This is a genomic window from Paenibacillus silviterrae, assembly GCF_030167925.1.
In the GTDB taxonomy this organism is placed as follows: domain Bacteria; phylum Bacillota; class Bacilli; order Paenibacillales; family NBRC-103111; genus Paenibacillus_G; species Paenibacillus_G silviterrae.
This window is the reverse complement of sequence record NZ_JASKUT010000001.1, coordinates 346030-403700: the sequence shown is the minus strand read 5'-3', so window position 1 is coordinate 403700 and position 57671 is coordinate 346030. Positions and strand designations below refer to the sequence as shown.

The following is a 57671-nucleotide window of genomic DNA, read 5'->3' as shown; positions in this document are numbered from 1 at the left end:
TCAGCCATTGCAAGCTCTCCAGCGCCGTTTTGTCCTGCGGTCGCTTAAGCTTCGGGTTGACGATATCCCAAGCGGGATATCCGGTATCATGTCCGTCGTACTGCCAACCGGTCAAATAAATGATTTTGGGTATTCCGCGTGTCAGATGGTCTAGCTTTCTGATGACATCGAGGCTTTGTTCAAAGGAGCTGTATACCGTACCATCGGGAGTGCAAGAGGTTATTTTCATTGTTAAAGTCTGATGGTATGGATGGATAAAGGGTCTTGCGGGCTCAGGAATGACGGTAAAGAGGATACTCGCGGTGAATATCTCTCCGTCCTGCGCAGTGACGGTTACCGTCACACTCGCCTCTCCATCGGTTCTTGTGCCGGCACGGATGAAGGCTCCCGCCCCCATCCTAGTTACCGTGCTCAATACTTCCGGGTCGCTGCATGTATAAGCTATGCGGGTGCCCAAGAAATTGGCTTCACTGCCGTCGCTCATCCTGCCACTTAACCACAGGAATACCGGCTCATCCAGACGGAGCGTGGTCTTCGGCGCCCGCAGCTGGATTGCTTGAAGGCGAGGCCGTTCTTTCATTTCATCCATTCGCATAATGCCCCCTACGATTACGATTTGACGAATCGGCTTCGTTCGATGCCTGCTAGGAGGAAAGCTGTTCGATTAAAGCCCGGCTGTAAGCAGTAATGCTCTCTCGGGCCGGTGATGAAATCATGGCCTCCTGAGGCGGTTGTTGAGCGGCTTGAATCAGCTTCCCGAGAAAATGAATCGCTTGCTGCTTCGCTTCCGCATCTTTATCCAAATGGTGGCTTGCCTGCTTCAATCGGTTTACCGTTTGCATCACAAGCGGTCCCGACACCTCGCCTGACGCGATGTAGCTCTCTACGACAGACAGCAGCGTTTCAAGCGTCGGTGTTACCTTATACCAATGGACTGCTTTCGTGACATTACCGGCTGCATCTTCGATCAAGACATGCACCGCTTGTTCGCCCAGTTTCCCTGCCAGCGGTACGCTCGCTTCCCTCTCGTAAACAGCCCCGCTCACCGTAAGAGATTGTCTTGCCACTCCGGATAACGAGTCCTCCCCCAGAAGCTTCAAGGCTAGCGTTGACGTGTCCGGGTATACAGCCCCGTCTGCCATGGGTTGCCCGTTAGCAAGCAGCCGGTAGGCGGGTGCGGTCTTGTCGATGCGGATTCCCAGCTCCTGCTCCCGCTCCGGGGTCCCTTCGCCGGTGTATCGGTAACGAAGGACATGCTCCCCTTCCTCAGTGAAACGGATTGCTTCTGCGGGCAGCGGCTGCCAGCTTGTCTGCGAGCCTAATCGAAATTCAATTTGACCTGCTCCCTCTGCAGCATTCACCGCACCCAGCTGCACGCTCACATCGGAGGAATACCAACCGTTCCCCGCATGTGTTCCTACCGCCCGGGAGGTCATAGCCATCTGAGCGTTCGGTCCTACCTCCGCCGGGGTTAACGGCTTCCTGAGTACAAGGCCGGTCCCGAGCTCGTCAGCCCCTACGTCAGCTCTGCCGCGTAGCTGACCATCCATATCATCAATTACCGGATAATCTCCCGCAGCCGTATCGATAGCCGGGCTGTCTGCAGACAGCCTATAGAGTCCGTTCACAGGCTGGAGCAAAGGATCCGCTTCCCTAATCTCCGAGGAGGATCTGGGCAGATTGCTCAGGGTTCCTCCGAAACCGATGTTGCCTTCATACCGAATATTGTCGCCCTTCACCTCGTTGTACAGCGGTCCGCCGGAGCCGACCACAAGATTGTTCGCTACAACGCTGTCCACCGGACCATAGGTATAGCTCTTGCCTACAACAATACCGGAGGAGCTGTTCACGATGGTATTATGGAACACCTGGGCCCGATAGACGCGCCAGTGCTTGGTCAATACGCTGGAATCATAATTGCTTCCGTCCGGACCTGCGTCGTAGTTGGCACCGTCGATGTGAATGGTGCTATCAATATTCTCGAAATAGTTATTGTAGATCTTATGATCATTGCCGTAAATCCGTAGTCCGCCAACGCTAGGCTTATCTACCGTGCGGAAAAAGTAGTTGCCGTAATAGCTGTTGCCGTGACCGTGTCTGGCCGTAACCTGTCCTCTATTGTTAATAAACGTATTGTAACGCACCGTGTTCTGCCCGCTCTTTACCGAAATAATTTCGGGGTCGCTGTCCAAATTTTCAAACAAGTTGTACTGGATCGTCGTATAGCCGTTCGTCATGGAGGAGCCGGACAGCCCTACGCGAATCGTCTCGCCCCCGTTCACCGTTTGATGAGCCGCATCATGGAAATAGTTATACTCAATCACATCATATTGGGACATGACCGAGCTCTGAAAAGCAATCATCTGCCCCAAATCGACCCGAGGCCCGAATTCGTTGTGATCGATCCGGTTATGATGACTGTTGTTGCCGCTGAACTGGACCCATTTGATATTGTTCCCCGCTCCAAGGGCAAACGTATTCCGGGTTACACGAATATGGTGGGAGCTGTTCATATTAACCGCAGTGGCCGTTACTGTAAATTTCATTCCTTGAATGACAATGTAAGAGGAATTGCTGATATTGAACCCTGCCCGTCCGGCCATGATGACCTGCCCTTGGTTAGCCGCGCGGATCGTGATGGGGTTCGTTGCCGTCCCGTGCTTATCCGTAATGGGGAAGCTACCGGTATGGGTGTAGGTACCGTCCGCAAGAACAATCGTGGTCCCGGCTGAAGCGGAATTGATTGCGCTTACAAGCTCTGCCGTAGTGGATACGTTCACCACGGTACTAGCGGTAACGGAGCTGGCGGCAGCGCCATCAGCGGCATAACCTGCATTCGGAAGAGCTACCATTGCCATGCACAGCAGCTGAATGACGGCAAGAAACTTTTTCCTGTTCAACCTGTGATCACTCCTTATCCCTTCTGCTTCTTCGAAAATATACAAGGTACTCGGTTATCACTATAGCATAGGAGCGGGTGTATTTATTTTCGGTCGGCCTTGGATTTTTTACGATTTCTTATTTGATCCCCAGCTGTCCCCGGAATTCGGACGGAGTAAACCCCACGATCTTCTTGAAGGTTTTGGTAAAGTGCTGATAATCGTCGTAGCCTACTTCGGCAGCTACATCTGCAATGCGAAAGTGCGGCAGGCATAGCAGCTCCTTCGCCTTCTTCATTCTCCGATTGGTGCGATATTGCACGAAGGATTCGTTGGTCTTTTGTTTGAAAAGGGAACTGAAATAAGTGGACGTCAAGCCGACCATCGCCGCTACATGATCCAGGGTAATATCCTGGGAAAGCCTGCGTTCGATGTAGGTCTTGGCTTCCTCCATCGGGTCTTTATAATTCCCGTTGCGGGCGATCAGCAGCTCATCCGCAATTTGCCGGATTTGTTTCTCGAAGCAATCCAAAGCTTCCGAAATCGTAGAGACCGGATGCTCCCCTCGGGTAAATTCCGCCGGGAAGCTTCTTGCCTGAAACCGCTTCTGAAGTAAGGATGCGCAATCGCCGAGCAGCTCCTTCACTTGAGAAAGGGTCAGACCGGCGGATCGGCAGAAGGCTCTTCCTTTCTTCAGCTGCTCCTCCAGCTCCTCCAGCTGCAGAGTCCAGACGCATCGCTCAATGGAATCCATCCATTCCAGACAGCGATTGAAGGACAGGTAACCTTGGGCTGCATGCTTCACCAGCCTGCGAAGCACCTCATGCATATCTTCGTCGGTGACCGGCTTCACCAAATAATGCTTGACCCCTGAATTCATACACTGCCGAGCGTCCTCGAACTTGCCGCTTTCCGAAATGACCGCAATCGGGATATGGGGATATTGCTCATGGACAGCTTGGCACAAACGCAGTCCGTTCATGTCAGGCATATGAATTTCGGTTATCACCATATCCGGTTCCTTCGAACGAATGCTAGCCCAAGCCTCCATGCTGCTTCGTGCCGTGCTGATCTTGGAAAAAGCCGGCGTGAAGGCCTGTGCCATGCTGCGGAATGTCTGCAGCATCACGGGATTGTCGTCGACGATTAATAAATGCATGCCGTTCCACCCTCCAGTTTCCTCGTGGTTCCTGATCATGGAATTCCTACTTTTATTATTCATCAGCGGAATGCCGGACAACAATAAGGCAATATTTTAAAAATCGTAGCAATTGTTTTACGTTAAGGAAAAAAACACCGGTTCCTCAGGGAACCGGCGGCGGTGACTTATGAAATGGGCAGTCCGTATAAACGCCACGGCTTGCGGCCCCCGAAATACCCGGTCAGATGGGCCTCCTCACGATCATAAAAAAAACATAGCCACCGTAATTCAGCCAGTACTCGGGAAGGGCCAAGCTGAAGTATGATAGAATGGGATCGTTATATCACAAGCAGGAGGGAAAGCAAAATGAATTATCGCAAGCTCGGGAACAGCGGTTTAAAGGTTAGTGAAATCAGTCTGGGCAGTTGGCTTACGTACGGAGGCTATGTGGAGAATGCGAACGCTGTGAAGTCGATAGAGCAGGCATATGATCTGGGGGTCAATTTCTTCGATACCGCCAATATGTATGAACGGGGCGAAGCGGAGAAGGTCATGGGCAAGGTGCTGAACGCGTATCCGCGGGAGTCGTACGTCCTGGCAACCAAGGTGTTTAACAAAATGGGCGAGGGTCCGAACGATCGCGGACTATCCCGTAAGCACATTATGGAGCAGTGCCATGCCAGCCTGAAGCGGTTAAACGCCGAGTATATCGACATCTACTATTGTCACCGCTACGACCCGGAAACCCCTCTGGAGGAGACATTGCGGGCTCTGGATGATCTGGTAAGCCAAGGCAAGGTGCTTTATATCGGAGTGAGCGAATGGACCCCCGCTCAGATAACGGAAGCCTTCGCGATCGCCGACAAGCTGCTGCTGGACAAATTGATCGTGAATCAGCCGGTTTATCATATGTTTAACCGTTACATAGAGAAGGAGATCATTCCGCTCGGCCAAGCCAAGGGCTTCGGTCAGGTCGTATTTTCTCCGCTGGCCCAGGGCATCCTGACGGGAAAATATCGCCGCGGTCAGGCGGTTCCGGAGAACAGCCGCGCAGCAAGCAAGGGCTGGGATGAAAAGCGGCTGAATGAGGAAACCTTGGCTAAGGTGGAACAGCTGGCGGAGATTGCGGATGGGCTGGGACTTCGCATGTCGCAGCTGGCGATTGCCTGGATTTTGCGCCAGAGCAATGTGGCAAGCGCGCTAGTGGGAGCAAGCCGCCCGGAGCAGGTTGTGGAGAATTGCTCCGCCTCCGGTGTGAAGCTTTCGCAAGAAATCCTGGAGCGGATCGAGCAGATCTTGAAAGCGTAGAGAAATCACGGCTGCTTCTCCTTACTAAAAAGCGGATGACACAGGCGCCTTGCCTGTCGTCATCCGCTTTTTTTTCATTTTCGAGTGACTACACGGCAACAATCCGGTAGGTCCGGCCAGGCTCGGCGGTAAACTCGACGATTTCCTCACCGGCACGGCTGCGCGCCACCTCGGCGTCGCCCGACCAGATCGCGACCGGCGTCGCAGTACGGACGCGGCACACTCCCTGCTTCAGCGACTCGATGGCGCCCTCCTGCAGCGCCCCGTCCGACCAGCGCAGCGTCACCCTGTAGCCACCTCGCGCGCGTAGTCCGGTGACCTCTCCTTCCGGCCATTCGGCGGGCAGCGCAGGCAGCAGGAACAGCTCTCCGGCATGGCTCTGGAGCAGCATCTCCGCCATACCGGCCGCCGCGCCGAAATTACCGTCAATCTGGAACGGCGGATGGGCGTCGAAGAGATTCGGGTAGGTCGACTTGCGAAGCATGTTCACCAAGTGCTGATGAGCGTCCTCCCCCTCGCCCAAACGGGCAAACATGTTTACGATCCAGGCGCTGCTCCAACCGGTGTGCCCTCCTCCATTCGCCAGCCGGTGACGGAGCGTTTCCTCTGCTGCCTTAGCAAGCTCGGGTGTACGCTGCTTATCGATTTGGGTTCCCGGATGCAGGGCGAACAAGTGGGAGATATGACGATGCCCGGCGTCCGCCTCCTCGTATTCCTCCAGCCATTCCAGCAGCTGTCCCCTGCTTCCGATCTGCGGCTTGGGCAAACGCTGCAGGAGCGAGGACAGGCGTTCGGAGAATTCGTTGTCCTCACCAAGTATCATACTGCTGTCGATACAGGCGCCGAACAGCTCACGCAGGATCTGCGTATCCATAGAAGGTCCCATGCAGAGCGCGCCCTTCTCGCCGTTAGGCAGGATGAATACATTTTCCGGTGAAACGGACGGTCCCGTGACAAGGCGGCCATCCGGCGTTTCCACTAGATAATCCACGAAAAACTCGGCAGCTTCCTTCAACACAGGGTAAGCCCGCTCACGCAGGAAAGTCAGATCCCCGCTGTAGGCATAATGCTCCCAAAGGTGCAAGCTAAGCCAAGCTGCTCCCATCGGCCAAATGACGCAGGAAGGGAAAATACCCTCCGGCCGGGTTTCCGCCCACAGGTTCGTGTTATGATGCGCCACGAAGCCATGGCAGCCGTACAGCTGACGTGCTGTGTTCCGCCCATCCGCTCTCATTCGCTCAACCAGCTCGAATAACGGCTCATGGCATTCCTGCAGGCCGCATACCTCCGCCGGCCAATAATTCATCTGCGTGTTGATATTGATGGTGTATTTCGATTCCCACGGCGGGGTGAAGCTATCGTTCCAAATCCCCTGCAGCGTGGTCGGCAGGCTGCCCGGACGCGAGCCGGCGATCATCAAATATCTTCCGTATTGAAAAAACAGCTCCATCAGCCCCGCATCGGGATCACCCGATCTGCAAAGCTCCAGCCTCTCATCTGTCGGCAGCTCTGCCGCTGACACCTCTTGGTCCGCCCCTCCAAGCTTCAAATTGACCCTGCCGTAGAGCGAAGAGTAGTCGTCAATGTGCCTCCGCCTCAGCTCCTCATAGCTAATCCCCGAAGCAGATGTAACTGCCTTCAGGCTGGCGGCTTCGGGATCCTTCTCCCGGAAGGTCGTTGCTGCGGCAAGCAGAAGCGTAACCTCGGAGGCTCCCTCCACGGAAATGAAATCGCCTAGCACACGAAGCTGGCCGTCTGCCGCTCCCTTCAATACGCAAGCGTATTCGACCCCGTCCTTGCCGCAATCTCCCCGCATGGCTACGGCAGCATCACTCACCCGCCGGCTCTCCCCTTCATAAGGCCGACGGTTGAGATTCGCCCCGAAGCTCAGCCTTCCGGAGCCTTCACAGGTGAGACGAACCACAAGCACCTGATCGGGATAGCTGCTGAACACTTCTCTCCTGTACGTGGTATCCCCAATGCGGTAGCGAATGCTGACTATGCCCGTCGACAAATCCAATTCCCGCTCATAACCCTCCACTGTGCCGGTTTGGCCGGTAAAAAACAGCTTTAGCTCCCCCAGCGGCTGATAAGGATTGTAATACTTCGGAGTAGAAAACATCGACATGCGAGCGAGCGCCGCAGCCTTTTCCACCTTGCCATCAAATAACAGCCTCCGAATTTCCGGCAGATTCGCAAGACCGTCGGGGTTCACCGCATTCGCCTTCGGTCCTCCATACCAGACCGTATCTTCGTTCAGCTGAATTTTATCGTCCTGCACTTGCCCGAAAACCATGCCGCCCAAGCGTCCGTTGCCCACAGGCAGCGCTTCCACCCACTTCGCTGCAGGCTTGCGGTACCATAGCCTCTTTCGACTCACTGTAAGGTCCCCCTTTCTCATTCGACTGCCGGGAGCGCCGCCTCAAAGACAAGTAAGCGCAGAGGCGCATCCGTATGATTTTCAAGACCATGACTCCAGCCCGGCTTATTCAGCAGCACATCCCCCGGGCCTACCTCGCGCACTTCCCCATTGACCGTCATCCGGCCGCGCCCCTCCATAATCACATAAACTTCCTCATCCTGACCGTGTGTGTGATAACCGATGGAGGCTTGCGGAGGAATTTCCGTGTAATAGAAAAATCTCAAGGCCGTATCAAAATCCTGGTTGTCGTACAGCCTCACGCTTTTGACCTCGCCATTGCCTTTATGACTGCTTCCGAACTTGTATTCCGCGTTTAAGTAATTGCGAATGATCATTCCAACTCTCCTCCACGTTTGGGTGCGGACGTAGGAATCGACGGCATCACCATCGTGAATCTCGTTCCCTCTTCCAGCACACTCTCCACTTGTAATCCGTACTCTTCCCCATACACCATCTGAATCCGGCGGTGTACGTTCAGGCAACGCGGTGAACGTTAGCCGAGCTTCGTTAATCCTAGCTTCCAGGTTGTGGAGCTATAGGACGATGCCGTGTTCGCTCCGGCGGTTTCCTCTTCGATCACACACTCGAGGGCTCCATCCGCGCCGGCACGGACCTCCGCTCGCTGCCAAACGCTGTTCCCCCGTTCATAATCAAACGACACCCCGTCATCGTCATACAGCATACCGCGTCCAGGCACGGTGCCGAAATGGAGCCATTCCAGCGGCGTCTGCTCCCCTGCCTTCGGCGCGCGGGGCCTAACCGGCATTGTCGGGATGACGGCTCCTTCACGGACAAAGATCGGAATCCGTTCCAGCGGGGCTTGCACATGGACAATGCGTCCTCCCTCGAACCGCTCGCCCGTTTCAAAGCCATACCATACGCCAGGAGGCAGAAGCACATCCCGCTCGTGCTCCCCTGCGAATACAGGAGCTACCAGCAGATCGTCTCCCATTAGAAATTGATCGTCCCATTCCCTGACCTTCTGCTTTCCGTATGCCGCATCGGTCGTATTCAACACCTCGCCTTCTCCCAAGCTCTTCAGCGCAGCTGCGGCACGGTACTCTGTCGCATTATCGAAGGCCATCGGCATCGCCCGGAACGGCGGCAGTCCCTCGAAACGGTACCGGGCGAATGCCGTGTACAAGTAAGGAAGCAGCCTCATGCGAAGCTCGATATAATGCCTGATAATCGGCTCCACCTCCGGGAAGGACCACGGCTTCGTGCCGTCCCCCCAAGCGTTCAGCATCGCCATGGGGGAGAAGCAAACCGCCTGCATCCGGCGCACCCATTCCTCGCTGCTGCCGGCTTTACGCACCTCCGGCGTCCACAGGATCCCGCTGAACGACGCGTTGCACATCGCGCGAACGAACTGCTTATGGTCGTATAAATCCGAATAAAGCACATAGGGCAGCGTGGAGGCGGCGGCGTTCGAGGCGCGAACCAAACCGTAGGTTCTGCGGTTATGCTTCCGGTACAGATCCGTTGTCATTTTCTGGAACAGCAGCCCGTACATCTGCCGCATCTGCTCTCCGTCAGTGCCGGAAGGGAAGCTCGCGTGAGCCGGGAACATCCACGAATTGTTCGTGAGCTCGCTCCCGTCGCATTCATCGAGCTTGTAGCCGGACACGCCAATACGGACATGCTCCTCTTCATGCTGATTCACATACAACGCCTGGGCATCCTCCAGCGTGTAATCCGGCGCTAACCCTCCCCAGACGGCGTGGCTTCCGGAAAGCGGCTTCAAGGGCTCGTAGATTTCCGCATCTGGAGATACATAGGGATGCTCCCAAAGGTTGACCTGAAACCCTTGCTCCGCCAGCTCACGAACGAATCCGGCAGGATCGGCGAACCGCTCCCGAGCCCATTCATACGTGACGGGGTAGCTTCGGCTGTGCCAGCCCGGCTCCAAGCCGATCACATCGCAAGGAATGCCGCGTTCACGGAATTCCTGCGCTTCCGCCACAGCCTCCTTGTCGCTGTAAAGCTTCGGCACCCGGTGCCAGAAGCCGAGCCCCCACTTGGGCGGCAAGGTGCCTCCGCCGCAGAACAAATTGTACCGGCTCACTACACTCGCCACCGACGGGCCGCTGAACACATAGATGTTCGCCCCTTCATCCGGCAGCCGCACCTCAATTCGGCTTGATAACGGCGTGGCCTTCCAGCCTTTATCCGTATTCCGGTCAAGAACAGCTTCGCGACGGTTATCCTCTATGTGTACGGTTGAGCCGCAATGGACCGTCACGATCCGTGAGGTGTCGATCAGCACGCCGTAGCCCCGATCCGTAACAAAGAACGGTACCGGTGCATGAGTTTCTCCCGTATCCTGCTTAGGGTCGCTGTTCACCCGGAGGTATTTGGTTCTTCCCCGCTGATTCATCCGCATAAACTGCAGCCCAGTGCCGTAAATGGCTTCGGTCTCCGTTAAAGGAAAAGAAAGCAACAGCATCTTCCCGACACGGTCCAAGCGCACCTCCTCCAAGTCAAAAGGAAGCTCCGCTTCACCTAGCCGCTGAAGGGCTTCTTGCTTCGGCTCCTGTTTCATCCAAGCGAGCGGAGATAAGGAGGAGGGCTCTCCCGCTTTAGAGTGCCATACTCCTGTCGTCGTTTTTTGCCAAGTCAAGCCTTTCATTTAGCTCATCCCATCCTCTATATGGATTCCGATTCATTCACTCGGTTACACAGGGTAAAATCACATCGACCCGCTGCGACTTCTCGCTCGACAGCTTGGCATAATGTACCAGAGCCTGCGTTAGTAAGTAATCTCTACCGCTGGATTCGCACTCCCGCCGCTCCCGAAGCGAGGCAAGAAATTCAGCCAACGTATCGCTAACTTGAACTGCGCTGTGATCGCTATAAACCTCCGTTTGACCCTCGCGATGCAGATAGATGACTTGGTCGGTCAGCTCCAAAGCACCGTCGGTCCCCTCGATCCTCAGCTGTCCGCACCACGGTGTTTGCTTGCTGCGGGAAGCAATCGTACCGGAGTAGGTCGCGCGAATGCCGCCTTCAAGGTCTATCCAGGCCTCCGTGCCGAGTACGGAGCCCGGCTCCTCCCAGCCGTTCAGCGGGTTATACAGCTGAGCGGCAACCCGAACCCCTTCCGCCCCGGTCAAATAACGGATCATATCGAAGTGATGGACGCCGATATCATCCAGCAGGCTGACCGTGTAATTACGCTGTACCTGATGATAGCGGTGAAACCGGATATCAATCGAAGCTATTCGCCCGATCGCTCCTTCGTCAATCAGCTGCTTCAGCCTGCGTATGTATGGAAATCGCCGGTAATTCTCCGCGATCATGAACGGAATTCCTTCTCGTAATGCCCGCTTTACGACCTCCACCGACTCCTCGTAGTCGAAGGATATCGGCTTCTCGCAAAGCACCGGCAGCCTCCGGTCGAAGGCCGCATGATTGATGGCCGTATGCGCCATGGGGGATGTAACATTCACAAGAAAATCGGCTTCTTCGTTATTCAGCGCTTCCTCAAGCGAGGTGTAGAAGGGATAAGGATCGTTCTCCAGCTTCGTCTTCATGGATGAATTCGTTTCCACTACGGCAGCAAGCAGCCCCTGCGCCTTCAACCGCTTATACCAGCTGAAGCCTGCCGAGCCGAGTCCGACTAGTATTGCTTTCATAAAGCAGCTCCTCTCTTTATTCAGGTGCGATGGGGATTACCATATTCCATGTATTCGAAGCGTTTCTAAAGCCGCCCGAGCCGTCAGCCGTTGCAGCGAACAAATGGGTGGGCTTGCCGTTTTGGAACAGCAGGAACGGCCTCTCCAAATTGCCCATCAGCTGCACCTCGCCATCGTCCCAGGTCACCCGGCGCGAGTATGCCTTCGGCTGCTCAAATAAGCTCCAGCTCTTCCCGTCAGCCGAATAGGCGTGAATTCCGGAATGCTTCTCCCCGCACAGTGTTCCCTCCATGTCCTTGGCAATCAATTCATACCCGTCCTCCGTCTTCCATACGTACGGGTCCTCTATATGAAAGCGGTCTGGAGGAAACACCGGCTCGTCCGTCAGCACCCGGTAGGGACCCTGAAAGCTCTCGGCGCTTGCCGCCCCGATGGTCATCTGACCATGGGTATGTCCTTCATACCTACGAGCCTTATAGATCAGGAGGATGGACCCGTCTTCATGAACGCAAGGCGCAGGGTTCGAGGTCAGAAAGCTGTCGAACCTTCCCGGACGTGTAGGGAGAATCGGTGTGTCCTTTCGTTCCCAAGGGCCGAACACACTTTGCGAGGTGGCCACGCCGACCCGCTTGTTTGCTCTCGCAGCTATACAGCGGGGATCCTCCAACCCGTAGTCCTCACCCGGCTGTACATCAGCGAAAGGATGGGTTGAGCCCATATAATACAGCACATAGCTGTCGCCGATCTTTTTGATGTGCGGGTTATGGGTGCTGCGACCGTCCCAGTACTCCGCTCCCCTAGCGGGAAGAACGACCTCCTGGAACTCGTACGGTCCTTCCGGCGTATCGGACACGGCGCGGACAATCTCCGACGCCACCAGCCAGCCGGGATGCATCGGCAGCCGCTTCGGCCAGCGGGAAGCAAACATGTGGAAGCGTCCGTCCTCTCCTTGAACGACAGATCCGCACCAGACCCAATATCCTTCCATACGAAACCCGCCGTTTCTCGGGGCAGGCAGCAGCCGGTCCGCTAAACTTCTTGCCATGAGTTCATTCCTCCTTAATATGGCTAAATCCTCCCCCTTACCGGGGGAGGACAAGCTCAACCTTGAAGTTATCCGTTACTTAGAAAGAATCATTACGCCTTCTTTTTTATTATATCGCTCGGTAGCTTCCTTAATGATTTCATTACCGCCCTTCGACTTGTATTCTTCGATAACCTTAGGCCAGTCGGAGATCGGCTCTTTGCCGTAGATCATCTTGATCATGTGATCGATGATCAGCTTCGGTCCTACGTCCTGCTGCGGCGCGGCAAGATCCGGGAATTTCGTGAAAGCGGTGAGATCCGGATAAAAGCCGATCCCCCCCAAGCCTTCCTTGGCGAGAACCTCATCGAAGGCCTTCAATGTGTCCTTGCCGTTCTGATCCAGCTCCAGACGCATTTTGTTATAGGTCGCATCATGCGCTGCCCAAAGCGTGCCGCTGCGGAAGCCCTCCTCCTCCGTCTCTTCCTTCGTTTGCGGAAATTTATACTTGATGGCTCCATTCTCCGTCGTGTACGTGTCGCCTTCAATCCCAAATGTAAAGAACTTCTCCGCTTCCGGTGTGACCATCCAATCGAAAAATTTAATAATGCCGACAGCCGTCTCCGGCTTTACCTTGGCATTAATATAGAAGGATCGGATAACCGGAGTATAGTAGAAGTACCCGCCTGTTCCTTCAGGACCTTTCGGTGAAGCGATAATGTCGACTTGGGAGTCCGGCACCACCTGCTTGTTGTTCACGCGGAAGCCTACGAGCCCGGTAGCATTAGAGGACCAGCTGCCGGCCTTGCCGCCGTTAATGTTCTTGGTATAATCCGTGGAAGTAATCGTTGCGAAATCCTTCGGAATCAACCCTTCATCGTACATGGTTTTGTACACCTGAAGCGCCTTCATCATATTGTCGGCATCGAAGAACTTCGGAACCACCTGCCCATCCTTCAATTCGAACTGATCCTTGTAGGGAAGCACGTCGAACGCTCCAAGAATGACGTCCGCGTATTTGAAGTTCTCACGCATTTGATACGGATTCTCAACACCGAGCTTTTTGAAGGCGCGCAGCACATTCAAAAACTCATCCACCGTCTTCGGCGCCGTCAGCCCCGTTTGCTTCAGCAAGTCGGTGCGGATAAAGGTAGCCCGTCTCGACGGGTTCGCCAAGTATTCCGGGATCCCATAAATTTTGCCCTTGTACGATACCGCTTCCCACGCAGCCTTAGGCACCACCTTCATCAGGTTCGGTGCATGCTGCTTCAGCAGGTCGTCCAGCGGCAAGAACATGCCAGCCTCGACGGAGCCGGACATCGCTTTATTCGTTGGCGTTCCGATGTTGCCCACGACGTCCGGGAGGTCGCCGCCGGCGAACATCACGCTCATCTTCGTTTCCTCCATGACCCTGACATCAAGATCGGTGTTCGTAAGCTTTTCAAGCTTCAGAACCCATTTGTCCTTGTTCAGATCAGGAATGCGAGCGTGATAGCCTGTGTTAACCGTAGTCGGATAGGAGATCGAGAACTTTGCTTTCTGGGCAGCTGGCGGCTCTTTGGACGTCGCTGCTTGCTCGCCGCCTCCACAGCCGGCTAGGGCTCCCGCTGCTAACACGGCAGCTAAAGATACATGAACCGCTTTCTTCTTTTTCATGGATACCCCTTCTTTCTACATGATTACGATTTTATCGAGCCTACAAGCATCCCTTGAATGAAATGCTTTTGCAGGAACGGATAAACCAGCATAATCGGCAGCGTGGCAACCACGATAACCGCCATCTTGATTCCTTCCGGAGAGACAGTAAGCATCATCTCTGCGGTAGGATCGGAGCTGCCCAGCATATCGGTAAACACAATCTCGCGAAGCCGAACCTGAAGAGGAATGAGCGCACGATTATTGATATAATAAACGGCCGCTGAATACGTATTCCAGTTAGAAACGGCGTAGATAATCCCCATCGTAGCCATAGCGGGCTTGGACAGCGGCAGCACGATGTACCAGATGGTGCGGAAATCGCCGCAGCCGTCCATTTTGCCTGAATCAATCAGCTCATTCGGCAGGTTCATGAAGAAGGATCGCATGACGAACAGGTTAAAGGCACTGATCGCCGAAGGCAGCATGAGCGCCCATAGGGTATCCAGCAAGCCGAGCTGTTTAATCAGCAGGTAATTGGGAATGAGCGGTGCGCTGAATATTAAGGTTACCAGCACCAGGATCAGCACCTTGGTTCGGCCCAGGTATTCGGGTCTGGATAAAGGATAAGCCAGTGACGCGGTAGCCGTCAGGTTGATCAACGTACCGAATACGGTGATAATGACGCTGTTGCGGAACGCGATCCAAATCGACATATCCTTCAGAATCAGCTGGTAGTTGTCCAAGGTGAATTCCACCGGCCAGAAGGCGACCCGTCCCGTATTGATGGCCGCGTTGCTGCTAAGCGATTGAGCGATGACGTGAATGATCGGCATAACCATCGTTAAACCGAGCAGAGCCATGAAGATGACGTTGGCAGCATTGAATGTTTTTTGCGCTTTGCTGATAATCACGATTGTTCACCCCTTTTCTAATAAAGACTTTCCCCTGTGGCTCTGCGGCTGAGGGTGTTGCCAATCACGATGAGCAGTAAACCTACAACCGATTTAAACAGACCGATGGCCGTCGTGTAGCTGTATTGCCGATCCACCAATCCCGCCCGGTATACGTAGGTGTCTATGATTTCCCCATTTTCGCTGTTCAGCGGATTGAGGAAGACGAAAACCCGTTCAAAGCCGAAATCGAGGAAATTGCCGATCTGCAGCAGGAATAAGATCATAATTGTCGGCAGAATGCATGGAATCGTAATGGAAAAGGTTTGTTTCAGTCTCCCGGCGCCATCGATCTGTGCAGCCTCGTAGAGATCCGGGTTAATGCCGGCAATGGCCGCCAAATAAATGATCGTTCCCCAGCCGCTGTCCTTCCATATCCCCGACCCGATGAGTATGCTTCGGATATAGTCGTTATCCCCCAAAAAATAGATAGGCTCGAAGCCTAAGGACGAGATGACGGTATTGACAAACCCGGTTGTCGGCGATAAGACTCCCACGAGAATCCCTCCGACAATAACCCAGGATAAGAAATGGGGCAAATAAACAATGGTTTGGACGATCCGTTTATAAAGGACCTGACGCAGCTCATTGAGCAGAATCGCCAGCAGGATCGGTACAGGGAAAGCGAATGCCAGATCATATATGCCTATAAGCAAGGTGTTCTTCAGAATCATGAGAAACTCCGGATAAGCGAACATTCGCTTAAAATTGTCCAGACCGATAAACGGACTTCCCGTAATCCCCCGAAAAATATTGTAATTTTGAAATGCGATGACAGACCCCAGCAGCGGTACATATTTGAAAATCAGGAAGAAGAAAATTCCCGGAATCGAGATCACATACAGCCCCCAATGCTTGCGCATAAAGGTCCATTTCTCCCGCTGTGTCGTAAATGTGTACTGCAGCTGTCGGTCAGCGGCCTTGATCTTAGCAGCCACGTTACTCCCCCTCCACTTCATCGTTTGTTTGTTGTCTCTTTAAGCTCATGTTCATCATACAAAGCAATTTCCGTTTCATCCATGTTGTTTCTTCGCTATGACGTGTGTTTTTTTACGAATCCTGTCGAAGGCCGTATCTTGCGGCGGCACTGGAATAAAGCCATTCCCTTGCGGTGAGCAGCGCCGTCTTTTCGTCAAGCCAGCCTCGGGCTGTCTGCTCGGCAAGAAATTCGGCGGCAAGCCGCTTAATGAGCAGAATCTTGCCGAAGCTCCACTCGATGCAGCGGGCATCGGAGACAACCAGCGAGCTCTTTATCGGACTAATCGCCTCAAGCCGGTATTGCATGCTTTGGCGGTACGTGCTGGAGCGGAAATTAAACCACCACATACCTCCTACATGCACATTGGAGAAGTTCCAGGCCGCTTGAACCACATCCATGTTGTTCAGCTCGGAGGCGACCACCAGCTCGAAGGTGCACTTGCTGTATCGTTCGAAGAGTGCGGTCAGCTTAAGAATCCGTGCCGGGTCGTTCGCAGGGACGGCGGTGCCGCACCAGGAACGCTCCACTCCCAGAAACAATTGGACGAGCAGCCCCTCACGTTCCGCAGTCCCGCATACAAAGTCCAGGATCAGCATCATCATCTGATCGAAGCTTAGCCCGTCCTCCAGACGGTACGTCTCATTAGCGGAAGCCTCATAACGCGGAAGCGTCGTCATGATGCCGGGGTATCCTTTAGCTTTGTAAGAGGTCAGCAGACCTTCTATGCTTTGTTTGATTTCCCCAAAGGCTTGGGCAGGCTCGGCCGATTGATGAACGATTTTTGACCACTCATGAATTTTGCCGTCAATGCGGGGTATGACGATGGCATCCTCCCGCATTCCCTGAAACGCCGCGTGCTCCGGGATATTCGTAACAAAACGCTTGATGTTCAACCGATCGGCTACAGCTTGCGCCCAGCCTGCCTTTGCGCCGCTCTCCCGCACCGCCTTGTCCGCTCGGCGAATGGAACTCGCATCGGTGATATCCAGGTCATATAAGTGCTTAAAGATATGGGTAAACACCCAGTTCATATTGGTATTTCTCGTCTTATGGTAAGCAGAGAGAAATGCAGCGATTCTCTCCTCCTCCGGCAGCTCTTCAGCATTCAGGGGATACCCTCCCGATTGCAGCTCCTGCTTAAACCAAAAGTAATGGGCAATCTCCCAAAAATTACGCGCGGCGAGCCGTTCCCCTACCAAATGGGTATGGGTATCGAGCACCTCCATCTGCTGTATGGCTTCCATCCATCTCTCCTGCAGCTTCACTCTGTCTCCATCCTCTCCTTGTCTCTCTGTCTATTATTTAAGACCGATTGCCGGCCGGAAGGTATGGATTTAGTTACAACAGAGTTGTGTTTTTTTTCGATGGATACTAGAAACGGCTCATGAGCCAGCAATCGTAAATTTTTACATACGCATGACGGATTTCTCCATCCGCTTCTCCGTGTCGATTTCTTATAATGGATGCAAACTCATTCATACGTTGGAGGAACTTATGAGCATTACGTACGATTCTCAGCAATCGATCTTTCACTTACAAACGAAGGGAACGAGCTACATCATGCAGCTCGTTAAGGGCAAATACCTTGCTCATGTGCATTGGGGACGCAAGGTCAGGGGGACGCATTTTGAGGGCCATTTATTCCTCCGCCGACGCTGCTCCTTCTCTCCGTCCACCGATCCGGACGACCTCAGCTTGTCTCTCGACACGCTGCCTCAGGAGCTGCCCGCTTACGGCGGCAGCGATTTCCGCGTGCCCGCCTATCAGATTCAGCTACCCAACGGCAGCACGGTTAGCGAGCTGGTTTACGAATCTCACCGGATTTATCCCGGGAAGCCCGGCTTAGCCGGTTTACCTTCTACCTATGTCGAATCGGAGGAGCAAGCACAAAGTCTCGAGATCGTGCTCGCTGACGCGATTGCCGGACTTAAAGCTGTATTGACCTATTCGGTTTTCCCCAAGCTGGATGTGATTACCCGTTCCGTCCGCTTCGAGAATGTCGGGTCCATGCCGATTCGCCTGCTGCGGGCGCTCAGCATGGGAGTGGACCTGCCTCACGCCGACTTTGATGTCTTGTTCTTATCCGGCACCTGGGCGAGAGAACGGCATATTCAGAGGCGGCCTTTGGCACCGGGCGCAATTGTCATCGAAAGCCGCCGGGGAGCCAGCAGCCATTCGTTAAATCCGTTTATAGCGCTGCTCGGCAAGGGTGCGGATGAACAGCACGGCGAGGTATTCGGCTTCAGCTTGGTCTACAGCGGAAGCTTCCTTGCCCAAGCCGAGGTGGATCCCTACAGCACGACGCGCGTCGTCATGGGCATCAATCCGTTCGATTTCAGCTGGCTTCTGGAGCCGGGAGAAGCCTTTCAGTCACCGGAGGCGGTCCTTGTGTATTCGGAAGAAGGGCTCGGCCGTATGTCCCGTACGTATCATAAGCTGTACCGCACCCATCTTTGCCGGGGGCCTCACCGTGATCGGACCCGTCCCGTCCTGGTAAACAATTGGGAGGCTACTTATTTCAATTTCACTGCCGATAAAATGGAAGCTATTGCCTCCGTCGGTCAGGAGCTCGGCATAGAGCTTTTGGTACTTGATGACGGTTGGTTCGGCAAGCGCGATAACGACAGGAGCTCGCTCGGCGATTGGTTCGTCGATCGGGAGAAGCTTCCCCATGGCTTAGAGGAGCTAGTATCCAGGGTGAACCGGCTGGGGCTGCAGTTCGGCCTTTGGTTCGAACCGGAGATGGTATCGCCGGATAGCGAGCTCTACCGTGCACATCCGGATTGGTGCCTTCATGTGCCCGAGAGACGGAGAACCACGGCGCGGCATCAGCTGGTTCTTGATTATTCCCGCGCGGACGTCCGGGATTATATTGTAGATGTGCTTACAGGAGTCTTGTCGTCCTGCCCGATCTCTTATGTCAAATGGGATATGAACCGGAACATGACCGAAATCGGCTCGGCCTGGTTACCCCCTGAACGCCAAAGGGAAACAGCCCATCGGTATATCCTGGGGCTGTATGAGGTGCTGGAGCGTATCACTACCGCCTTTCCCAATATTCTCTTCGAGAGCTGCTCCGGCGGCGGAGGTCGTTACGACCCCGGGATGCTGTATTACATGCCTCAGACTTGGACCAGCGATAATACGGATGCAATGGAGCGGTTAAAAATCCAATACGGCACCAGTATCGTTTACCCGATCAGCTCGATGGGAGCGCATGTTTCGGCGATTCCCAATCATCAGGTGCACAGGGTTACTTCGCTCGAAACCCGCGGACATGCGGCCATGTCGGGTAATTTCGGCTATGAGCTGGATCTAACGGCCTTTAGCGAGCAGGAAAAGGACGTCGTTAAGCAGCAGGTGGCGTTGTATAAAGAGCTTCGCCCGCTTATCCAATTTGGGGAATTTTACCGCTTGCTAAGTCCGTTTGAGGGGAACCATACCGCGTGGATGTTCGTCTCAGAGGACCGATCGGAGGCGCTGGTTGCTTATTTTCAAGTGCTGGGCGAGCCAAATCCCCCTTCCCGAAAGCTTCGGTTGTCGGGGCTGAAGGAGGATTGCGCTTACTTGTTGACGGAAATGGGAGAAGCAGACGTACCGGCCATACGCTGCGGCGGCGATGAACTGATGGCCATCGGGCTTCATTTGCCGCGCTGGAAGGGTGATTTCCGCAGCCGTCTGTATCGGCTTCAGCATATTCGATAAGAAGGGGAGATTTATCTGCCATGGGAACAGGAATGCAAACAGTAACTACCGCTAAGCATATTTTTTCGTTGATTGGGGACAAGGATCTCTTTACCTCGGAGCTGACCGCCGAGCAGGTAAGCGAAGGTGTGCAGATCATTCGGCTTCGCATCACAAGTCCAGAGCCGGCCGTCCCTCCGGTCTATAAACTCAAATGGGAGCATCCCGTATGGGATATTCAAAATTATTGGCACCCTGCGATTGATCGAGCCAGAGGATTAAAGGCCGATTGGATGCGTAAATTGAGGTCCAACGCCGCCTCCTCCGCCCCGGTGATTTCTTTGTTTAACCTCAGCGGGTCCAATCGGTTAACCTTTGCCTTCTCTGATGCATTGAACACGGTCAGCTATGCTGCCGGAATTCATGAGGAGTCCGCTTGGTTTCATTGTCACGTGGAGCTGTTCACGGAAACTACGCCTCCGCTAAGCAGTTATGAAGCTTGTCTCTTGGTGGATACAAGAGCCGTCGCTTATTACGAGAGTCTGCGAGACGTTCAGAGTTGGTATGCGCAGATGCCGGAGTACCGGCCGGCCTATGTTCCTCCCGCGGCCTTGAGCCCCATGTATTCCACCTGGTATAGCATGCATCAGAATGTGACGGCGGAGGCCATCGAGCTGCAGTGCCGTCAGGCTAAGGAGCTCGGGATGGAAGCAGTTATAGTAGATGACGGCTGGCAGACGTCGGATAACCGAAGAGGCTATGCCTATACCGGCGATTGGGAGGTATGCCTGGAGAAATTTGCGGATATGAAACAGCATGTGGACCGTGTGCACAAGCTTGGCATGAAATTTCTGCTATGGTATTCCGTTGCCCATGTGGGCAAGCACAGCAAGGCCTGGAGCCGGTTTCAGGATAAGCTGCTAAGGTTTATCGAGAGCCACGGAGCAGGGATACTGGATCCCCGATATCCCGAAGTCCGGGAGCATATCATTACCAAGTACCGGCTTGCTGTGGAGGAATGGGGGCTTGACGGCTTCAAGCTGGACTTTATTGATACGTTTTACCCGAAGGATGTTCCTGTTCCTGAGCCCGCTGCGGGAATGGATTACTCCTCCGTGCCTGCTGCGGTGGATCGGCTGCTAACAGATTCCATAGCCCGGCTTCGGGAAATCAAGCCGGATATTATGGTAGAGTTCCGGCAGCCTTACATCGGGCCTGCCATGCGCAAGTACGGGAACCTCTTCCGCGCATCGGATTGTCCCAACGACGCCGTCCAGAACCGGCTCCGCACCATCGATATTCGCTTGCTCTGCGGCAACACCGCCGCTCATGCGGATATGATCATGTGGAACACCGATGAACCGGTCGAAAGTGCGGCTCTCCAGCTGACCCATATTTTGTTCAGCGTCCCGCAAGTATCGGTGCAGCTGGAGAAGCTGACCGCTCCGCACGCCGCTATGCTCCGCTTTTGGCTCTCCTTCTATAAGGAGCACCGGGATGTACTGCTGGGCGGAGAACTGGCGCCGGAGCATCCGGAGTTGAACTACCCTGTGGTGCGGGCGGCGAACGGCCTTAAGACGATAATCGTCACCTACCACGATAAACTGATTCCTATACGCGAGGTACGTAAGGGGTCGGAGCTGATTCTTGTAAACGGCCGACTGGAAAATGGAGTTTATGCGGAGTTTCCGCCAAACCATCCGCCGGCTACAGCTGTGGTTCGTCTGGTGAACTGCTGCGGGGATACCATTCATGAGTATGTATTGGAGGTAAATGCAGGAGTGCATCTGATTGACATTCCTGCTTCAGGTGTTGCCTTGTTAACGGTAGAATAGTGAACAGGCCTGCCGGAGGGCAGGCCTGTTCTATGTATTTCCGTTAAAGCCAGAGCAGCGGTTGACGGATGGCGATGTTCCTGCGCACTTCGCCATCCTTCGGATCCCGCTCCAAAGCTTCAAACAGGTCCATGTACTCCGGTTTGCCTAACCCTGCCCAGGCGAATAGTAAGCCTGATATCCGTGCCGGCCAGCCCTCGTCATGCTCGATATCCGCCGGATAAGGCCAGCTTTCTTTGACAGCCATATAGGGAAACAAAAACTCGAAGCCCTTGCGGATGCCGCGTCCGTCCGGCAGCTGAAAGGTCCATAAATTATCGGCAGCCGTAGTTAATACATGACATAGGGTTGCCATATTATCGAGCACGAAGATGGAGTAGCCGTAAGGCTTCGTCCGCGCCAGCTCCCGGGGGAAGCTGCCGTTCCCATCCATTTGGCTTGGAAGCAGCACTTCTTTATACTTTTTGCGGCAAAATTCCAGCATTTCCTCGTGGCCCGTGAAGCGGGAGAATACACTTGACTGTACAAACCAGCAAACGCTGTGGTTGTTTGCAGCTTTCATCTCCTCCACGCCATGCGGATGGGTGCACATCCAACGCAAGTAGTCGGCAAACCATTGCTTTAAACCGCTTGTAAGCTCGGAAGCAAGGGCATCGGAACCTTGCAAGGCATCGACTGCAAAAGGGATATCGATCAAATGAAGGGTATCGATAATACCAATACCCCGTCCCGAGCAGATGCCGGGTATCGCTTGGGCGTAGAGCAGATGCGGGTTCATCCGGGTAGCCTCGTCCAGGAAAAACTCCTTCAGCCATTGAACCGCCCGCCCTGCATATTTCTCGTTCCCGGTAACCATGTAGCCCGCCGCCAAATGAGCAACATGCGTCCGCATTTCCCTTAGAATGAGGCGATGAGCGTCGAAATTGTTAGGGTTCGATTCGCCGTCCCGTTTAACGTAAGGAAGTCCGTCCTGTGTATCCGGATTCGGCCACCAGTAATCGCCGTTCGAATAATAATCATGTGCCCCGCCCTCACTCCTGTCAGCGCGCACGTCGGTAATATGTTGGATCTCCGTCTGCAGCGCTTCATTCGCTTTGCTTATGATCCACGAGCGATCTAAGGCTATCAGTCGTTCCCGATATGGATTCTTGTCCTGTATGATCCGATTCATAGATAGTACCCCTCTCCTGCTTTTCGTTACGATGAACCGCTGACCCTCCCATTGTATAGACAGGGCCCGCTCACAGGGATGGGATATTTTACGTTTCCTTATTGTTTTTTTACGATACGTTCGATCTGAATAAGCTCTCTCCATGCTTGCCCATCCAGCCGATGGAGCTGATTGATCAGCTCCGTCTGGAAGCTGCCCGGTTGTTCCGGTCCGGAGCTTCGTTCTGCGAGCACTGCCGCAGCCCCATAAAAGGATAACGCGGAAACCGCCGCTGCTACCGGATCGTTCACCGCAGCGGCGAACGCGCCGATGATCGACGTTAATAAGCAGCCTGTGCCTGTTACATAGGTCAAGAGAGGCGTACCGCCTATCACCTTATAGGTAACACGGCCGTCACTGACGTAATCCTCCTTGCCGGTAATCACAACGACACAATCGAATGCTTGGGCCGCTTGGACCGCGAGCGCTTCCGTGTCTTCCGCTGCTCCGGCAGCATCAACTCCTTTGATCGTCCCTGCCAAGCCCAGAAGGTTAGCGATTTCAGCGGCATTGCCTCTGACAATCGTAACCCGGAGCTCCTTCAGAATACGGTGGGAGGTATCCGTACGGTAAGCGGTAGCGCCTGCGCCTACAGGGTCGAACACGACCGGGACACCGTGGGCATTCGCGGATCGGCCTGCAAGGAGCATGGAGGAAACGATATCCTCATCCAAGGTGCCTATATTCAAAACCAATGCTCCCGCAATCCGGGCCATATCGGCCGCTTCATCCCGAGCGACGGTCATAACCGGGGAAGCGCCCAGAGCCAGCAGCCCGTTGGCCGTGAAGTTCGTCACGACGACATTGGTAATATTATGCACGAGCGGCTTCATCGCCCGAACCTTCTCAATCGTTTCCAGCATGCTTTGTTGATCCATCTCGATTCCCCCTATACGTAAAAAACACTTTGCCTGGAGCAAAGTGCATAGATTTGCGAATTCCTCCCGCCAAGCACGACGAGCGGATCCTATCTCCCCATCATACCGGAGCTTCCCCCGGTCGGTCAATTCCTTCCGGCATGGCAAAAAGATGATGCACGAACCGTCGTTTGGAACTACAATAGGAATAACTCCAAACAAAGCGGGCGATAACTCATGAGTAAACCTCAAAAGCTGGCTTTATTCGCCATTACTTGGCCGCTCTTTATCGAATCGTTGCTGCAGATGTCCATGCGAATGGCCGATACGATTATGGTCAGCAAGGTGTCCGACGGAGCCGTCGCGGCCGTAGGCGTAGCCAACCAGCTGATCATGTTCACCTTTCTGCTGCTCCAAGTCATCTCTGCCGGCTCCGCCATCGTTATTTCCCAATATTTGGGCGCCGGCAAAACCGGTGAGGTTCGAAGCTACGCCGCAGTCGCACTCCTGCTCAACCTCCTGCTCGGACTCCTTCTGAGCGCTGTCATGCTGGTGTTCAGCAAATCGCTGCTCAGCCTATTCGGCCTGGAGCCGGACTTGCTGCTCCTATCCCAAGGCTACTTGAGGATCGTAGGGGGCGTTCTCTTTCTTCAGGCACTCAATCTTACGATCTCTGCCATTACCCAGGTCCACGGGTATACCCGCTATACCATGATGGTCAGCATCGGCATGAACCTGCTGAATCTTACCGGTAACTACTTATTTATCTTTGGCCCGTGGGGCTTTCCGAAGCTGGGGGTTACGGGAGTCGCCGTCTCCGCTGTAATCAGCCAGTGCGTGGCGTTAAGCGTTTATATTGTGATCCTATTCCGAATTGTTCGACTGAATCTCGGCATCAAGGATTTCGTTCGAAGCCGAATGGACGACGTAAGGAAGATTTTATCTATCGGCATTCCTACAGGAAGCAACCAGCTGTCTTACTCCGTGAGCCAAATCGTTACGACCTACTTTATTACCTCTCTAGGCGCGGAGATGTTATCCACGAGAATTTACACGCAAAATGTCATGTACATCATCATGGTTCTCGCCATCGCGCTGGGCCGCGGAACCCAAATCATTATCGGACGCCTCGTCGGCGCGGGCGAAAAAGAAAAGGCTTACAGGCAAATGTTCCGGAGCCTTCAGCTCAGCCTGCTCCTCTCTCTGGCTGCCGTTATCTTGATAGCCGTATTCCGTGAAACGCTTATCGGGCTGTTCACCAAGGACACGCAGATCATCGCTTTAGGCGCGGTGCTGCTGCTAATGGGCTTTCTTTTGGAGCCGGGACGCTGCTTGAACATCGTTGTCGGCGAATCGCTCCGTGCGGCGGGCGACGCCCGTTTTATTGTCTACACCGGGGTTTCGGTCATGTGGGGGCTCTGCATTCCGCTTACCTATCTGGTGGGTATTCATTGGGGGTTCGGATTGGTGGGAATTTGGGCGGTGTTCATCCTCGACGAGTGGCTGCGGGGAGTCATCTTATTGTATCGCTGGAAAAGCAAAGCATGGGAGAGCAAGGCGCTTGTATCGCCTGATGCCAAAGGGAAATCAGCCGCCCTATAGCGGTCGACGGCTCCGAATAAAATGTTCCTGTGTTGGTAAATCTATCTGCGACTAAAATAGATCGACTCGTGAAGGACATAGGAAATGATGAGAAAACACACGACCATCATACTGCTGCTCAGTCTCATGCTGCTATCATCCTGCGCCTCAGCGGATACGGCTGTTGATGATCCTGATTTGTACTTCGGGGATACCGGGGTAGAGCGACAGCTCCTTACCTATCGGGTAAAGAGCTTCGTGACCCAAGGGAAGGACGCCAATCCGCTGCTGCTGGATCCCAACGGGTTCCCGCTGATAAAGCAATTCCCGAACCCTGCCATTCGCCCGATCCGCGGCAGCTATGTGGAGAATGCCATCCAGACCGCTCGCTCTTACATGGGAACCCCCTATGAGTACGGCTCCGATCGGCGAGAGCCTTCCACCTTCGATTGCTCCGATTTTACGAGATGGGTGCTCCTGTCTTCCTTGGGGATGGATTTGCCTTGGGACGCCAGGAGTCAAGCGGCGTATGTCAAAGCGTTTGCCCCCAAAACCTATACTTCCCTCCGAAGAGCACGGCGGGGCGATTTGCTGTTCTTCACAAGCTACCGGGGGGAAGACCCGGCAAGCTACAAAGGCTTGAAGCCTTCGGAAAAACCGATTACGCATATGGCCATCTATCTGGGGAACGGGAAAATCATCCATAGCGCTTCGAAAAAGAGCGGCGGCGTACGGATCGACAAGATCACCTGGCGGCAATTGAACCACCGCTTCCTCTTCGGTGGCGGGATTGTTCCCGGAACGCAAACATAGCCCGATGGCTCGGGCTATGGCTAAAGTCGGGAGCATCCCTAAGGTGTTACCAAAACGCGCCGCCCGGCCTAGGGCAATGCTTGTCGGCCATCCTCGCTCGTATGCGGACGATGCATCCGCAGTATTGACACGTGGTCCCGTACAGAAGGGACGGGCATTGCTCGCAGCTGCTCAGCCGCTCTTGATACAGCTCCGGAGTGACGCATTCGATTCCCTTCGCTTCAAGCGAAGCCAGCACCCGCTGAATTTGCGCTTCGGTTACATTCACATCCGCCGAGCAGCCCTTACATGAATCTGTGCCGTTCCGCATAGGCTCAGCTTGGCTCCACAGCCAGCACGACGACGGACATCGGCGGCAGGGTAACCGTCAGCTTGTTCTCCTTGAGCGCAAATCGATCAAACAGGGCGGGCCGGATCCGCTCCGGCTGCTCGAACGTATTGTGACCGTCGAGTTGTTCGGAGGTTAAGATTGTGCCGCGGATCGAGCCAATTTGGGCTTCGACGGTGCCGCGCAGCTGAATGTCCACATCCGCAGCAGTCAAGTGGCTGACATTACATAGACTGATATGTACAGTCCCATCCGCCGCCTTGGATGCAGAAGCACTTATCTGTGGGATCGATTGGCCCTCCATTTCGTAGAGCTCCGAATCGTTATGAATGTGCAGCGCCGCCGCATCCTGATGAACCTTGAACATCTCGAATACATGGTAGGTCGGCGTCAGAAGCATCTTCTCCCCTTCCGTCAAGATCATCGCCTGCAGCACATTCACCGTTTGAGCGATGTTGGCCATGCGGACGCGGTCACTGTGCTTGTGGAAAATATTCAGCGTAAGCCCGGCCACGATAGCATCCCGGATCGTATTTTGCTGATACAGGAAGCCTGGATTCGTGCCCGGCTCTACGTTGTACCAGGTCCCCCATTCATCCACAATCAAGCCTACCCGCTTGGCCGGGTCATACTTATCCATGATGGTGGAGTGCTTGGTTACCAGCTCGTCCATCACCATCGCATTTTTGATCGTAGCAAACCATTCGTCTTCGGGAAAACCGGTTGCCTCCCCTTTATCCTTCCACGTCTTCGGAACCGTGTAATAATGCAGGCTCAGACCATGCATATGAGAAGCAGCCTGCTGCATTAACACCTCCGTCCAATGGTAATCGAAGGAATTGGCCCCGCAGGCGATTTTATATATTTTGTTATCTCCATAATTTCGTACATAGGTTTGATAACGGCGATACAGATCGGCATAATATTCGGGACGCATATGACCGCCGCAGCCCCAGTTTTCATTGCCTACTCCAAAGAAGGCAACCTTCCACGGCTTTTCCCTTCCATTTGCTCTTCGCAGGTCGGCCATAGGAGATTCGCCGTCAAATGTCATATACTCTACCCATTCCTGCATTTCCTGAACGGTTCCGCTGCCCACATTGCCGTTAATGTAAGGCTCGGCACCAAGCATATCACACAGCATCAGGAACTCGTGGGTGCCAAAATGGTTATTCTCCACGACGCCGCCCCAATGGGTGTTCACCATTCTCTTACGCTGCTCCCGCGGGCCGATCCCGTCCTTCCAGTGGTATTCATCCGCGAAGCAGCCTCCCGGCCAGCGGAGGTTCGGAATCTCGAGCCTTCGCAGCGCATCCAGCACATCGTTTCGAATGCCTTGGGTGTTGGCAATGGGCGAATCCTCTCCCACCCAAATGCCTTCGTATATGCACCTTCCGAGATGCTCTGCAAAGTGGCCGTAAATATGCTTGCTGATAGTTCCCGTCGTGATATCCGTATTGATGATAAGGTTACTTTTCATCCTTCCCATTACCCTCCCTGGAAATTGCTCTGTTTGTAAAAAGTATAGGCTGTTGTTACCCGGCATTCAATAAATTATAATGGGGAAAAACTGACCTTTTGTGCTTTTTGGGGAGAGCTCGAATGATCCAATTGATAAGCTGCGGCTATAACTTTATTCATCCGAACGGGATTACCATTGACCGTCCGAACGGATCGGGAGATTATGCTTTTGTTTTTTTTCGCAGCAGATGCGAGATTGTAGTCGACGACAACGCAATGCGGCCGGATAAATACAGTTATATATTGTTTAGTCCCTACAGGCGTCATCTATATCGGGAGGTGGACAAGCCGTTCGTCAACGACTGGTTCCACTGCAGCGGAGATGACGTTCATGAACTGGTAAGCCGCTTACATTTCCCGTTGGATAAGCCGGTTCAGGCCAGAGACCCGTTTCAAATTTCGAGAAGCATCATGGAGCTGCAAAGCACCTTAAGACTCGGCGGACCGCTTCGGGATTCGATCATCGACTCGGAGGTCAGAACGCTATTTATGAAGCTGTGCAATGTCAATGAAAAAAAGCCGCTGCCTGAGAAGACGAATCAGTACTTTCTCCTGTTTTCGGAGCTGCGCAACGAATTGTACAGTTCGCCTGGCAACCAGGTATCGGTGGAGAAGCTCGCTTCCAGCGTGAATTTGAGCAAATCCTACTTCCAGCATATTTATAAGGAGCTCTTCGGCTGTTCCGTCATCTCGGACATGATTAACGCCAGACTGGAGTATGCCCAATATTTGCTCAATAACAGCTCCTTATCCGTCGCCGCGATCGCCAAGATGTGCGGTTATGAGAACGATACCCATTTTATGCGTCAATTCAAAAAATTTATCGGCGTTTCCCCGGGCAAATATAAAAACAACAAGAGCTGACCGCTTGCCATAAAAGCAAGGTCAGCTCGTCGTCAACTATTTTTACGTAACCGGCGCGGGGTTAAATAAGCACAGGTCGTTATGCAGGCCCCAGTGATCTGCCCACGTTTTCTTGTTTCCGCTCGCCACCTCAAGAATGGTATGGAAGATACGCCAACCCACCTCTTCGATGGTCTCCTCACCGGTTGCAATCGTCCCTGCGTTAATGTCGATCAAATCGTGCCACTGCTCCATCAAGGCGCTGCGCGTAGCTACTTTAATTACCGGCACAACAGCCAGCCCATAGGGCGTTCCTCTCCCGGTCGTAAATACCTGCATGTTGACGCCGGAGGCCAGCTGCAGGGTGCCGCACACGAAGTCGCTCGCGGGTGTCGCTGCGTATAGCAAACCTTTCTGCGCAGCCTTCTCGCCCGGGGACAGCACACCTGCGATCGCGCTTGTGCCTGATTTCACAATCGATCCGAGTGCCTTCTCTACAATATTCGCAAGACCGCCTTTTTTGTTGCCCGGCGTCGGGTTGGCGCTGCGGTCCGCTTGTCCCTGCTTCAGATAATTGTCGTACCAAGCCATCTCGCGCAGCAAATGACGGCCGACCTCCTCGTTCACCACCCTCGGCGTCAGCAGATGAACGGCATCCCGCACCTCCGTTACCTCCGAGAACATGACCGTCGCCCCTGCGCGTACTAATAAATCCGCCGCGTAGCCGACGGCGGGATTCGCCGTTACGCCCGAGAAGGCGTCGCTTCCGCCGCACTGCAGCCCCACGACCAAATCGGAAGCCGGACACGTAACCCGCTGCCTCGAGTTCAATGCAGCCAGCCGTTCCTCCGCCTGACGCATTATCGACTCCAGCATGCTGTGAAAGCCGGGATGATCCTGCAGTGTGATCAGCTTGCCCGTATCGCCGTCCGGGATTAACCGGTCCGGCACGAGCTTCTCACAGCCGAGCCCGACCACCAGCACCTCGCCGCCAAAGTTCGGATTGACGGCGATATTCTGAATCGTTCGGATCGGTATAATAGCGTCCGGTGCCTGGATGGCAACGCCGCAGCCATAGTTATGGGTTAAAGCGACAACATCCTCCACGTTGGGATAGTTCGGCAGCAGCTGCTCCTTAATCCGTTTGACCGCGAACTCCAGAACCCCAGCCACACATTGAACACTCGTGGTGATGCCGAGGATGTTCTTCGTGCCGACACTGCCATCCTTATTCCGGTATCCCTCGAAGGTATAGCCCTCTAGCGGCGGCAGCGGTTTCGGTACCGCGTTTGCGAGCGGCAGCTCCTGCAGCCGGGGAGGTGTCGGAAGGGTCACCATCGATTCCTCCACCCAGCGTCCCTTGGCTATCGGTCCGGCAGCACAACCGATGATTTCGCCGTAACGAACGATCGGGTCCCCCTCACGAAGATCCTCCAGCGCTACCTTATGTCCTTGCGGAATGCGCTCATGGAGCTCGAGACCGCACGGGAACACGGTCCCCTTCGGCAAGCCGCCGGAATTGACTATAATGGCAACATTGTCCTTCTCGTTCACCTTAATGTACAGCGGTGTCTCATTTCCCTTAGGTTCCGCGCCTGTCATAGCAGCCCCTCCTTTACTATGATTTTAAAGCTCCCATTTGGTACAAAATGTCTCGAAGCTTCTCGCGGTTGGCCTCGGAGCAAGCGGTATTCGGCAGAATAGACGCTCCTACCTCAACGCCGACCAAATTCATCGCTTCCTTCGTCACGACAGGGAAGCTGGCAAGATTAAAGGCCATTCTCAGCGGTGCCAGCTTAAACTGTGCCTCCAGCGAACCCGGCAGATCACCATTTATAAAGCGATCGTATATTTCCACAACCAGCGCCGGAACGATATTGGCTGTCGAAGCGACACAGCCGACGGCACCGTAAGCAAGCGAGCCGAGAATCATCACATCCCGTCCCGCCATGACGCGAAATCCAAGGTGCCGTGTTCGCCTAATATACTCCGCGGTCAGTGTCAGGTCACCGCTGCTGTCCTTCATCCCGACAATGTTCGGAACCGTCGCCAGCCGCTCGAGCAGCGAAAGCGAAATGTTGTTGCCGACGCGGTCAGGATTGTTGTATAACAGCAGGGGAAGCGGCGTCGCTTCGGCTACCGTGCGGAAATGCCGGTAAAGCTCGTCGTCCGAAGGGGTCAGAAACATCGGCGGCAGGATCGTGAGCGCCTGCGCGCCCAGCTTCTCTCCCAAACGCGCCAGCTTCACGCACTCCTTGGTCGTAATCGCTCCGATCCCCATATAAACCGGAACCCGTCCGCCGACCTGGTCCAGGGTAATCGTAACCGCTCGTTCCTGCTGCTCATGATCCAGCCCATAAAATTCTCCGTTGCTTCCGAGCGACAGGATCCCGTGAACCCCGCCGGCCAGCACGTGCTCGACCACACGCCGAAGTCCTTGCTCCTCTACGTTCTCCTCCGCATCCACCGGGGTGACGATCGGCGGTATGACTCCGCGAATCCAGCTTGTATCCATGTGTATCTCCTCCTAGTGTACGAGCCTGTCAAAGCAGCTTGATTTCGTTATAACACATCAGCAGCGGCGCCACGCCGTGTCCGTTATTTTCGACGACCTGCTCCTGAAGCAGATAGTATTCAACGCTTCCGTCCCTGATTTGACCGCTCTCCGGTTTCGTTCCAAGCCCCGCGCTTCGGCAGATGCCGCCAAGCAGCACGTTGTCCTCCTCCTCACGCAGGTACGTGCTCAGCGTACCGTCAAAAGCCTCCAGCCCATAGCCGCGGTATTCCAGTGGCAAATAACCTAACCGGACTCCCTTCAGGATCGCATAGCCAAGCATCAACGTCCCGCTGGATTCCGGATAATTATCCGGATGATCCGCCCTGTCGACAACCTGGTACCACATGCCGCCGGGATGACGGTGCGGCAGCATATCATCTACGAGCTCCTTCAAAGCGCTCTTCATCGGCTGCGTATCGGCGGGCTCGCCTTCCAGCAGCTCCAGCACATCTACGAGCGCCATCGCATACCACCCGACCGCCCGCCCCCATACATTCGGGGAGTGGCCTGTAGCTTTATCGCACCAGAACATTTCGCGGCTCTCATCGTACGCGTGACGGTATAATCGTTTCCCATCGTCATAAAGGAACCTGCGGACGTTCGCAAACTGGTTAAGCGTATCGGAGTAGTCCTTCCGTTCGCTGAAGTCCTTGATGTAACCGACATAGAAGGGCTGCCCCATATATAAGCCGTCCAGCCATACTTGATTGGGGTAATTTTGCTTATGCCAGAACGAGCCTGCCTTGGTCCTAGGATACTGTTCCAGCTGCCGATACAGCAGGTCGAGCACCCGGCGGTACTTCGGATCCCCCTCCCGTTCGTAGAGCGGAAGCAGGATCGAAGCCATTCGGATTTGATCGATATTGTATTCGTCCGGCTTGATCCCCGCGATCACTCCCTCGGAGTCATACAGTCCGTCGATAAAAGCCTTCACGAACCGGTAATCCTCCTCATTCCCTGTAAGCTGATAGCTATCCATGTACGCTTTCAGAATGCAGCCCTCAATATAGTGCCATCGGTGCGCATACCATGTGGCTGCTGCTTTGTACTGCTCCTTCAGCTTCTCTACTTGCTCATACGGCATCGGAAGGCCTCCCCTCTCATTATATTGCCGCGTAGACAGCTTCTATGAATCCGTTTTCGAATGAAGCTCTCGGTATTGCCCCGGCGTCATCCCGGTCGCCTTGCGGAACGTTCGGATGAATCCGGTCGAGCTCGTATAATTAAGCCGCTCCGCGATCTCGGTAATTTTCAGCTGGCTGTCCTTCAGCCACAGCTTGGCCATATTCATCCGGTACCCTGTCAAGTAATCGATAAAGGTGACGCCGATCTCCTTCTTGAACACACGGCTTAGGTATACCGGGTGATATTTCAGCTGCTCCGCACATGACTCCAGCGATAGGTCCCGGTCGTATTGCTCATGAATCATCTCGACCAGCTGATGAGCGATATTGATGTACTGCGTATCGATGCGACTCTGCAGGAAGGCGATGGTCGGCGGCAGCAGCGTTGTCTTGAACCAGTTGACGATTTCCTCTGCCGTGCTTAGCTTCATAAACTTATTTAGGACCGATTTCGTTCCGGTCAATCCGTCAAGCGAGCCCCCTTGCTGGTGAAGCAGCCGATAGATCCTCGAGATCAGCTGAATCATCAGCATCTGGAAATCATTAAACAACACGTTTCTCTCCAGAATGGAAGAAGCATACTGCTGATAGTAATCATAAACCGCCTTCGAATCGCCCGTCCTCAGCGCATTAATGAAGCAGTCCTCAAGGTGGCTCCAGGAAGCGGATGAAAGAACCGTATCGGAATTGACCTCTTCGATATCCTCGTAGCTCAGAATCAGCTCGTGCCCCAGGCTGATACGGCGCTTCAACGCTTCGAGCGCCTCCACATAGGCATCCATCGCATCCGTATAATGTTGAAACGGACGGCTAATGCCGATGCTTACCTTGAGCTGCAGCAGCTCGCGCAGCTTCAGCCTAATCTGCTCGGCCATCTCGTGCAGGTAGACGCTTAACGCTTCCGGCTCGTTCGTATTCCCGGTCAGCAGCGTTACCTGCGATTGATCGAGCAGCAGCGTGCCGACGACGCATTCACCGGGAATCAGCTCCCCGACAATGTTGTTGATCGCGAACAGCAGCAGCTCCTTATCGCTCTCGGAATATCGCGTACCTTCCAGCGTATCGATTTGCAGCGCCAGCACGCCCAGCGGCTTGCCCCGCTTCCCGAAGCCGTACGCCTCCGATTTAAACAGAAACTCACTCTCCGTTACCTGCCCCATAAACAGCTTAAGCAGAAAAAACTCCTTCACCTGTCCGCGCTGCGCCTGCAGCTGCTGCTGCATATGCTTCCTCGTGCTGAACAACGATTGAAAGCGGTCCTCGATAAAGGCAAACTCGTCCTTCTTCTTGAGGCTTGGCAAATCGCCGCTCCATTGCTCCATGATGATGAACAGCCGGCGGATCGGCTTATACATGCGGCGCGTACCGTAGAAGGCGGCTACAGCAATCACCGCGAAGATGATGAAGCAGGCATTAGCCGTAATGACGGCAATTTTCCTGGACTCCTTCGTAATCTCCTCAATGGACACGATCGAAACGTACGACCAGCCGTATTGCGGGGATACCCGGTAATTGACCGCCATCCCGTCCTGCTCGTAATAGGTCTCGGATGCGGTTTGTTTCCCCAGCTGCTGGAGGATTTGCTTATGTCCGCTTCCTCCGCCCGGGCTAGAAAGAAACGGCTCTCGCTCGCGGTTCAATACATAGGTGCTGCCCCACTGGAAGTTCGGCGCTAAATCGCTTTCCAGCGTGCTGTGGGACATGTCAATAATTAGCAGCGCTTTGGGCACACGGGTGGATGCGATCATCGGCAGCTTCACGACAAGGCGAACCAGCTCGCGACCTCCCGCATCAACCGTATCCTCGACCGGCTTCCTTCCGGAGCTTTCCGCCAGCCAAAACAGGTTTTCCGGCCTTCTTGCGTATTCATTCAGCAGGCTGCGGTCAGGAAATTCCCCCAGCGAGGTAAAACCCAAATTGCTGATCATCCAGTCATGCTCAAGATTGATAATCTGCGCATCCGCCACGCCCCAGATGGAATGCAGGTTGTACAGCCCCTTGGACATGTCGGTTATGATTTGGAAATCGTCACTGGACAAATCCCGGTACAAATAGTCGCTCATGAACGAGGAATTGACGTACTGTACCGCGCCCATTTCCACATTTTTCAGCGCCTGCTCCATTCGCATCTGATTTTGCAGCAACAGCTGGACATTGCCTTCATTGACCTTCCTTTCGATATCCCGCGAAGCAATAAAATAAGAGATGATCCCCGTCATAACGACCGGAACAGCGCAGAGCAGCAAGGTAAACACAAGCAGTCGGTATAAATATTTCGGCAATGGTACCTCCCCCTCTCTTCGCCCTCAAGGCTGCTGCACGAGCTGCTCCAGGCACGGACCGATCGTTACGGCAGGGAACACGGATTACTTATTCAGCTTCGCATTCTCAGCCGTCAGCTCATCGATCACCTTGCTCCCGCCGGCCTTCTTCCAATTCTCTACTTCGGCCTGCCAGCCGGCCTCGTCAATTTTGCCCATGATAAACTTCGTTTGGGCATCTCGGATCAGCGTATCCAGCTCGCCGCCCTTCTCCGAATACGTCTTCGAGGAAAGGGTCAACGCCGGATTAGGCACGACGTTTTTCAGATTATCGGCAACGACCTTCCAGCCCTTCGCTTGCAGCTCATTCAGCTTCAGCGGCAGCCCGGTGCCCGTGACCTCAAAGGAAGGAAGGCTGTCCCGATAAGGCTTCACCTCAAGGTTGAACAAGGATAAATCCTTGAACTGCGCTTTCCCGTCATCGGTTTTCGTGTAATGCTTGCCCTCCAAGCCTCTTGTCAGCAGCGTCGACATCTCCGGCTCAAGCAGCTTATCGAAGAAGCCCAGCAGTCGCTTTAATTCCGCTTCCGTTTTGACACTTGATTTCGGGAAAACGAAAAATCCGTTATTTCCCGGCTCCGCCGGAACTCGATTGCCCGAAGGTCCCATATAAGGCACGATGTCGACCACCGCATTCGGCACGGATTTGGATACGTTTTCAAATGAAGTCGCCGCCGCAGAGGCTACCGTGTTGATTCGGATCCCCACCTTGCCCGCATTCCATTTGTTGTCGGCATCCGCCGCTTGCACTACGGAGAAATCCTGATTCATCAGCTTCTCTTGATACAGCCTTCTAAGCAGCTTCATCGAATCCAGATACGGCTTCGTCATAAACTCGGGGACGAGCCGGCCATTCTCGAGGCCCCATTTGTTCGGCGCTCCCTGGGATACGGCAAGCCGCGTCAGGAAAGCACTGCTGGCGGACGCATCGTTATACGATTTATCCAAGAACATGCCGTAGCTGTCGTTTTGGCCGTTTTTATCCGGATCCTTTTCTGCGAGCGTTTTCATAACGTGGTACCAGTCATCTAGTGTAACCGGAGGCTTGAGGCCCTGCTCGTCGAACCAGTCCTTCCTGTACGTGATGCCGGCGCGTCCGATATCCCGGTACAGAGGCAGCCCGTAGAGCTTCCCGTCTACTTTGATATTATCGTAATGCATGGCGTTAACGGCAGCTAAATGCTTGTAATTTTTAAGATAAGGGCCTATTTCCCAGAAAATGCCGGACTGGATTGCGTTCAGCGTCGTCGCATTGTAGGTTAGCTTGAACGCCTTCGGCATCTCGCCGGAAGCAATCATAATGTTCTTCTTGTCCTCGAAGGCGGCTGACGGAATCCATTGGATGTCGATTTTGGCATGGGTGTATTTCTCGATGGCAAGCTCAATCTCATTGTCCTTCTTCGGAGCTTCGCCCACCTGAGGTGTGGCGATCGTCACCTCAAGCGGTGTCGTATCCTCCTTAACGGCTTCGCCCTGAGGCGACGATGAACTCTCCGCACAACCAATCAGTGCGCTAGTTGTCATGACGAGCGAGCAAGCGACGGCGATGAATCGTTTTTTTGACATACAAACCCCTCCATTGCTTTCATTATCATTATAAATCAAACCTGCGCCGGACGCCTCCTCAAATTGAGAAGCACCCAGAAGCGGGGCCGATCACCCTTTTACCGAGCCCAGCAGCACACCCTTGGCGAAATGCTTCTGCAGAAACGGGTACACCAGCACGATCGGAACGGTAGCAACCACAATGGACGCCATGCGGATCGTCTGCGGCAAGTAATCCAGCTGGTCCTGCTGGGAGGAATCGCCGATTTGATCCTGCGAAAGCAGAACAATTTGTCTGAGTACCACCTGCACGGGAAATTTTTCCGCGTCATTAATGTACATAACGGCATTGAAGAAGGTGTTCCAGTGGCCTACGGCATAGAACAGTCCGAAGGTAGCCATCGCCGGCATCGAAAGCGGCAGAATGATGCGGAACAGGATGCCCAGATCGTTGCAGCCGTCGATTTTGGCCGAATCCTCCAAGCCGTCGGGAATTTGCTGGAAGAAGTTCTTGAGTACAATCAGGTTAAAAGCGCTGATGGCCGTTGGGATCATGAGCGACCAGTAGGTGTTGATCATACCGAACGCCTTGACCACAAAGTAGGTGGGAACAAGTCCCCCGCTGAACAGCATCGTGATCAGAATCATGAGCATAAACATTCTGCGTCCGCGCAGATTGGCACGGGCTAGCGGATAGGCGGTAAAAGAGGTCAACAGCAGGTTGATGAGCGTTCCGACTACCGTCACATAAATCGAAATCAATAGGCTTCTCAGCATCGTGTCGGTTGAAAAAATATACTTGTACGCTCCCAAGGTGAACTTGGAAGGAAACAGCAGCAAACCTCCCTGGGCTACCTCCTCCGGAGTCGCGAAGGACACCATCACAATATAGATAAACGGAATGATCGTAATCCCGGAAATCAACGTAAGCAGGGTGTAATTGACCGTATGAAACCAACGGTTGCCCCAGCTTCGATCCTCACTTGGCATAGGTGCCTGACCTCCCTTGCTTAGTTAATAGACGCCTTCTTCACCGAATCTCTTCGCCAGCCAGTTGGCGGCCAGTACAAGGACAAGACCGACCAGCGACTTAAACATGCCGACGGCCGCGCTATAGCTGTACTGCGCTTGCGTTAAGCCTTTCAAATACACGTAGGTGTCGAATACTTCCCCGACCTCCCGGTTCATCGAGTTCAGCATGAGGAAAATATGCTCGAAGCCCGTATCAAGGAAGCTGCCGAGCCGCAGGATGAACAAGATGACAATCGTACTGCGAATCGCCGGCAGCGTAATATGCCACAGCTGCCGCCAGCGTCCTGCGCCGTCCATTCGGGCCGCCTCATACAGCTGAAGGTCTACGCCGGACAATGCCGCCAAAAAGATAATCGTCCCCCAGCCCGCTTCCTTCCAGATCGATTGCATGATGATCATCGTACGGAACCATTCCTCGCTCAGCAGGAACGGAATTTTCTCCATGCCCAGCCGTTCGATGAGCTCGTTGACAACACCGCCTTCGGTAGTTAATAGAACATAGAAAATTCCGACGGCGACCACCCAGGATACGAAGTGCGGCAAATACAAGAGCGTCTGGGCGAAGCGCTTAAACAGCTCCTTGCGCACCTCGTTCAGCATAAGTGCGAGCACAATCGGCAGCGGGAAGAAAAATACCAGATTGTACACCGCCAAAACAATCGTGTTGCGAAACAGCATCCAGAACTGCGGTTCGGTGAAGAAGCGTTCGAAATGCTTAAGTCCCACCCAAGGGCTCCCGGTGAAGCCGAAATGCGGCTTGTAGTCCTGAAAGGCCATCACGAGCCCCCACATGGGTACATACTTGAAAACGATAAAGTACAAAATTCCGGGCAATAAGATGAGATACAGCCATCTATCCCGAATCAAATCCTTGAGAAGCAAGGAGCCTGATAAACTCATCCTGCCGGTAGCATGCAGCCGGGCTTCATATTGCTCCTTCATTCGGTGTCCCCCTCTGACGATTTTGTTTAGCTTGGTTCGATAAGTTGTCGGCCTGACAATTCACATGGTAGACGCAGGCCAAACATCACGCAATAGTATCGATCAAACCATCTTTCAGCATGGCGATAAAGCCCGCAGCAGCGCGGATGTTTCAGCACGAAATCGTGGCATCCACATCTTTTGCAGCCGCATCGTACTGATTTAACCTGCTTGATTTTGAGGTGATGGATCCGTTTTTTCCAGTCCCCTTGCTTGAACGCCAAATAACCCACCGTTGTGTTGAACGGTGGGTTATGGAGCTTGCCAAAATACCCTTTACTTATTATACAAGCGATAGATGAGTGCCGCCGCTTCCGCGCGAGTCGTGTTTGCCAGCGGTTGTACCTGCTGACGGTCATCTCCTTGAACCAGTCCTGCCTTCGCCATGACGGCCAGGTCGGACACAGCGTAAGAAGCTACAGCTGCGTGATCGACAAAGCTGTTGATTGCCGCGTCGGCATTGGCGGAGGAATCAAGCTTCCCTGCAGCTCTAAGTGCACGCGCCGCCATTATGATCATATCTTGACGTGTAATCGAAGCATTCGGCTCGAAGCGGTTGTTCTCCCGGCCGTTCACGATGCCGAGCTGCTTTGCCGCTGAAACTGCCTGGAAATAGTAATCGTCAGGTGTTACATCGGCGAAGCTTGAACCTTCGGAAGCCGTCAGTCCCAGAGCCTTAATCAGTAGTATCGTGAAATCCGCTCTAGTGATGTTTTTCTCCGGCGTGTAAGTATGCTCTGAAGTACCCTGGATAACCCCTTTGGAAGCCAAAACTTCAATCGCCTTGCGCCCCCACTCCACGTTGCTCAGATCGCCGAACGATTTCTTGACATAGGCGACTGCGTACGTGCTGAAGTGCGTGGTAGTGAAGGTCACCTTACCGGTTATCGCATCATATTTACCGCTTGGTACCGGATGCTGCTTACCGGCATGATCGATATACCATACCGTAATGAATTCCGAATTCGCCAGCTCCTGGGCAGTTGGCTGATAGGGAATGGCTACCGTAACTGGAGCCATCGGATTGTTATAGGCAACCGGCTGTCCTTCGGCTTCCAGGCTGAGTGAAACGACCGGTCTGGCGCCGATTTCGCCCTGTACTCCGGAAGGAAGACTTGAGCTTTCTACCGGGGTGATTCGAAGCACTACCTCTTGAGCTCCGACTTTTGTGTTGCTTAGCATGTTGCCTGGCAGCACAACCCCTGCTACCTCTGTCGATACAGCCAGCTTCTGCCCGCCGCCTGCGGTTGACAGAACAGGTGTCGGTACGGACACCCCGTATGCCTTGGCTCCCTCTACTTTAGGAACATCGATGGCTACGGTCTTCTCACCTTTGTCATTTGCCTTGGATTGCTTAAATGCCTCATCCAGCTTCGCAAGGTCAAGCGCGCCTACAGCTACGCTGCCCGTAAGAACCGGGGATACGGTCAAGCCTGTTCCGCCCTGGCTCGGTACGAAGCCGCCGCCACCCGCAGGTGCCGCGGGTACTGCCGGAGTTGCCGGTGAATCAGACTCATCCCCTCCAACCGGTTCCGGGGCAGCCGGCTTTAAGAAGGTCAGGAAATCCCCTCGTTGAATGCTGCCGCTGGCATCCCGTGTGAACGGAATGACCGGAGTTAAACTCACAAAGTTAGCGTCGGTCAGCTTCACTCCGAGGCTGTTCACGGATTCCTTGCCATTGAACAAATAGTTGCTTGCAGAATTCAGGTTTGCCGGATAGTTATCCTTGGCGGTGTAGTCCTTCTGATAGGAAACAAAATCGTTCAGCTTGAAATTCGTCGGTATATGGGAATACGTAACGAAGTTCAAGTTGCCTTTGGCATTGTTAAACGCAATGTTATTGTAGGCAATGACGCCAGGGTTACTATTGCTCGCAAACCCGTATGCACCGTTACCGAACGCAATACTATTCCGGATGATATGCGGCACATGAATTCCTTCGCCGCCGAGCTTGAACCCGTTCTTATCCCCGGCTCCAACAGTACCGTTAGTTAATGTTCCGTTGTTATAGGCAATGCTGTCCTCAATAAGGACGACTCCAATGGCGCCTGTTCCCGCCTTCGTGTACAAATCCCAGCCATCGTCGATGTTATTGTGCGCGATGGTTCCGCGGAAGACGTTCCCTTCCCCGACCGTCAGCTTGGCGGCAAAGCCGTCGGCATTGTTATCGGACGGGTCGCGGTTATCGAAGGAGGTGCTGTTCAGAATCAGGTTGTAGGCCGGCCATTCGGCGCGAGTGGCCGATTCGTCCGTGCGGCTGATCTGCAAGCCGGTATCACCGTTCTCATAGAAGCGGCTGTTTTCTACGATGTTGTAGCTGCCGCCAACGGTAAAGCCTTTGGTGTTGCCGGCCGAGCGTGTTACATCGATTCCCTGCACGTGCCAGTAATTGCCGCTGAGTACGACACCCTCCGATTTTTTGTCAAAATCGAGGATTGGTCTGGCGTCCGGCGCTGCAACCAAAGACTTCTTCGCCTGGGCAGTGCCGTCGTTATACTTCTTGATCTCCAGCTTACTGCTGCGAATATATCTTCCGTCTTGCAGGATGATTCGCTGACCGGGTCTCACGAAATCAATCGCCGTATCCAAATCCAGCGGACTGCCCTGTGTTCCTGTTCCCGTGCTTGAACCCGTCGGTGATACATAAATGTCTCCGTCAGGCACATAGGTTTTCATCGTAACCGTAAAGTTCTTGATGATCTTATCGTAGGAGGTCAGCTCCTGCGTATCTGCCGGCAGCAGCGTTATGCTGAAGTTCGTGCTGCTGTCAGCTGCCAGGGTTGCCGGAATTGAGGCCAGCTGCCCTGCGACAACAGGCACGTCCTGTGCAATTACGTTATTCCCCTGCTTCACGGTAACCGTACCGTCCACATTGGATTTCAGCTTCAAGGAATAGTTGCTGCTCGAGGTCTTAGCCAGCGATACAATATTATAATTTGGCGTTACCGGCAGCTTCGGAGCTTCCACCTTAGGAGCATCCGCCTCCGCCGCGGTCACCTGGAGCTTGATATTGCTTACTTCAATGGTGGCCAGCCGCGCTGCATAAAAGCCCACATACATCTTATCGTTCTGTGTTTTGAGAATGTCCGGCTCATAGTATAGAACCTCTTGACCTTGATTCAGCTTGCCGGTAAAGCCTGTATTCGTCTTGGCCAGCGTGAGCCTATACGGCGCAGCAGGATGCGTATTCTGCGCTTCCGGCTTGACGCTGCTTAAGAATTGATTCTGGATGCCTTGGCTGCCCGAGCCATCGGATGACTCCACACCGGTACGGACAAACATCTGGGTACCGTTCGGCTTTGTCGTTCCTCCGCTGTAACCGCCCACAGCCGCAATGTTGGAAGCAAATACGGCGGAGTCCCCGGACTTCCCAATCGCATCGCGCGCCATAATCCCGAACGATTCCTGCCCGTCATGCGGTGTCTTGGCATAAGCCTTCACTTGAATATCGGCGGAAAGGACAAAATTATCCTTCAGCGCGTCCAGCTCCACATAATAGAACGAAATGCCGTCGTGGTCGCCGGTCACTTTACCGCCGCCCTCCAGCGCTACAACTTCTACAACGCCGGGACTTTTTACACTGACTGTATTGTTGGTGCTTGACGTGGACTGACCGAAACGAATGGTCTTCCATTCGTAGGTAACGGGCTCCCGTACTACGGTCTTCAACACCGTACCTGAGAGACCTGCAGCCTTGGGTACAATTCGTACTTCGTAGGTTCCTGCCTGAGCGCTGTTGAACTGAGAGTCGTCCACCGTGTAGTCCGCATCCGATAACGGCTCGCGATCTCCGCTGTCGTACACCTTCGATACGGCTAACCCTGCCGGGCTGAATGCTTCGCCGACCGTATAGGTCGTCTTCGGATACTGAGCTACCTCAATCCCGACAAGCTCTCTAGCCTTAACGGTGACCGTAAGCGGAGCGGTTGTGCCCTTGTGTGCAAGGAGCAGCTGCTTCGTTCCTGCCGTCGTCGTATCCAATGGACTTACCGTGTATTCCTGCTGTGTCAGCCGTACCGAGGCGCCGTCGCTATACTTGGCATAGACGACCAGCCCTGCAAGATCCAAAGGATCACCCAAATAATACAGCGTCTTCTGGGGAGCTTGTCTAACTTCAAGACCAAGGAGCGCCGCATCCTTTACATTCACATCAAATGCAGCCTTTGTAGTTGGTGTATCTGTCGATATCACCGTCACTTGCTTGACTCCCGGCGTGTCAAACGTATATGTGGCCCCGCTTACCGTCGCCCCCGGAATGGAGAAGGCATATTGGTCAGGAGCAAGCTCCTTCCGGCTGAAGCCATGATTATATTCTCCAATGACCACCAGGCCTTCGGGATCGAACGGATCGCCCGGATAATAGGTCGTCTTGGCTGGCGTATAAGGAATTTCCAGCGCAGTGACCTGCATCGGAATGATTTGGAAGGCGATCGGCGCCGTTATGCCGTTGAAATGCAATACGGCTTGATTGGTTCCCACCTTACTGCTGTCAAAGCCCGTCAGAAGATATTCCGATGAAGAAAGCCACTCCGACCGGCCGTCGGCATAGAGCGCCTTAACCTTCAAACCGTTCAGCTCCAGATTCTCGCTGACAAAGTAGGTGGTCTTCATAGAAGAGCTGTCCACTAGAAGCTGCGTAGGAGCTCTGCCGTCTACATGAAGGGAAATTTGGTTGAAAGTAACATCGGCATCCCGAGCAACATACAGACCCGCGTAGTTACCTCCAGTCATCAAATTCGGTAAAACGACCGTCTCACTCTTCCCGTTCACGGTAAGAACGTAGACATCACCGTTCTTGCGGATTCGAAGGTCGTATTCCTCGCTCCCCGCCGGAGCATTTACCCCGCTGTAGGCCTCCAGCTTATTCTGAGTACCCAGCTTGTAGAAGCCCTTCATCGCCAGATCAAGCGCACCGACCGCCGCGTAGTTGGAGGTGCTGACATTGATCTGGTCCTTAATCATAAGTCCGAAGGACTTTTGGTTAGGACTGCTCTTGCTGCTATCGCTGTTAAAGGTATTCACCTTAGCCTTCGCCCGAAGCTCGAAGCTGGCATTGGCCGGAACTTCCTTGTAATAATAGGAAATACCCTCATTGCTTGAGTCGATCTTCCCGCCGGATGCCGTCAGCTTCACACTGCCGCCGCCTGATACGACCGGCGCCGGATTTTTCGTACCGCTCGTATCGGAGCCGAAGGCGCTGTACTGCCAATCGCCCAGGTTCACCTTGGGCTGAACGTGCAGCTTTACGTTGGTGAACGTGACCTTAGTATTACGCGCTGTGTACAGACCGGCATAGGCCATTGTCCCTGTAATATTGTCCAGCACTCGAATGTCGCTTCCGATTCTTACAATGTACTGACTGCCTTGCTTTCGTATGCTGAGCTCGTATGTTTTGTCCTTCCCCGGAGCCGGTACCGATGGGAAGTCCAGCCCCGCCTTCACCTGCGCATTGCTCTGATGGTAGAAGGCCGTCATCTTCTGATCCAAAGCCCCCACCGCAACATAGTCACCAAAATAAACGGCATACGTTACGTCGGTTACCGTAAAGCTGCGATTCACCGCAACCTGATCACGGAGCATGACGCCGAATGAGACCTGGTTATTAGCGGTCCAGGAATCCACATTTGCCGTTGCCGACAGTTCATAATCCCCATCTTCCGGAACGGCTTGGTAATAATAAGCGATTCCCTCCGATGTGCTGGCTATCTTGCCGACGTTATTGGAGCTTCTAAGTACGACCGAATCGTTAGTACCCTCTGTAATTTCAAAGTTCGTTGCATTGATCTTGTCCTGACCGCCCACGTCTCCGTACACGGAGCCCTGCCATGCGCTGCCCGGGGCAATCGTAATCATGGCCTGCTCCGCACCTGCCGCGGCAGGTAAGACAGAGGTCACGAGCAAGATCAAGGACATCATCCAGGCCAATACCCGCTGCTGCATTTTCACGGTGCTTTGTCCCCTCTTCCTCTTCGTATGATTTTCTTTGATTAAATCGCTTACATAATCGAATTATATAAATCGCCCCTGCATTACAACAATAATCATGAACTCAGGTTGTACGCTACAACCCTTGATTCTACTGGGTTTTCAGCGTATTGGTTAAAATCAAGCTATTCCTGTTATTGGAATTACAGTTAGCAAAAAAAAATACGCCCGGAAACGACCCCGGACGTATACTTGCTGCTTTATTCATTTACAGCCGCCATGGCGGAGGCCAAGGAAAGCGCGCCTGAAGCGACATCATCTATAGTCCTGGAAAACATGTCAAGCATCAGCATAAACAAATCAATGAGCTCCAGCATATCCTCACGTCTTAACGTTTGCCCGCCAGGCGCCGCATAAACATACCGGTAATAGACTTCATCATCCGACTTGATGCTGAAGTGTCCGATAGCCAGTTGGCAGTTGATCGCAAGCAGCAGCTTCTCTACGCTGCTTCTCGTCCCTTCCTTCCAGTTTACCGGAACGGTCGTATAGATCTGCAGCAGACGTATACTCTCAAGTTCATCGTCAGTAAAAGGCACAAAGCTAAAATTAACGTATCGATCCCGACCCTTATGGTCCTTAAGCATCGGAGCCAGCAGCACGTTTAACGGTACTTCCTCGCTTTTTTCCAACAAATCCGACTGAAGTCCGGCCTCCTCCAAATATTGCTTCAAAAAGCCAAGCTCCGCCAAATGGCGCGCATGTATTGATTCATTCAAGGTGTCGGCCTCCTATTCTCTCTTCTTCATTCCGCTCACTAGATACTCCCGCTGTTTGGTCACATTGCCATTCAGTCTATACAATTGAGCGGGACTTATTCCAGTGGAGGCAATAAAATTTTCCACTCTCGTATACTGCTTCTTTATCCCTTCATCTCCAGGAACATATTCCGGCAGCTTCGCGATCATATCCAGAATCAGGTTCGCTTGTTCAACCCTCTTCGCCTGCTTGTTCGCCGACGACTTCTCGGCATTGAACACTGCTTTCGTTACCTTCCATGCTCCCGGCTTGGCCGCCCGGTCACGTCCGAATTGCTTCGCCTTACGGGCGATGCTCATCGAGACGCCGGCCCCGGCCGCAACCGCCTTCAGCGGAATGCCTACCTTCGCGCCCACCCCGCTTAGGGTAGCGATTTCACCGGCAATGTTAACCATTTCAAGCCCCGATTGAATACCTGCGCGGGCCAAGCGCTTCATGTTGATATATTTCATCTCCTTGGCCAGCTCGTATTCCCGAATATCCTGGAGCTCCTGTTCCTCGTCAGCGCTTCGCCCTGCGTTTCCTTCCAAATCGGTTTTCCGTGTGTTCAGCTTATCCTTGTCCGTTCCCGTGGAGGACCATAGGGTTTTCCCCTTCACGCTTAACGAATTTTCTTTCACATAATCGGCCCCGCGGGCTTTGTACTTATCCTTGAATTCCCGTTTCACCTTGGTCATCTTATACGTGGATATAAACGCCTTGATCGAATCGTATACCTTAATCGTGATCGTGATGCCGCTGATGGCAATCCCTATGCCCGGAATCGCCGCGGCCAGTCCGGCACTGCCGATCTTCAGGATATCCAAGATCGCTTTCACGGTTTTCACCGCACCCTGTGCCGCAGACAACCCGTTCTTGACAGCGGACAAGCCTCCCCCTATCGCTTCATCCGCACTAATTCCTTCGCTGCTCGTCGCTTTCTTGAATAGGTCGTAGACGTCCTTGACCGTGAAGAAGGCGCTCTTGATCGCGTCAATCGCTTCTCCAACAGAACCGGACCAGTCACTTACCCCGCCCGCCGCTTTGACGGCATCGCTGCCGGCAAGCGTACCTACATCGTCGATGAAGCCGGAGGTGCCCTCCACACCTTCCTGAACGGCTTTGCCGATATCCAGGGAATTCTCGGTCACATCGGAAATTTTCTCCCCAACCGATTTATTCGAATCCCGGAGCGATCCGACCATCTTCTTCATCGCCACAAGACCGCCTAGACCGGACAGAACGGCATCTGCCGGTGCGCTGGCTACGCCGAGACCGGCTCCTCCCGTCTCGAGCTTATTCTTTAGCTCTTCCTGACCGCCTGCCTCCTCCAGCGCATCGACGGTTTCCTCGATGCTTTCGGACGCGGCTCCAGGTCCGGTCATGAGCAGCTCTCCGCCCTCGGAGATGTTCTCGGTAATGTCATCGAACCGGTCGCTTTCCTCCTCAGGCGCTTGTCCGATCTCGCTCATCTTTTTACCGCCGTTCGACCGCTTCGTCTCCGCCAGTACATTTCGCGCCTTGGACAATCCGCCCTTTTCGCCGATTTTATCCTTGCGGACAAAGCCGGTGTCGCCCCCATACTTGATCAGGGTCCACTGCCCCGTTTCATCGGCAATGCCAAGGTCCTCGAATTCAGCGCGGAAGCCGATCTTCGGGCCTTTCATTTCTTTTTCCTTTACCTTATATGTATCCGTGCTTGTCGAAGGGTCAGTATCCTTCGTATACGCTCTCATATGAGCACCGACTAGCGACTTCATCACGGCCGCTTTCAATTGAAGAGGCATTGACGATTGCCGGGACTTCGGAGCTAAGAAAAGACTAGCCGTGCCGGAAGCCGCTCCGCCAGCAGCCTTCTTGCGCTGCGCGGCTTGGTGAGCCAGCAGCTGCGCCGTTCCTCTGTTCCCGAGAGCCTTTTGCAGAGCTTCCATTCTTTGGGCTACAGCGGATACCGCTTGCGGCCCCCCGGCCGATACACTTCCTCCGAAGCGCTTATCAAGCCCGCCTTTGGCGATATCGGCCGCACGATTAAGCCCGCCCTTTGCTCTTTGTGACATATGATGGGCTCCCCCTCTAGTCATCATCATAAATAGCCATTTTTCCCGACTTTATACCTATCCCCTATAGTTTATCGACATAAAGCGATCTTGTGAAGCTTTTTTTGAATACGGCAAAAACCCCGACGACATTGCGGACGCTTACTCCGATGTCGCCAGGGTTTCCGACAAGAACTCAATTGACATGCTTTACTACATCCAGCTGCTTCCCGGATTGCGCGGATCGATAAATATGCTCGAGTACATGAACGATGCTGCGGGAATAAGTCATGGAGCATTGCGGTTCACTGTTAGTTTCCACCGTTCGCAGCAGATCAAGAAATTGCAGCCGGAACGGGTCCTGCTGTTCACCTACATTCACTCTGCGATACTCACCGCCTTCGCTTAGCCACAGCCCTTGCCCGGTGTTCAGCCTGAGCATTCCATGAGTAAAGATCAGCTCCGTCTCATTCCTTGGCGCTCCGATGTATCCTGACTGTGTGACGGTAGCCGGCACGCCGTGCTCATTCTCCAGGAACATGATGCCGCTGCCCTCCACATCCCCTCTCGCCCCATGATAGCTGAGATTTGCCCGCACTTTGGTTATGGCGCCGCCGCTTAGCCATTGAATCTTATCGATCGAATGTGAGCCCAGATTGGCAATGATGCCGCCGCCCGACTTCGCCTTCTCAAAAAACCAGCCCGGCCGATCGTCGGAGAAGTAGGAGAGGTGCCTCGTATCATTCACCATCACCAGCTGTCCCAAGACTCCGCTGTCGATCAGCTCCTTCGCCTTCCGGTTCTCGGCCATATAATGCTGAGTATGACCCACCAAGACTGCTCTGCTGTGGAGCCGAGCGGCATCGATGATCTCGTCACACTCAGCGGCAGTTAACGCCATAGGCTTCTCCAGAAGCACATGAGCGCCATTTTCCAAACAATATACCGCCGCCTCCTTATGAAGGTGATGCGGAAGAGTAATGACAGCGATATCCGGCTTTTCCCGCTCGATCATCATTTGGTAATCGGTATATGCCTTCATATGAAAATGAGCGGCCAGCGCCTCGGCCCGTAACGGCTGCACATCCGCTATCGCCGCCAGTTGCAGCTGCTCCATACGGGAGGCGGCCATCAGGTGAGACTCAGCGATCTTCCCGCCGCCTACCACAGCCAAACGATATCCCATTCCTCATTCCCCCCTGAATATGAATGGGCTCATCATATAACATGGCAAACCGTTTGGCTATGTACGTTTCTTTTGAAGGACATGCCGATGATTGAAAATCAATAAAATTGTAGAGTTAGTAAAAACAGTGCATATCCCAGCCGTTATTCTCGGTAACCCGTCTTGTTCCTAATACCCGGAAAGATCATGGGGGACGGTGACTATGGCAGAAGCGGATGCGCGGTTACCGGCCAGATCGGTTGCTGTGTAGGTGATCGTATATACTCTTCCGGTTCCGCTGCCTCTTCTTTCCGCCCTGATCTTAAAGGAACGATCGTCGGTGCCCGGCTCAGCCCCCTCCACATCCGCCGACGGATCGTCAGCTTCATTATGTAGAATGCGATCCAGCGCGACACTGCCGACCCCGGATAAGGAATCGTTCGCCTTCACATCGACCCGGATGTCGATAAACTTATGATTGACAGGCCAGAGCAAGGGGCTATCCGTCAGCACCTTAAGCTCCGGCGCACTTTTGTCCACCTTCACCGTCAACGATTTGGCTTCTTCGACGTTCCCTGCCTTGTCGGAGCTCTTGTAGGAAAGGGTGTGAACCCCCTCAGCCGTAATGAGTACAGGCCCTGTATACTTGAACCAGCCGCCTCCGTCCACGCTATACACCGTATCCGCCACACCGGAAAGCTTGTCGCTGGCGGCAAGCGTGATCGTCGGGTTCGTGACATACCAGCCGTTCAACCCGTCCACAGGGCTGGATATGGGTGTCGTTTCCGGTGGAACCAGATCCGCTTGCACCGGCTCCGGGACGAAACGAATCCAGTTCAGACTCGCCACTCCGTGCGTATCCGGCCGTTTGAATACCAGAACCAGCTTCTGCGTTCCGCTGACAGGCGTAATCGGCACCTCCACTGTAGCCCAATTCGTCCATTGGCCGGTGCTGGGTACCGGATAGGTCCCGAGCAAGGGGCCCGTTATGCTATCCTTCCTAAATTCGATCGTTCCACCGGAATACGCGGCTGCGAGCCGGAGGGTCAGCTTGCCGGTGGAAGCCCCGAAATTCACTGCGTCGTAAGCGATCCAGTCCCCATTGCCGATATTGCCGACATGGCTGCCGCCGCCTTCGGGATCCGTCGTCGGATTTACGATGCTGACACCGCTCATCGAGCTGTACGTTTCTCCTTCTATCGTCGTCACAGCTTCTTGAATCGGGTGGAAATCGAACCAATTCACTATGGCGACTCCCAGAGAATCCGGTCGCTTGAACACCATATAAAGATCATGCTTCCCGCTGGCACCTGACAGCGGCACGGTTACGGTCTTCCAGCTGGACCAGCCGCCCGTGCTTGTGATGGCATAGGTTCCGATGACGTCTCCCGAGGGACCGTCGATTCGGAGCTCCATCGTCCCGCCGGTATTCGCGGAGGCAAGACGAATGTCCATGCTGTCCGTTCCCACCCCGAAATCCATTTGCTTGTAGGCCATCCAATCGCCATTGCTTATGCCGGACACGTGGGAACCGCCGTTGCTGTCGGTTGTAGGCGTATACACAGTAACACCGCTCATGCTGCTGAAGCTTTCCGCTTCCACAACCGTCGTGACAGGTGGGCTTCCAAGGACGAATTTTGCTTGCAGCGCCTGCCCCTTGGAGCCTCCGGTATTCACCGTCAGCTGTAAGCTTGGACTCAATCGGTTGACTGTAATTCTTGGATCCTTCGATAGGACCTCGGAAGCGCTTCGGTCCAGAGTAATCGTCACTGTCCCGGAAGCCGGCATGCTTGGATCGGATACGGACAGCTCGAGCTCGCTTCCCCCGTTCTCCTTTACCAGAACTGATGCGCGTCCGGAGCTTGTGATCATATCCACGGTTTGCGTGGTATTCGTCCAGAAATTAGCCCCGATCATACCCAAGCTCTTCTCCTTGACTGCTTGAACGCTGTCAGTGTTGGCAAGCACTATGAAATCGGGATTGCTTGCATAGCTGCTTACCTCGGAGGGAGTCTGATTGGGCAGCAAAGCGTATGCATAGGAACCATTCGCCGGAGTAATGCCATGATCCATGTACAGGCTTAAGAATCGGTTCGTATACGTCGGGTCTCCTGGCTCCAGTACGCCGGAATACTTCGCAATATCCGACCATTTGCCCGACCTTTGCTCCCGCAGCCCTTTGATCGTCGCCCCTCCAGGGAAATAATAGCCGATACCGGACCCCGTCGATTCTCCGTCCAGATGCGCCCAGCGAACCCCGGACATCGATTCCGCCCAGCCTATGGAGGATGGCTTAACCGTACCGTTCACCGTCAGTACATTGCTTCCCTCCTCGTTCAGCTTCCGGTTCTCTACAACCGTCTCAATGGCATTGCTCGGATAGGATGAGGTTATGCCCGCACCTAGAGCAACGATTTCGTCGTCAAATAGGAACCAGGATTTCTTAGCTGTAAGGTCCGCCGTCATATCTGCGTCCACATGCTCATAGGACATTCCTGCAACACTATAGGTATCCGCCAGCGTCGTGCCGCCTACCCAAGCTTGGGTCGACTTCGAATTGGCGGCCATCGTCTTATTCGCTACTACTGTCGTCCCCGGAAGCCTGTAGGAGTTGACAGTGGGCCAGTAGTTCCCGCTAAATTGCCCCAGATCGCCGTTATATAAATAGGTCATACCGGCACCGGTATACCAGCCTTTAATATTCTGGCCGTTAATGGCTTCATAGTTGGCAATGCGGCTGGAAAACAAACTTAAACCGAAGCCGAAGCCGGGGCGATAATGAACCGCTCTGTCCATAGCCGGGAAGATTCTGGACACGGAGGGCTCAGCGGCAGGGACGACACTGGAATCGCTTACAATTTGTTTTGCTATTCGGATAAAGTCGATCGTCTGATCATGGTAGACATTGGTGTAGGTATCGTTCTGCAGCCAATACTTGGCTACCCTTTTGTAAATTCCCGCATCTGCACTTGGAGCCGATTGCGCCATCTTCAGAATGGCCCGGATCAATTGGCTGCCCTGCTCATGATCCTCCCTGCTGTATACGGAGATGTCTCTTCCCCGAACCATATCCATCAGCGCGCCCTTGTAAACGACCGGTATGAAGGAATCATGTACCCACTTATATGCATTGGCCACAGATGGATCCGTAACATCCCAGGCGGAGCCTTTTACCAAATACAGCACTCTGCTTAAATTATCGATCAGACTGAGCCCATAAGAACCCGTATACGCGAACTTTTCATGCTGGATGAAGGAACCGTCTGTATAAAATCCGTCTCCCGAAGTAACGTACTTGAATACCGGACTTAATCCGTTCACGCCGTTCTGTATCGCCGTGCCGTCTTTAGAAATCACCCCTCGCACAATCGTCACCGCGGCGGTCCATACCCGATTGGCTCCCACATCCCTAGGTCCGGCGATAAAGTACTTAATGGCATTCATATAATCGGCAATCGGGGCACTCGGATCTTGGATCAAATCGTCATACATCAAAACGGTAGTATCATTCAAAGCGAGTGGAGTTCCGATCTCCCATTCCCACCAGTTCCCGTATCGGGTTACTGTTGTATTGTAATAATGGTCATGAAGATACTTCAAACCGTCAAGGATACTGATCTTTAAGCCTTCGTTACCGTTCAGTGAGGAGCCGTGCGTTCGGTAAGCAAGCGCCATCTTATTCAAACGCTCATAGGATAACCGGATGTGAGTCGGATTCGTGGATAATGCCGCAAGATCGCTCCATAAGTAAGTCCTATTGGCGAGATCACCGTTCATTGTGCTCCAATTCGTTTGCGCCTTTTCCGTGACGGAAGCTATCGCCGCGGCGAAATCGCTTTCATTCGGATCGTAAGAGGTACCGCCTGTCAGCATGTCGTACCATTTGAGCCGTAAGTCGTCGAACGAGTCTGCAGCTTGAGCGCGCTTCGGGGAGAAGCCCATTCCCACAATGGAAAATAACATCATTGCCGCCATAAACACGCTAAAAAGTTTTCTCCGATTCTTCACTTAGTTCCCCCCTATGGAATTTGGAAAATAGAAAGAGAGAACCTTGTTCGGCATCCCTCTTTCTCTTGTAAGCGTTCGATTATTTATTCGTTTTAAGGAAATCGTTATGTCGCTTAACCATGGAAGACAACGTCGCTGCCGCATCCTGATTGCCCAGGAAAAATTTCTCGTACTCTTCTCTGCGAAGATCCATCACCTGCTGAGGGACGCTTCGGGAATAGGTCGGAGTCTGATCCTCGAAGAGCACGTACTTGAGAGAGGCAATATCATATGTGCTGTCATTGCCGGCAAGCAGCATCTTAAGCGCATCATCCGCCTTCGCCTCCTTAGAGGCCGGAATCCGTCCCCCTGCGGCCAGCGGCATCAATCCGCCGTCGGCATACCATTTCAAGAACTTCCAGGCTTCGGCCTGATGCTTCGACTTCGCGTTGATGGAGACAAAGTCACCGAGTCCGCCTCTGGTTACATACTCATTTTGGCCGCTAGCCAAACGGGGAACCGGGGCGAAAGCAATTTTGAACGAACGCGGATTATCCTTCAGGTTGTTCGAGCTGCGGAAGATCCACGATCCGGCATTCAGCATCGAAGCCTCCCCCTTCAGGAACATCGTTTCCACCGGCATCTTCGTCGTTAATTGTTCGCCGAGCTTCGGCGTGCTCTTCTCGTTCATCATCGTATTCAACAGCTTGAGCCAATCCCCGACCAGCGGATGATCCAGATTGGAGCCCCCGCCTTGCTTCGTATAACCCTGCTTCACCAGTACCGAATCCATTGGATCCGGGTACACCTCCAAATGCTGTACAAGTCCGAATCGACTATCCGTCTTGAGCTTGGTCGCGTACTCCTTCATTTCATTCCACGTCCAAGAGGTCGGAATCTTAAGTCCCGCCTGATCCAGCAAATCTTTATTAAACCAGACAAAGAAAGGGCTTCTCACGGTAGGGATACCGTAATACTTTCCGCCTACTTGCCAATCCTTTGCCGCAGCGCCCATTTTGGCCTCGATGTCGTACTCGCTGGCATAACGGCTCAGATCCTGGGCAACTCCTGAATCCACTCTTTTCTTCAAGGCTGTTCCCGAGTAGGAAACGAATAAATCGACATCCTGTCCGGTCAGTAGCGCCGTATCGAGCTTGAGGTTACCGGAATCGTCGTTGACATATCTTTCATACGATACCTGGATGTCAGGATTCGCTGCATTCCACGCATCCACAACCGCCTGGGGGCCGGACTCCGGCGGTACGCCACCCCACATCTTAAGCTTAACGGTTTCTTTCGAAGACGGCTTGGCGGAGCCTGATTGCGTCGAATTCGTCGAAGCGGCGTTACATGCCGGAAGAACCAGCATAAGTGCCATGGCAAGCAAACCTGCGGATTTTGTCTTTTTCACCTTTATGACCTCCCGAGAATAAATGCCGTACCTTTACTTTATCATTCCGTCTGCCTGTGATCGAATCCCTTTTTGGGGCATCCCTCCTTTCAAGCTGGAAGCAGTGCCATCGACCATGCCGCATCACTCGAAATATCGGGCCAAATTGCGTCCCATTTCAATCATGCCGTGGTTACCCGGATGCAGTAAATCGTGCGACATGCCATAAAATCCGGTTCCGAAAAGCTCGCGGCCGTCGACATAATGAACATGCTCGGATTGAAGCCTCCGCACGATCGTCTGCAGCGCCTCTCTATATGCCCCAGGTGTTGAGGCCGGATGCTTATCCGGCCACCGGAAGCCCTGATCCATGAACAAGGGAATCAGCCCGATGCAAAGGAGCGGCTTATTCGGCTGGCCGGCTGCAATCCGCCGGACCATCGCCTCCGCCTTCCCTTCAAACTCCTCCACGGATACGCCCTGGTTCAGCATATTGACCGAAATGCACAAGGAGGCGAAGTCCCAATCGTTTCGTTCGGCGATATAGTCCGCAATCGCGGGCTCGCAATAAGCATTGCCTGCGACTCCCAGATTGATCGCATCGGCCTTTAAGCGCCAAGCCGCCTGCGACACATACGTCAACTCCGCGCTTGTCGCCGACACCCCTTGTGTAATGGAGGTGCCATAGGCCAAGTATCGGCGTGCGGGAAGCTCCTTCGGCGCGGGCGGACGAAGGCTTGCCCCTTGAATATCCAGAAGATGCACCTCCCCTCCCTGCAGCATAATGCGCCACACCCTCGGCGAGAACGCATATTGGAGCTTCTGACCTGCCTCCGTGCCCAGGAAATAAGGCGATGGCAATTCCAGATGAAGTGTGACCGCCTGCTGCGTGATTACATGCTGGCTGACGAAATAATCGCCGATATATACGGTGGCGATACTGTCGCCGTTATAGCTCGCGAGCTGCACCACTACGGGCTCCAAATCGCTGACGAATCGAATTTCGCAGCCTGCCGCTCTGCGGTATATCGCCTGGGCCGGCTCCCGAAGGCCATGCAGCACGCGATCCGGAATTCGTTGAAGCAGTCTACCGGGCCGCCCCTCTATAACGGGGAGTTCCTCCACGTTGTGCAGTTCAACGTTATTCATGTGAATCATCGCCTGTGCCTCCTCATCCCTTCACCGCCGAATTGGAAATGCCTTGAATAATAAAGCGTTGGCCGAGCAAGAACACGAGGATCATCGGTACGATCCCGGCTGTAGCGGCCGCCATCATACCGTTGTAATCGATCGTATTTTCCAATATAAAATTTTGAAGTCCCAGCGGAACGGTATACAAATCCCGGTCGATCAGAAAGACCAGCGCATTCTCATAATCGTTCCAATGCCAGGAGAAATCGATGATGGCTAAGGTTGCCAATGCCGGCTTGGCCAAGGGCAAAATGAGCCGGAAGAAGATGCGGAGGTGACCGGCGCCATCGATAAAGGCGGACTCTGAAATTTCAATCGGAATCGAGAGCATGAACTGCCGCATCATGAATACTCCGAATACCGTAAACATTCCGGGCAAAATCAGTGCCCAATGCGTGTTGTAAATTCCCGCCCATTCGAACATCATAAATTTCGGTACGAACAGCACCTGCGGGGGAATCATCATCATGGATAAGTAGATGACAAACAGCGCCTCGCGTCCCTTGAACTCCATCCTGGCAAAGCCGTACGCCGCGAAGGCCGACAGGAAGGTCGCCCCGGCCGTTCCAAGGATCGCTACCTTGAGGGAATTCAAATAGTAAGTAAAGAAGGTATCGCTCCCCATCCAAACCTTCACATGGTGCGCCCATGACAGCTCCGCCGGTATCCAGCGGATCGGATACTCGAACACCTCCGCCGGACTCTTAAAGGAGGTGCTGATCATCCACAGAAACGGAACGACCATCAACACTCCGAGAAACAGCATGACGCACGTGGCGAGCAGCTTGGTGAGCATGGGGCGATGCGCGAGCCTTTCACTTACAAAGGCCTGCGGAAGCCGGCGCATCTCAGCTTGTGGTTTTATCATAACCTATTCCTCCTACCTGACTGCTTAATAGTGAACCCATCGTTTCTGCCCCCACCATTGAAAGAGCGTGATCAGCAGAATCACCAGAAACAACGCCCAGGAAATGGTTGAGGCATAGCCCATCTCGTAATAACGGAAGGCATTCTGGTATACGAAGAGCGAGAGCACCGTCGTGCTGTTTCCCGGACCGCCCTGCGTTATCGCCTGAATAATACCGAACGTCTTAACCGACATAATCAAGCCGGTAATCAGCAGCAGGAATGTCGTCGGACTAACGAGCGGCCATACGATGCTCCTAACGATCTGCCAAGGCTTCGCCCCGTCCATCTTGGCCGCTTCCAGCTGCTCGGTAGAGATTTCCTGCAGTGCAGCCAAGTAAATGATCATGTTGTACCCGAGCATGAACCAGATCCAGATGATATCGATGGCATACATGGAGGTTTCCGTAGAGGAAAGCCAGCCCGGCGGATTCGCGATGCCGATCTCCCGCAGGAAACCGTTAATCGGGCCCAGCTTGGCATGGAACAAGAGCATCCAGACGAATGCAACGGCTACGCCGCTCGTAATGTAAGGCATAAAGTACAAGGCCCGAAGGAGCTTGACGAGATACACGGACCGGTTCAACACAACCGCTACGAGAAAAGCCAGCCCGATCGAGACGGGGACGGACAGCAGGAAGATCGCCGTGTTTTTCATCGACAAATAAAATAGCTCATCCTGCAGCAGCCGCTTTACGTTAGCCAAGCCGACAAACTCGAATTTCGGGTTCATAAACTGATAATTCGTAAACATGAGAAAAAAGGACGTTATCGCCGGTACAATATAGAACAAAAGGACGCCGATCATATTGGGTCCAATAAATAGGTAGCCCATCATTTGCTGACGTTTCATCCAGTTGCCTTTCACTTGCTTCACCCCATTCGCTTATTGACCCCATTGTAGCAAGGAACGATGCTGGGCATAATGAACAAAACCTTTTGTTTTATGATACAAAACCTCACAATTTAGGCAGGTCAGGCTTCGTAGATTTGTTCTATTCGTTCTAGCGCGCAAAACAAAAACCGCCCGGCTGCCCGGACGGTCGTTTCAGGTATTACTCGGAGCTTTCGCTCCTACGGTATTGGTTTGGCGTAGAGCCGGTCATGCGCTTGAATATTTTAATAAAGTAGTTATCGTTAAAAAATCCGACCTTGATGCCGATTTCACTGACCGTCATATCGGTATGCAGCAAATACTCAATGGCCTTCTTGACGCGCAGCTCATGCAAATAATGGATGATCGTTTTGCCCGTCTTCTTCTTGAACAAGGTACTCACGTAGTTTTCCCCCATCATGACCTGCTGCGACAACTGCTTCACGGTGATTTCCTCTTGATAATGCTCTTCAATATATTGAATGATCTTATTCACTTCGGGATGTTTGATCTTGTCCTTCGCCGAAGCAGCTTCAGACTCCTTGACTGTCGGTGCTGTTTTCTCCAGCTCCAAGCGAATCTTCTGCAGCGTATCCCGCAAATCCTTGACACTCATCGATAATTTTAAAATATAATTGGACGCTCCGTACTCCATTGCCTGCCGCACGTATTCGAAATCCCCCAAGCAGGTCAGCATCACGAAACGGCTTTGGATGCCTGCTCTGCGCGTTTCCTTCAACAACTCGATGCCATCCATCTTGGGCATAACGATGTCGGACAATACCAGATCCGGAGGCTCCGCCGTAATCAGCTCCAACGCCTTGGCGCCGTCCCCCGCCTCGCCCACCACCGTAAATCCCATCTCCTCCCAGCGGATAAGCTCCTTCACTGACTCCCGAACGAACACCTCATCCTCCACCAGCAGTACTTTCCACATCCCGGTTTGCCTCCGTTTGAATAGAATTCGAAGTCTCCACAGCATAAGGTATGGATAACAAGTAAGGAATCACCATCCGAATCAGCGTCCCTTGCTCCAGTTCGACGATGTCGAGTGAGCCCTGCTCTTTAAACAGGAGCTTTAATCGTTCGCGGATATTCGTAAGTCCGATGCTAGGTCTTTTCCGTTTGCTCTGAAGCTCACGAGCCTTTTGAAATCCGATGCCGTTATCCTCCACTTCGATCTGCAGCATG

The 57671-nt window shown here is 53.6% G+C and carries 40 protein-coding genes and 1 pseudogene (2 of these 41 only partly in view); 6 read left to right on the top strand and 35 right to left on the bottom strand.

Annotated features, from left to right (window positions below):
* The 3 genes from QMO62_RS01700 to QMO62_RS01690 all read right to left on the bottom strand — a co-directional run.
* Positions 1 to 589: the 5' end (the start) of an endo-alpha-N-acetylgalactosaminidase family protein gene (locus tag QMO62_RS01700; RefSeq protein ID WP_284638248.1), read on the bottom strand. 1004 nt of this gene lie to the left of the window's left edge; only the first 589 of its 1593 coding nucleotides appear in the window; the start codon lies at positions 587 to 589; its stop codon lies beyond the left edge, outside the window.
* A gap of 55 nt (positions 590 to 644) precedes the next feature.
* Complete coding sequence (locus QMO62_RS01695) at positions 645 to 2900, bottom strand: polysaccharide lyase 6 family protein (RefSeq protein ID WP_284638245.1); 2256 nt, start codon at positions 2898 to 2900, stop codon at positions 645 to 647.
* Between the two features lie 118 nt (positions 2901 to 3018).
* Positions 3019 to 4038, bottom strand: coding sequence for a response regulator transcription factor (locus QMO62_RS01690; protein WP_284638243.1), 1020 nt, complete (start codon positions 4036 to 4038; stop codon positions 3019 to 3021).
* Positions 4039 to 4386: 348 nt separating this feature from the next.
* On the opposite strand from QMO62_RS01690, the gene QMO62_RS01685 reads away from it, so the two are divergent.
* Positions 4387 to 5328, top strand: a complete 942-nt coding sequence (locus tag QMO62_RS01685; protein ID WP_284638241.1) for an aldo/keto reductase family protein — start codon at positions 4387 to 4389, stop codon at positions 5326 to 5328.
* Between the two features lie 88 nt (positions 5329 to 5416).
* Here the strand turns inward: QMO62_RS01685 and QMO62_RS01680 are convergent, their stop codons facing one another.
* The 10 genes and pseudogenes from QMO62_RS01680 to QMO62_RS01640 form a co-directional block, all read right to left on the bottom strand.
* Positions 5417 to 7708: a glycoside hydrolase family 95 protein gene (locus QMO62_RS01680; protein ID WP_284638239.1), complete on the bottom strand. Its 2292-nt coding sequence runs from the start codon at positions 7706 to 7708 to the stop codon at positions 5417 to 5419.
* 17 nt (positions 7709 to 7725) lie between these two features.
* The gene (locus tag QMO62_RS01675) at positions 7726 to 8085 is read right to left on the bottom strand and encodes a cupin domain-containing protein (protein ID WP_284638237.1); all 360 of its coding nucleotides are present in this window, start codon (positions 8083 to 8085) and stop codon (positions 7726 to 7728) included.
* A pseudogene (locus tag QMO62_RS33525) lies at positions 8082 to 8228 on the bottom strand (sensor histidine kinase); the annotation flags it as partial. The gene QMO62_RS01675 and the pseudogene QMO62_RS33525, both read right to left, overlap by 4 nt.
* Before the next feature lie 15 nt (positions 8229 to 8243).
* Entirely contained in the window at positions 8244 to 10379 is a 2136-nt protein-coding gene (locus QMO62_RS01670; protein WP_284638236.1) for a TIM-barrel domain-containing protein, read from the bottom strand.
* A gap of 37 nt (positions 10380 to 10416) precedes the next feature.
* Positions 10417 to 11385, bottom strand: a complete 969-nt coding sequence (locus QMO62_RS01665) for a Gfo/Idh/MocA family protein (protein ID WP_284638234.1) — start codon at positions 11383 to 11385, stop codon at positions 10417 to 10419.
* A gap of 16 nt (positions 11386 to 11401) precedes the next feature.
* The gene (locus tag QMO62_RS01660; RefSeq protein WP_284638232.1) at positions 11402 to 12430 is read right to left on the bottom strand and encodes a glycoside hydrolase family protein; all 1029 of its coding nucleotides are present in this window, start codon (positions 12428 to 12430) and stop codon (positions 11402 to 11404) included.
* Between the two features lie 75 nt (positions 12431 to 12505).
* Entirely contained in the window at positions 12506 to 14065 is a 1560-nt protein-coding gene (locus QMO62_RS01655; protein WP_284638230.1) for a type 2 periplasmic-binding domain-containing protein, read from the bottom strand.
* A gap of 23 nt (positions 14066 to 14088) precedes the next feature.
* On the bottom strand, positions 14089 to 14907 hold the full coding sequence (locus QMO62_RS01650; protein WP_372516698.1) for a carbohydrate ABC transporter permease: 819 nt from the start codon (positions 14905 to 14907) through the stop codon (positions 14089 to 14091).
* A 68-nt stretch (positions 14908 to 14975) separates the two neighbouring features.
* Entirely contained in the window at positions 14976 to 15935 is a 960-nt protein-coding gene (locus tag QMO62_RS01645) for an ABC transporter permease (protein ID WP_284638229.1), read from the bottom strand.
* A gap of 112 nt (positions 15936 to 16047) precedes the next feature.
* Positions 16048 to 17241, bottom strand: coding sequence for a glucuronate isomerase (locus QMO62_RS01640; RefSeq protein WP_284638227.1), 1194 nt, complete (start codon positions 17239 to 17241; stop codon positions 16048 to 16050).
* Between the two features lie 229 nt (positions 17242 to 17470).
* On the opposite strand from QMO62_RS01640, the gene QMO62_RS01635 reads away from it, so the two are divergent.
* Positions 17471 to 19681 (top strand): alpha-galactosidase, encoded by a 2211-nt coding sequence (locus QMO62_RS01635; protein ID WP_284638225.1) that lies wholly within the window; start codon positions 17471 to 17473, stop codon positions 19679 to 19681.
* 20 nt (positions 19682 to 19701) lie between these two features.
* Positions 19702 to 21495 (top strand): glycoside hydrolase family 36 protein, encoded by a 1794-nt coding sequence (locus QMO62_RS01630; protein WP_284638224.1) that lies wholly within the window; start codon positions 19702 to 19704, stop codon positions 21493 to 21495.
* 43 nt (positions 21496 to 21538) lie between these two features.
* Here QMO62_RS01630 and QMO62_RS01625 read toward each other — a convergent pair whose 3' ends face one another.
* Complete coding sequence (locus tag QMO62_RS01625) at positions 21539 to 22666, bottom strand: alginate lyase family protein (RefSeq protein WP_284638222.1); 1128 nt, start codon at positions 22664 to 22666, stop codon at positions 21539 to 21541.
* Positions 22667 to 22764: 98 nt separating this feature from the next.
* The gene (thiM, locus tag QMO62_RS01620; RefSeq protein WP_284638220.1) at positions 22765 to 23583 is read right to left on the bottom strand and encodes a hydroxyethylthiazole kinase; all 819 of its coding nucleotides are present in this window, start codon (positions 23581 to 23583) and stop codon (positions 22765 to 22767) included.
* A 216-nt stretch (positions 23584 to 23799) separates the two neighbouring features.
* Here thiM and QMO62_RS01615 point away from each other — a divergent pair, with 216 nt between their 5' ends.
* Entirely contained in the window at positions 23800 to 25164 is a 1365-nt protein-coding gene (locus tag QMO62_RS01615; RefSeq protein WP_284638218.1) for an MATE family efflux transporter, read from the top strand.
* An 84-nt stretch (positions 25165 to 25248) separates the two neighbouring features.
* Positions 25249 to 25956: a C40 family peptidase gene (locus QMO62_RS01610; RefSeq protein ID WP_284638216.1), complete on the top strand. Its 708-nt coding sequence runs from the start codon at positions 25249 to 25251 to the stop codon at positions 25954 to 25956.
* A gap of 46 nt (positions 25957 to 26002) precedes the next feature.
* Here QMO62_RS01610 and QMO62_RS01605 read toward each other — a convergent pair whose 3' ends face one another.
* Both QMO62_RS01605 and QMO62_RS01600 read right to left on the bottom strand, forming a co-directional pair.
* On the bottom strand, positions 26003 to 26266 hold the full coding sequence (locus QMO62_RS01605; protein WP_284638215.1) for a DUF6171 family protein: 264 nt from the start codon (positions 26264 to 26266) through the stop codon (positions 26003 to 26005).
* Between the two features lie 4 nt (positions 26267 to 26270).
* The gene (locus QMO62_RS01600; protein WP_284638214.1) at positions 26271 to 27764 is read right to left on the bottom strand and encodes an alpha-N-arabinofuranosidase; all 1494 of its coding nucleotides are present in this window, start codon (positions 27762 to 27764) and stop codon (positions 26271 to 26273) included.
* 122 nt (positions 27765 to 27886) lie between these two features.
* On the opposite strand from QMO62_RS01600, the gene QMO62_RS01595 reads away from it, so the two are divergent.
* The gene (locus QMO62_RS01595; RefSeq protein ID WP_284638211.1) at positions 27887 to 28669 is read left to right on the top strand and encodes a helix-turn-helix domain-containing protein; all 783 of its coding nucleotides are present in this window, start codon (positions 27887 to 27889) and stop codon (positions 28667 to 28669) included.
* Positions 28670 to 28711: 42 nt separating this feature from the next.
* Here the strand turns inward: QMO62_RS01595 and garD are convergent, their stop codons facing one another.
* The 18 genes from garD to QMO62_RS01505 all read right to left on the bottom strand — a co-directional run.
* Complete coding sequence (gene garD / locus QMO62_RS01590; protein WP_284638210.1) at positions 28712 to 30250, bottom strand: galactarate dehydratase; 1539 nt, start codon at positions 30248 to 30250, stop codon at positions 28712 to 28714.
* 16 nt (positions 30251 to 30266) lie between these two features.
* Positions 30267 to 31163: a dihydrodipicolinate synthase family protein gene (locus QMO62_RS01585; protein ID WP_284638208.1), complete on the bottom strand. Its 897-nt coding sequence runs from the start codon at positions 31161 to 31163 to the stop codon at positions 30267 to 30269.
* Positions 31164 to 31191: 28 nt separating this feature from the next.
* Positions 31192 to 32289 (bottom strand): glycoside hydrolase family 88/105 protein, encoded by a 1098-nt coding sequence (locus tag QMO62_RS01580; protein ID WP_284638207.1) that lies wholly within the window; start codon positions 32287 to 32289, stop codon positions 31192 to 31194.
* A gap of 42 nt (positions 32290 to 32331) precedes the next feature.
* Entirely contained in the window at positions 32332 to 34611 is a 2280-nt protein-coding gene (locus QMO62_RS01575; protein WP_284638206.1) for a helix-turn-helix domain-containing protein, read from the bottom strand.
* An 84-nt stretch (positions 34612 to 34695) separates the two neighbouring features.
* The gene (locus QMO62_RS01570; protein WP_284638205.1) at positions 34696 to 36216 is read right to left on the bottom strand and encodes an extracellular solute-binding protein; all 1521 of its coding nucleotides are present in this window, start codon (positions 36214 to 36216) and stop codon (positions 34696 to 34698) included.
* A gap of 90 nt (positions 36217 to 36306) precedes the next feature.
* Complete coding sequence (locus QMO62_RS01565) at positions 36307 to 37185, bottom strand: carbohydrate ABC transporter permease (RefSeq protein ID WP_284638204.1); 879 nt, start codon at positions 37183 to 37185, stop codon at positions 36307 to 36309.
* A 24-nt stretch (positions 37186 to 37209) separates the two neighbouring features.
* The gene (locus QMO62_RS01560) at positions 37210 to 38169 is read right to left on the bottom strand and encodes an ABC transporter permease (protein ID WP_372516639.1); all 960 of its coding nucleotides are present in this window, start codon (positions 38167 to 38169) and stop codon (positions 37210 to 37212) included.
* 315 nt (positions 38170 to 38484) lie between these two features.
* A complete protein-coding gene (locus QMO62_RS01555) occupies positions 38485 to 44148 on the bottom strand; it encodes a right-handed parallel beta-helix repeat-containing protein (protein ID WP_284644827.1) in 5664 nt (1887 codons plus the stop codon).
* A 245-nt stretch (positions 44149 to 44393) separates the two neighbouring features.
* Positions 44394 to 44912, bottom strand: coding sequence for a YbjN domain-containing protein (locus QMO62_RS01550; protein WP_284638203.1), 519 nt, complete (start codon positions 44910 to 44912; stop codon positions 44394 to 44396).
* Positions 44913 to 44924: 12 nt separating this feature from the next.
* Positions 44925 to 46988, bottom strand: coding sequence for a hypothetical protein (locus QMO62_RS01545; protein ID WP_284638201.1), 2064 nt, complete (start codon positions 46986 to 46988; stop codon positions 44925 to 44927).
* Positions 46989 to 47163: 175 nt separating this feature from the next.
* On the bottom strand, positions 47164 to 48153 hold the full coding sequence (locus tag QMO62_RS01540) for a Gfo/Idh/MocA family protein (protein WP_284638199.1): 990 nt from the start codon (positions 48151 to 48153) through the stop codon (positions 47164 to 47166).
* 168 nt (positions 48154 to 48321) lie between these two features.
* Complete coding sequence (locus QMO62_RS01535; protein ID WP_284638197.1) at positions 48322 to 52107, bottom strand: polysaccharide lyase family 8 super-sandwich domain-containing protein; 3786 nt, start codon at positions 52105 to 52107, stop codon at positions 48322 to 48324.
* Between the two features lie 112 nt (positions 52108 to 52219).
* Positions 52220 to 53530 (bottom strand): ABC transporter substrate-binding protein, encoded by a 1311-nt coding sequence (locus QMO62_RS01530; RefSeq protein ID WP_284638196.1) that lies wholly within the window; start codon positions 53528 to 53530, stop codon positions 52220 to 52222.
* Positions 53531 to 53653: 123 nt separating this feature from the next.
* A complete protein-coding gene (locus QMO62_RS01525) occupies positions 53654 to 54667 on the bottom strand; it encodes a GDSL-type esterase/lipase family protein (RefSeq protein WP_284638195.1) in 1014 nt (337 codons plus the stop codon).
* A gap of 13 nt (positions 54668 to 54680) precedes the next feature.
* On the bottom strand, positions 54681 to 55496 hold the full coding sequence (locus QMO62_RS01520; RefSeq protein WP_284644826.1) for a carbohydrate ABC transporter permease: 816 nt from the start codon (positions 55494 to 55496) through the stop codon (positions 54681 to 54683).
* Positions 55497 to 55592: 96 nt separating this feature from the next.
* Positions 55593 to 56474, bottom strand: coding sequence for a carbohydrate ABC transporter permease (locus QMO62_RS01515; protein ID WP_284638193.1), 882 nt, complete (start codon positions 56472 to 56474; stop codon positions 55593 to 55595).
* 187 nt (positions 56475 to 56661) lie between these two features.
* Positions 56662 to 57417: a response regulator transcription factor gene (locus tag QMO62_RS01510; protein WP_284638191.1), complete on the bottom strand. Its 756-nt coding sequence runs from the start codon at positions 57415 to 57417 to the stop codon at positions 56662 to 56664.
* Positions 57389 to 57671, bottom strand: the 3' end of a protein-coding gene (locus QMO62_RS01505) for a sensor histidine kinase (RefSeq protein ID WP_284638189.1). The gene runs 1379 nt beyond the window's last position; the window shows 283 of its 1662 coding nt (coding positions 1380–1662); the start codon falls outside the window, past its right edge — the gene reads right to left on this strand; the stop codon is at positions 57389 to 57391. Before QMO62_RS01505 ends, QMO62_RS01510 begins: the two co-directional genes overlap by 29 nt.

Bases quoted from the DNA above. Each gene is read 5' to 3' on its own strand.
- QMO62_RS01650 (WP_372516698.1), bottom strand. From the start codon at position 14,907: ATGGCTCTGCTCGGTTTAACGATGGTTATGCCGATCATTCACGTCATC.
- QMO62_RS01535 (WP_284638197.1), bottom strand. From the start codon at position 52,107: ATGGCGGCAATGATGTTATTTTCCATTGTGGGAATGGGCTTCTCCCCG.
- QMO62_RS01660 (WP_284638232.1), bottom strand. From the start codon at position 12,430: ATGGCAAGAAGTTTAGCGGACCGGCTGCTGCCTGCCCCGAGAAACGGC.
- QMO62_RS01545 (WP_284638201.1), bottom strand. From the start codon at position 46,988: ATGTCACAAAGAGCAAAGGGCGGGCTTAATCGTGCGGCCGATATCGCC.
- thiM (WP_284638220.1), bottom strand. From the start codon at position 23,583: ATGGATCAACAAAGCATGCTGGAAACGATTGAGAAGGTTCGGGCGATG.
- QMO62_RS01570 (WP_284638205.1), bottom strand. From the start codon at position 36,216: ATGTCAAAAAAACGATTCATCGCCGTCGCTTGCTCGCTCGTCATGACA.
- QMO62_RS01600 (WP_284638214.1), bottom strand. From the start codon at position 27,764: ATGAAAAGTAACCTTATCATCAATACGGATATCACGACGGGAACTATC.
- QMO62_RS01665 (WP_284638234.1), bottom strand. From the start codon at position 11,385: ATGAAAGCAATACTAGTCGGACTCGGCTCGGCAGGCTTCAGCTGGTAT.
- QMO62_RS01605 (WP_284638215.1), bottom strand. From the start codon at position 26,266: ATGCGGAACGGCACAGATTCATGTAAGGGCTGCTCGGCGGATGTGAAT.
- QMO62_RS01520 (WP_284644826.1), bottom strand. From the start codon at position 55,496: ATGCTCACCAAGCTGCTCGCCACGTGCGTCATGCTGTTTCTCGGAGTG.
- QMO62_RS01540 (WP_284638199.1), bottom strand. From the start codon at position 48,153: ATGGGATATCGTTTGGCTGTGGTAGGCGGCGGGAAGATCGCTGAGTCT.
- QMO62_RS01675 (WP_284638237.1), bottom strand. From the start codon at position 8,085: ATGATCATTCGCAATTACTTAAACGCGGAATACAAGTTCGGAAGCAGT.
- QMO62_RS01595 (WP_284638211.1), top strand. From the start codon at position 27,887: ATGATCCAATTGATAAGCTGCGGCTATAACTTTATTCATCCGAACGGG.
- QMO62_RS01560 (WP_372516639.1), bottom strand. From the start codon at position 38,169: ATGAAGGAGCAATATGAAGCCCGGCTGCATGCTACCGGCAGGATGAGT.
- QMO62_RS01690 (WP_284638243.1), bottom strand. From the start codon at position 4,038: ATGCATTTATTAATCGTCGACGACAATCCCGTGATGCTGCAGACATTC.
- QMO62_RS01615 (WP_284638218.1), top strand. From the start codon at position 23,800: ATGAGTAAACCTCAAAAGCTGGCTTTATTCGCCATTACTTGGCCGCTC.
- QMO62_RS01625 (WP_284638222.1), bottom strand. From the start codon at position 22,666: ATGAATCGGATCATACAGGACAAGAATCCATATCGGGAACGACTGATA.
- QMO62_RS01670 (WP_284638236.1), bottom strand. From the start codon at position 10,379: ATGAAAGGCTTGACTTGGCAAAAAACGACGACAGGAGTATGGCACTCT.
- QMO62_RS01510 (WP_284638191.1), bottom strand. From the start codon at position 57,417: ATGTGGAAAGTACTGCTGGTGGAGGATGAGGTGTTCGTTCGGGAGTCA.
- garD (WP_284638210.1), bottom strand. From the start codon at position 30,250: ATGACAGGCGCGGAACCTAAGGGAAATGAGACACCGCTGTACATTAAG.
- QMO62_RS01555 (WP_284644827.1), bottom strand. From the start codon at position 44,148: ATGCAGCAGCGGGTATTGGCCTGGATGATGTCCTTGATCTTGCTCGTG.
- QMO62_RS01635 (WP_284638225.1), top strand. From the start codon at position 17,471: ATGAGCATTACGTACGATTCTCAGCAATCGATCTTTCACTTACAAACG.
- QMO62_RS01525 (WP_284638195.1), bottom strand. From the start codon at position 54,667: ATGATTCACATGAATAACGTTGAACTGCACAACGTGGAGGAACTCCCC.
- QMO62_RS01630 (WP_284638224.1), top strand. From the start codon at position 19,702: ATGGGAACAGGAATGCAAACAGTAACTACCGCTAAGCATATTTTTTCG.
- QMO62_RS01655 (WP_284638230.1), bottom strand. From the start codon at position 14,065: ATGAAAAAGAAGAAAGCGGTTCATGTATCTTTAGCTGCCGTGTTAGCA.
- QMO62_RS01580 (WP_284638207.1), bottom strand. From the start codon at position 32,289: ATGCCGTATGAGCAAGTAGAGAAGCTGAAGGAGCAGTACAAAGCAGCA.
- QMO62_RS01685 (WP_284638241.1), top strand. From the start codon at position 4,387: ATGAATTATCGCAAGCTCGGGAACAGCGGTTTAAAGGTTAGTGAAATC.
- QMO62_RS01585 (WP_284638208.1), bottom strand. From the start codon at position 31,163: ATGGATACAAGCTGGATTCGCGGAGTCATACCGCCGATCGTCACCCCG.
- QMO62_RS01610 (WP_284638216.1), top strand. From the start codon at position 25,249: ATGATGAGAAAACACACGACCATCATACTGCTGCTCAGTCTCATGCTG.
- QMO62_RS01565 (WP_284638204.1), bottom strand. From the start codon at position 37,185: ATGCCAAGTGAGGATCGAAGCTGGGGCAACCGTTGGTTTCATACGGTC.